Here is a 56,464-nt window from a genome sequence, read left to right as displayed (position 1 = left end):
GGTGGGTGGTGGTTCGGCGGCGGTGGTGGTCGTGGTGGTCTCGGGTGGCTGTGTGTCGTCGTGGTGCGCCAACAGGGCCAGGGCGGTGGCCAGTTGGCGTCGTGACTCCGGGTCGGTGACGATGCCCTCCGCGTCGAGGGTCTCCCTGGTCACCGGGATCCGTACGCAGGCCCGCTCCACGATGTCGGCGCCCGTGTGGCCGAGGACCGTGCGCAGGGTGGCTTCCGCGCCCCGGCCGCGGCCCGGGGCGGCCGCGTTGATCCAGGCGACCGGCTTGCCGACGATCTCCGTGCCGCCCACCGTCCAGTCCAGGAGGTTCTTGAACGAGCCCGGCAGGGTGCCCGCGTACTCGGGGGCGCAGATCAGGATCGCGTCCGCCCGCTCGATCGCCTCCCGCAGCCCGGTCACCGGCGGCGGCAGCGGGTCGGTGTCCTCGTCGGGGTTGAAGTGCGGCAGGTCCGCGAGGCCGTCGTGGCGGACGGTACGGACGCGCGCGGTCGGTGCGAGGGCCTGCGCGGTGCGCAGAACGGCCTCGTTGGTCGAGGCGGTGCGCAGGCTCCCCGAGAGCAGGAGGATCAGCGGCGGGGCGGTCATTCGCCGCAACCTACCCGAGGCCGGCCACGAAGGACGGGGAGCCCGTGACGCTGCGCACGATGTCCGCGAGGAGCGCGTCCCGGTGGTCGGTGAGGAAGAAGTGGCCCCCCTCGAAGGTCCGCAGGGCGAATCCGCCGGAGGTCGTCCCGCGCCAGGCGGCCACCTCGTCCGGCGTGACCCCGGGGTCCGTGTCGCCGACGTAGGCGGTGACGGGGGTGGCGAGGGGGGCCGTGGAGGCGGGGCGGTACGTCTCCATGAGGCGGACGTCGGCGCGCAGGGAGGGCAGGACGACCTCCAGGAGGTCGGGGTCGTCGACCAGGGACTCGTAGGCGCCGCCGTACGCGCGGACGCCGGCGAGCAGGGTGGCGTCGTCCTCCAGGTGCAGGGGCGGGGCGGTGCGTTCCTTGAAGGGGGTGGCCTGGCCCGAGACGAACAGATGGCGGGGGGCCGTTCCCCGGGCTTCGAGGCGGCGGGTCACCTCGTAGGCGACCGTGGCGCCCATGCTGTGGCCGAAGAGGGCGAAGGGGGTGTCGTCCGCGACGAGCGGGTGGAGTGCCTCGGCTATGCAGTCCGCCAGCGGGTCCATCGCCTCGATACAGCTTTCGGCCAGTCGCTCCTGGCGGCCGGGGTACTGCACCGCCGCCGGTTCCACCTCCTGGGGCAGGACGTCCGCCCAGGAGCGGAAGAAGCTGGCGGTGCCGCCGCCGTGCGGCAGACAGACCAGCCTAAGTCGCGGCGCGGGCACCGGGCGGTATCGCTTGAGCCAGCGGGCGGTCTGGGGCACTTTTCGGCCATCCTTTCCTCGGGGAGCGATCAGGGCACGGTATCCGGTGTAAGGCATTCCCGGGGCGCATTCCAGGATTTGGATTGATCTTGACGCCTTCTCGGACGTGTGTCAGGGTCCCCTCCGGAATGTGTGCCGCACCGGGGGAGCAATGCCCGATTTTGGGTCGATCGGGCAGGCGTGCCCTCATGTTCTGGAACGGGGAGCTCGCATGCAGGAACTGAAGTTCCACTGGTGTTCACCGCTGGACAGCGGGCAGCAGAAAGCGACAGAAAAATACAGATCCGGAGAGCTTGACTTCGACGGAATCGTCGACTTCGCCCAGGAGGCGGAGCAGCTCGGGGTCGACTCCCTGCTGATGGGGATCAGTTACCACATGCCCGACCCGCTGCCGATGATCGGCGCCCTGGTGCGGGAGACGGAACGGGTCAAGTTCATTCTGGCCTATCGTCCGGGCCTTTTGTCGCCGACGCTCTTCACGCAGGTCGTGAACACCATTTCGTGGATGTCGGACGGCCGTATATCCCTGAATCTGGTGGCGGGTATTTCCCCGGCCGAGCAGGCGTACTACGGCGACTTCCTCGACCATGACGAGCGCTATGCCCGCTCCAATGAGTTCCTGAGCGTGCTGCACCGTTTCTGGCAGGGCGAGAAGCCGCTTTCCCACCACGGCCGGAACTACCGTATCGAAGAGGCACAACTGGGTCTCGGATACAAGGGCGGCGGACGGCCCACGATCTATATCAGCGGCGCCTCGGCACCCGCGCAGAAGACCGCCACCGAACACGGCGACGTCTGGCTGCGCTACGGCGACACCCCGGAGGGCATCGCACGGGCCACCGCCCCGGTGCTGGCCGACGGCTGCCGGGCCGGTATCCGCATGCACGTCCTGGCCCGCCCCACCCGCGAGGAGGCGCTGACCGACCTCGCCGAGATGATGCGCGACCCGGACGAGGACCACCGCGCCTGGGTCAGCAGCTTCGTCGCCGCCTCCGACTCCGAGGCCGTGAAGAACTCCTTCCGGCTCGCGGACAAGGCGCAGGACGACTGGCTCTCGCCGTACCTCTACTCGGGCGCGGTCGCCTACCGCGGCGGGCCGGCGCTGTGTGTCGTCGGCAGCTACCAGGAGGTCGCCGACTACCTGTACGAGTACAAGGCCGCCGGAGTCAGCGAGTTCATCTTCTCCGGGTGGCCGACCCGGGACGAGATGCGGATCTTCTACACCCACGTGCTGCCCCTGATCCGGGAGCACGAGCGGCGCGAAGGGGCGGCGTGACCGCGCGTACCGAGGGGCTGCACCGCGGGCTGTTCGCCGCCGGTGTCCTGCTGGGGCTCGTCGCCGAGCAGGTGGTGCTGTTCGCGGTGCCGCTGCTCATCTACCAGGACACCGGGAACGTCTCCACGCTCGGCTTCGCCTTCGCCCTCGAATGGCTCCCCGGGCTGCTCGCCTACCCCTTCGCCGGTCTGATCGCCGACCGGGACGGCGGGGCCCGGCTGTTCTCCCGGGTGTCGGTGGCCCGCGCCGCGGTGCTCGGCCTGGTCGTCGTGACGGTCGTGGCGCAGCCCGGGTGGGCGACCGCGGCCCTGATGGCCAACGGGGCGCTGCTGTCGATGCTGGCGGCACCCGTGCGGATGTCGGTCGAGAAGATGGTCCCGCAGGTCGCCAAGGGCGAGAAGCTGGCGGCGACCCAGTCGCTGGTGCAGAACATGGAGCTGCTGGCGATGGCGCTCGGCCCCGCGCTCGCCGCGGTCGCCGTGCTCGTCCTCGGCAAGGTCTGGCTGCTCGCCCTGGCCGCGGCCGTTTTCGCGCTCGCCGCCTGCTGCTGGCTGCCGCTGCCCCGGCAGGAGTGGCGCTCCGGCAACGGCGGCGGCGCCCGGGAGATCCTCGGCGAACTCCGGCTCGGCTGGACCCTGTTGGTCGGCAACCGTCCGGTCCGGCTGCTGGCCGCGCTCAACTTCACCATCAACCTGGTCTTCGCGACCGTGCTGAGCGCCAACGCGGCCCTGGTCACCGGGGTGTTCGACGCCTCCGAGTCCTCCTTCGGCCTGCTCAACACCTTCGTCGGCGTGGTCGGCCTCGGCAACCTGCTGATCATCCCGCTGCTGCTGCGCAAGGTGAACGTGTACGTCATCGGCGTCATCGGGTTCACCACGCTGTGCGCCGCGCTGCTGGTCGCCGGCACCGCGTCCTCGTTCGCCGTCTACGGCACCGCGTTCGTGGTGGGGATGACGGGAGTGGCGTACTACAACGTCTTCAACCGCACCCAGCGGATCAAGGTCCTGCCGCAGGAGCACCTGGGCAAGGTCATGGGGCCGTTCTACCTGCTCAACCTGCTGTCCTTCCCGTTGGCCGGCCTCCTCGTCGGGGCCACCGGTGGCGTGATCGAGCCGCAGGATCTCGTCGCCGGTCTCGCGGTGCTGCTCTGCCTGGTCGGCTCCGCCCTGCTGTGGCTGACCATGCGCAGCTTCCGCCGCGTGCTCGCCGAGCGGGCGGCCGGGGACCTGGTGGCCGCTCCCGAGAAAACAGAGGTGCACTGACATGCATATCGTCCTGGTCAACCGCTGGCCCCGCTTCGATGCCGACCCCGATCGCTGGGACAACGAGCTCACCCGGTACGAGGAGTTCCTCGACCACGACAGGCACCGGATCAGCTATGTCGTCGACGCCCTCGGCGCCGAGGGCGTGCTCGTCGACCCCGGCCGTATCGCGCACTACGTGCGGGTCGAGGACGTCAACGAGTTCGACCAGCTGCGCTCGGCCGTCGAGGAGGTCGTGGAGAAGGCCGGCCCCGTCGACCGGCTGATCGCCCTGTCCGAGTTCACGCTGGAGATCGCCGCCCGGGTACGGGTCGAGCTCGGCATCCCCGGGCCGACGCCCGAGGAGGTCGCCGTCTACCGGGACAAGGTCAGGATGAAGGAGGTGCTCGCCGAGGCGGGGATCCGCGTCCCGCGCTTCGCCGGGTGCGCCGACGTGGAGCAGAGCGTCGCCTTCGCCGCGGCCACCGGCTATCCGGTGATCGTCAAGCCGGTCGACGGTGCCGCGAGCATCGGCGTGCACCGGGTGGACGACGAGGCGACGCTGCGGGAGCTGCTGCCCACGCTCGACCTGTCGCGGTACGAGATCGAGGAGTTCGTCACGGGGGTCGTGCACCACGTGGACGGCTTCGCCGACGCCCGCTGCGAGGTCCCCTTCCAGGTCGCCTCCGTCTACGTCGGCGACTGCCTCTCCTTCGGCTCCGGCTCACCGCTGGGCTCGGTGGTCCTCCAGGAGTCCGAACTGCGGGGACGCATCGAGGAGTTCTCCCGCGAGTGCATCGCGGCCCTGGGGCTGCGGGACACCCCCTTCCACCTGGAGCTGTTCGTCACCGGCTCGGGCGAGCTGGTCTTCCTGGAGGTGGGCGGCCGGGTCGGCGGCAGCGAGGTGCCGCACCTGCTGAACAAGCTCTTCGGGGTCAACCTGTACGAGGCCTGCCTCAGGACCCTGTCCGGGGAGCGCGTCGAACTGCCGCCGAAGCAGGGGGATCCCAGCGGTGGCTGGCTCGTCCTGCCCAAGCCGGACGGACTGCCGCTCCGGGTGACCCGGGCGACACCCATGAAGCCGACGGTCCCGAGCGTATGGCGGGAACTCGTCCCCCGGCCCGGCCAGATCCTCGAACCCGGGGGCAGCTACGACGCCCTGCACAGCGGCCGGTTCATCCTGCTCCACGAGGACCAGCGGCAGGTCACGCGGGACATCCACCGGATCATCGAGACCTTCGAGTTCGAGGCGGAACAGCCGTGAGCCCCGGTACGGAGAGGTGCCGGCCGCTCAGCCGACGATCATGAACGTCGCCGCGGTGACCCCGACGACGACGATGACGGCCCGCAGCGCCACCGCCGGCAGCCTGCGCCCCACCCGGGCCCCGATCAGGCCGCCGAGGGTCGAGCCCGCGGCGATCACCGCGGCCGCGGCCCAGTCGACGTCGGCCGCCGCGACGAACACCACCGCGGCGGCGCCGTTGACGATCGCGGCGAGGACGTTCTTCGCCGCGTTGAGCCGTTGCAGATCGTCCCGCAGGAAGCTGCCGAACAGCCCCATCAGGATGACGCCCTGGGCGGCGCCGAAGTAGCCGCCGTACACGCCGGTGCCCAGCACCCCGCACCACATCGGCACCCCGCCGTCCTCACCGCCGCGCCGCTCGCGCCGCTTCAGCCACGCGTTCAGACGCGGCTGGAGCAGCACGAGCACGCACGCGGCGAGGATCAGCACCGGTACGACGGTGTCGAACGCCGAGGAGTCCAGCTGGAGCAGGAGAACGGCACCGGTGAGGCCGCCGATCAGGGACGCCGCACCGAAGCGGAGCAGCCGGCGCAGCTGCCCGCGCAGCTCACGGCGGTAGCCGTAGGCGGCGCTGAGCACCCCGGGCACGAGACCGATGTTGTTGGTCACATTGGCCAGCACCGGCGGAAAACCACAGGCCACCAGGGTCGGAAAGGTGATGAGCGTGCCGGAACCCACGACGGCGTTGATGGCGCCCGCCGCCACGCTCGCGGCCGCGATGGCGGCGGCCTCCATGCCGTTCACGTGCCTGCTACCTTCCGGAGATCAGCTCGTCGACGACGGGGCCGTCGGCGGTGTGTCGGGTGGCGATGCGCAGTTTGTGCGGGTCGCCGTCGAGGATGAGATCCACGACCCCCGACTGTCCCATACCGGTGAGCGAGCGTCCCGTCCGGTTGGCCAGAACCCGCAGCTGGGCGAGGGGAAGACCGCTGAACCGCTCCACCTCGGCCACCAGGTCGGCCTGGTCGGCGGCGGGGGCGGCGTCCGAGGTGAGCAGACCGGTCAGTGCGGTCAACTCGCCGTGCAGATGCGGCTGTTCCGCCTTCACGTACGCGGGCAGACCGGCCCCGGCGTCGGTGAAGGGGGAGTGGACCATGCAGATCAACTGCTCCTCGGTGATGTCGAAGCAGTCCAGGGCGTAGGCGTCCATGGCCGCGCGCATCCGCTCGACGGCGCCCTCACCCTCGTACCGGGCACTGATCATCTCGATCAGCTGGTCCGGGAACTCCTTCTTCCGCATCAGCTGCTTGCCGAAGGCCACGTACTCGTCCAGGCCCTCCGCGTAGCTGCGGCCGAAGACGCGCTCGCACTTCAGGCCGCGGATGTGGGCCATCAGTGCGGGGTTGCCGCAGTCGGACTCGGAGAAGCTGAAGGCGAGTTCGTCGAAGCGGAAGCCGAGGAAGTCCGTCAGCAGGTCCCAGTGGTCGCCCGAGGCGTAGGCGGTGTCGTCGTAGATGGAGAAGAACCGCAGCTGGTCGGGCGTGTCGTGGTGGACCCGGCGCTCCTCGATGAGGTCCTTCTCGCCCGTGCCGTAGATGTCGCCGAAGTAGGCCCGGCCGATGTTGTCCGTGGCCTTCAGCACACCGCGGAAGCCCGCGCGGTCCTGGCCGACGGGGGCCACCCCCATGCGCTCCGCGAGGCGGTGGATCCAGACCAGGTAGGTGCGCTGCTCGTAGGGCGAGTCGCCGGTGATGATGACGTCCACGCCGCCGTCGTAGGAGGCACCGAGGCCGAAGGCGTGGGCCGCGCTCAGGTTGCAGGCGTTGCAGAAGGTCGGACGGCCGTCGCCCAGGGTGCGGTGGCCGGTGACCAGGATGTCCAGCCGGTTCCTGGCGATCACGTGGTCGCGCTGCGGGAGGTCGACGTGGAACGGCGAGATCTCGTCGCCGTCGACCAGCAGCTGCTCGCAGTCCGGGTCCTGCTCCAGCCGGAGCGCCGCGTAGGTGCGGTCGATGTTGTGCATCACCGCGACCGGCATGCCGGCGTGCCGCATGGTCACCACCCGCAGCCGGAAGGTCTCGCCCGCCTCCTCGAACATCCGCAGCTGCATGGTCCGGACGAAGGCGGTGGTGTACGCGCTGTCCTTGCCGCCGCCGTAGGCGACCATGACGACGCGCTCACGCAGCGGGCCCAGCTCCTCCAGCTGGGCGCGGAGTTTGGGAACGCAGCGCTCCACCTCGTCCAGGTGGTCGGCGGAGAGCCACTGGCGCAGCTCCGCGAGGGTGGTGCGGCGCACCTCGTCGGTGGTGTCGATGGTCTCGGCTGTCGTGCTGGTCTCGGCGGACAATCTCGTTCCCCGTCTCGTCACAAGCGGAAGGGGGAATTTTCCAATTCAGTACGCGATCCGCGCGTCCCGGTTCCCCCGACCAACCCGCCGGAGGATATCGCAGAGGTAACTCGAGATGTCCAGTGCGAGAAAAGGACCGAGACGCGGAAAAAACGGACTCGATGTGGCGTGTCTCATGATTCGAGACCATCCCTTTTCCGTTCCGTTAACCCCGTGCTACGGTCCGTGGCGTGATCGAGAGCAACCTGTCGGGTGAAGAGATCGAGCGCGAGATACGGGACATCTGGAGGGGGTTGTTCGGTGTCGATGTAGGTCCTGACGACAATTTTTTCGATCTCGGCGGTGATTCGCTGAAGGTCGTGGACGTGGTAGCCGCGGCGCGTAGGCGCGGGATCGGTTTCCGCAGTTCGGCGGTGTTCCGCAATCCCACGCCGGCCCTTCTGGCTGCTAGCCTGACCAGGAGCGATGCCGCGTGAGTGACCAGGTGGCCGAGCAGTCGACCGAGCAGTCGACCGATCTGCGGACCCTGCCCAACGGATTGTCCGTGCATGGGCTCAACCGCAGTGAGACCGAGTATCTTTACAAAGAGATATTCGAGGACCAGTCATATGTGCCGCCGGAGGGTTTTCGGTTTCCCGAGCAGCCTGTTGTCGTCGATGTGGGTGCCAACATAGGAATGTTCGCGCTGTTCATGGCGACGAACTTTCCGGATGCTCGGGTGTTCTCCTTCGAGCCCGTTCCGCGCACGTTCGACGCACTGCACAAGAACGTCGGCGGACTGGCGAACGTCTCCGTCTTCAACATGGCCCTCGGGGATGCCCCGCAAACCCGCGAGCTCACTTTTTATCCGCAGTACTCGATGATGTCCGGCTTCGACGCGGATCCCGAAGTGGATCGCGCGCTCGTCAAGTCGTACATCGGGAACATCGCGGAAACTCTCGACCAGGAGCGCCGGGAGCTGGTGCTCGAAGAGGCCGACGAACTCATCGAGGGCCGCTTCGAGGCGGTGGAGCGGGTGTCCTGCCGCATCGACCGGCTGGAGACGGTGGCGGCGGAGCTCGGCATCGACCGCATCGACTTCCTGAAGATCGACGTCGAGGGCTTCGAGGTGAAGGTCCTCAAGGGCATCGGCGACTCGCTGTGGCCCCGGATCGCCCAGGCGGCCGTCGAGGTCGAGGACGACAACGGCGAACTGGCCGAGGTCACCGAGCTGTTCGCCGCGCGCGGGATGACGACCGTGGTCGAGCAGCCGGAGGAGTACCGGGGGACCAGCGTGTACAACGTGTTCGCCTCCCGTGAGGAGGGAGTATCGCCATGAGTTCGGCCAACGGGGGAGTGGGCGCCGGAACCGCCGAGTTCGGACTGCCCACGGCCTGGCGCGCGGCGCCGGGTGAGGGTGAGGGGGCGCGGGACGCGTCTGCCGCGTACGTCGAGCGGGTCGAGTACGGGGATCTCGTCGGCGGGCTGAGCGCGCTCGCCGGTATCTGCGGCACCGAGCCGGTGATTGTGCTGCTCGCCGCCCACGTCAAGGTGCTGAGCATGCTGGGCGAGGCGGACGACCGCCACACCGAGGTGGACCTCGGCACCGGAGTCCGGCGGCTGCCTGTCCTGCGGACCGCGGCGACCTGGCAGGAGCTGGTGCTGCGGGTGGCCAAGGCGGTGCGGGGCGCGGGTGTGGATACCGGTGTGGGCGCGGGCGCGGGGGTTTCCGGGGCCGGGGTCGAAGCCGGGTCCGGGTCCGTCGAGCCCAAGCCCGGTTCCGAGTCCGAGTCCGAGTCCGGTTCCGAGTCCGAGTCCGGTTCCGAGTCCGAGTCCGGTTCTGATTCCGCCCACGAGGTCGCCTACGGCGAGCGCGTGTTGTTCGTCACCGACGCCGCCACGCGCGCCGCGGACGTCGCCTACGGTCTCGAAGTCGCCGTGGACGACACGCGGTTGACCCTGACCATGCCCGCCGCCGCCATCACCCCGCCGTATCCGGAGAGCCTCCGCGCGATGTACCGCGAGGTGCTGGAGGCGATGGCCGCCGACCCCGACGGGGACGCGCAGGCCGCCCGACTGGCCCCCGGTGACCGGGAGTCGCTGCTCGGGAAGTGGAGCGTCGGCGCGACCGCGGACCGTGGCGTGCTCACCGTCGGTGCGCTGATCGAGGCGCAGGCCGCACGGACGCCGGACGCGCCGGCCGTGCGGGTCGCCGGCACCGAGTTGTCGTACCGCGAACTGGACGCACGCGCCAACCGGATCGCCCGTCGGCTGACCGCCCTGGGCGCTCGTCCCGACACCCTGGTCGGCGTCTGCCTGCGCCGCACCCCCGACCTGCTGCCCGCCCTGCTCGGCGTGTGGAAGTCCGGCGCGGGGTATCTCCCGCTGGACCCGTCCCTGCCGGCCGACCGCCTGCGGCACATGATCACCGCGGCGGGCTGCGAGCTGGTGGTCAGCGAGACCGCCCATGTGGCGGCCCTGCGGCCGCTCACCGTCGAGGACACCGCTCCCGCTGAGGACACCGCAGCTTCCGTCGTGAGCGCCGGTGGCCGGCGCGCCGCAGAAACGGTTGTCCCGTCGGCCGGGGACGACAGCCCGCCGACCGACCTCGACCTCGCCCTCGTCCTCCTCGACCGCGACCGCGAGGTCATCGACGCGTGCTCGCCGGAGCCGCTCGGCACGCCGCCCGCGGACCCCCGGTCTCTCGCGTACGTCATCTACACCTCGGGTTCCACCGGCAACCCCAAGGGGGTGATGGTGGAGCACGCGGGGCTGGCGAACTACCTGCTGTGGACGGCGGAGGCGTACGCGGCGCGGGGTACCGGCGGGGCGCCGGTGTTCTCGTCGATCTCGTTCGACCTGGGGATGCCGAGCCTGTTCGCGCCGCTGCTGACCGGGCAGCCCGTGCACCTGCTGTCCGATCCGCTGGACACCGCCGACCTCGGGGACCAGCTCGCGGCGGGAGCGCCGTACAGCTTCATCAAGATGACGCCGGGCCATCTCGACCTGCTGAGCTACGACCTGACCCCCGAGGAGATCCACGGTCTCGCCGGGCTCGTCATCGCGGCCGGGGACGCGTTCACCAGTGAACTGGCGCGCCGCTGGATCGAGTTCGCCGGACCCGGGGGAACGGCCGTGGCCACCGAGTACGGGCCGACCGAGATCACCGTGGGCAACTCCGGCGAGACGCTCGCCGAGCCGCCCGCGACGGAGCTGATCCCGCTCGGGGCACCGATCCCGAACACCACGATGTACGTGCTGACCGACCGGCTGGAGCCCGTGCCCGTCGGCGTCCCCGGTGAGGTCTTCATCGGCGGGGCGGGCGTGGCCCGCGGCTATCTGGACCGCCCGGCGCTGACGGCGGAGCGGTTCCTGCCCGACCCGTTCGGCGCCCCCGGCGCCCGCCTGTACCGCACCGGCGACCGGGCCCGGTGGCGGGCCGACGGCTCGCTGGAGTTCCTCGGCCGCGTCGACCACCAGGTCAAGATCCGCGGCTACCGGGTCGAACTGGGCGAGATCCAGGCCCGGTTGAGGGACCACGCGAGCGTGGCCGAGGCCGTCGTCATCGCCGTGGGAACCACCCGTTCCCGCTCGCTGGCCGCCTATGTGATCCCCGCGGACGGACAGCGCGCGGAGCCCGCCGAGCTGCGGGACCACCTCGCGGCCGTCCTGCCCGGCTACATGATCCCCGCGCACTTCGTCGCCATCGACCAGGTGCCGCTGACGACCAACGGAAAGGTCGACACGCGCGCGCTGCAGAGCCTGCTCTGACCCGCACGGCCGTCCCACAGCCGGTTGCCCCGGTCGCCCCCGGTTGCTCCGGCTGTCCCGGCCGCCCCAGGTGTCTGCTTCCAGCCCGTGCCGAACACACGAGAGGCGAAAACCGTGTCCATCGCTGACATATCAGTCGATACCGCCATCCCGTTCCGTCTCGACCTCACCGTCGACGAGTGCGCCGAGGTGCGTGCCCTGGCCGAGGAACTGCGCCGGGTCGCTTCCGGCCTGGTCGACGAGGAGGCCTGGGTCGCCGAGGCGCGGCGGCTCAGCTGCCGGCTGCCCCTGCGCCTGCTCGAACGGATCCGCCAGTACCGCAGCGACGCGGGCTCCGACGGCCTGCTGTGCCTGGCGGGTCTCCCCGTCGACGGCGACCTGCTGCCGGAGACCCCGAGCGTGCCGGACTCGGTGGAGCGGGCCGCCACCGTCCCGGCCGCCGTGGCGATGCTGGTCGGGCAGCAGCTCGGCGAGGTCATCGCCTACCGGGACGAGAAGTTCGGGGCGCTCGTGCAGAACGTGGTGCCGGTCCCCTCGCTGGCCCGTTCGCAGAGCAACGGCGGTTCCGTACCGCTGGAGTTCCACATCGAGAACGCCTTCCACCCCCACCGCCCGCACTACGTCGGCCTGTTGTGCCTGCGCTCCGACCACGAGGGCACGGCCGGCACCCAGGTCTGCTCGGTCCGCCGCGTCCTCGGCCGGATCGACGAGGCGGACCGCAAGATCCTGGAAGCGCCCCGCTTCGTGACCGAGGCGCCGCCCTCCTTCCGCTCCGCCGAGCGCACCGAGCCGCACCCGGTGCTGGGCGGCAGCTCCGAGGACCCCGACCTCCGCGTCGACTTCAACGCCACCTCGGCGCTCGACGAGGAGGCCGGCCACGCCCTGACCCGGCTGCGCGACACCATGCTCGCCACCTCCGAGTCGCTGGTGCTGGCCCCCGGTGAGCTGGTCTTCCTCGACAACCGCCTGGTCGTGCACGGCCGTACCGACTTCGTCCCCCGCTACGACGGCCGGGACCGCTGGCTGCACCGCATCTTCGTCCACCTGGACAACCGCCTCAGCCGCCCCCACCGGGCGGACAACGGCCCGGTCCTGGTCTGAACACCGAGCTCTGAATGACAGGGGGAACAGCGACATGACGACAGCAGGCGCGGAAGCCGAGGATCTGGTCGAGCGTTTCGTCGTGGTCGTCAACGACGAGGGCCACCACTCCCTGTGGTGGCACGGGCGGCCGGTGCCCCCGGGCTGGCGTACCGCCTCGGAGCCCGGCACCCGCGAGGAGTGCCTCGCCCGGATCGAGCGGGACTGGACGGGCCTGCGCCCGAGGCGGCGGCTCGCGGCGGTGGAGCCTCGATGAGCGCCCGTCCGACCCTTGTCCTGGTGGACGCGCTCACGACGGGCGCGATGCTGGCCCGCATGGCCGCGGCCGACCACCGGATCGTCCACGTCCGCTCCCGCGCCGCACTGCCGGAGACCTTCGCCGCGAGCCTGCCCGCCGAGGTCTTCGCGGAGGACCTCACCTACCCCGGCCACGCCGAGGACGTCGTACGGCATCTGCGTGCCCTTCGGCCGCGGGCCGTCATCGCGGCCAGCGAGTTCGGCATCGAGGTCGCCGACGAACTCGCGAGCCGGCTCGGTCTGCGCGGCAACGACCCGGCGCTGTCGACGGCCCGACGCGACAAGTTCCGCATGATGGAGGTGCTCGCGGCGGCCGGCGTACCGACCTCGCGCCAGCAGCGCGGATCCGACCTCGCCGCACTCCTCGACTGGTGGCGGGCCTCCGGCCTGGACCGGGTGGTCGTCAAGCCGCTCGACAGCGCGGGCTCCGAGGACGTGTACACCTGCGACACCGAGGAGGAGGTCGCGGCCGCGTTCCGGGCGGGCATCGGCAAGACCAACCTGATGCTCAGCGCCAACGAGGAGGTGCTGATCCAGGAGCACCTCGCCGGGGACGAGTACGTCGTCAACAGCGTCAGCCGGGACGGCGGGCACTGGTTCACCGACGCCTGGATCAGCCGCAAGCGGGTCACCTCCGGCAAGCGGCTCGTCTACGACTACGAAGACCTGCTCGCCCCGGACGCCCCGGAGCTGGACGGCATCCTCTCCTACGTCGGTGAGGTCCTCGACGGTCTCGCGGTCACCGAGGGTCCGGCGCACACCGAGCTCATCCTCACCGCCGACGGCCCCCGCCTCCTGGAGACCGGTGCCCGGCTGTCCGGCCTCGCCAACCCGCCCGCCCTGCACCGCTGCACCGGCGCCGACCAGGTCACCCTGACCCTCGACTGCCACTCCCCGGACGCGGTACGGCTGCGCGGCCGGCCCCGGCGCTACGAGCGCCACGAGTCCGCCCGCTGCGTCAACCTCCTCGCCCACCGCGAGCTGCCGCTGCCCGCGCGCGCCCTGGAGAAGGCCCTGGAACAGCTCCCGGCGTTCCAGAGCATCCGCTTCCGCAAGCCGGAGGGGACCATGACCCGGCCGACGGTCGACCTCAACTCCTCACCGGGGGTGGTGTTCCTGGTCCACCGGGACCCGGTCGAGATCGAGAACAGCTACAAGCTGCTGCGCGAGATCGAACGGGAGCTGCTGTGACCGTGACCCCACCGCAGTTCCGCGAGCTCTTCGGCTCCTTCCCGGCACAGGTCGCGATCGTCACCGCGGCCGACGCGGACGGGCAGCCGCGCGGATTCACCTGCACCGCCACCTGCGCGGTCTCCGCCACCCCGCCGCTCCTGCTGGTCTGCGTGGACGAGACCTCCCAGACGCTGCCCGCGATCCTCTCCAGCCGCTCCTTCGTGGTGAACCTCCTCTCCGGCACCGGGGAGACGGCCTCGCGCGTCTTCGCCGGCAAGGACCCGGACAAGTTCGACCACGTGCGCTGGCGGCCGTCGGATGTCGCCGGCGGGGCGCCGATCCTCACCGACGTCGCCCTCGCCTACGCCGAGTGCCAGGTGGTCCAGGTCCAGCCCGCCGGCGACCACCGCATCGTCGTGGGCCGGATCGAGGGCAGCGCGGTCTACCCCCGCAACCCCCTCCTCTACGGCAGAGGCGACTACACCTCCCCGTCCCTGCCGACCCGCGCGCCCGTGGGCGGGGTGTGAGGGCGTCCGCTTCCTGCTGCACGAGCACCCCTACCGCAACCGCACCGTCTCCAGCAGGTCCCGGGCCATTGAGCCGGCCGGGGACGTGGTCAGTTCGGCGACGTGGTGGAAGGTTTCCTGGGCGGGACGGGCGGGCCAGGCCGGGGGGAGGTGGCGGGCGGGGAGGCGGGGGTCGGTGCGGATGGTCCAGAGCCATTCGCTGACGAGGCGGAGGCGGGTGCCGATGGGGTCGTCGGTGGGGGCGGTGCCGAGGTGGGCGGTCCAGCGTTTGTCGAAGGTGACGTAGCGGGCGGCGATGGACTCCAGGTCCCAGGTGTCGCGGATCATCTGCTCGATGTCGGTCACCTCGGCGGCGCGGGCGTGGAAGATCTTCACGTGGGCGGTGAGGCCCAGTTCCTCGACCACGGCGGAGACGTCGACGTGGCCCGGCGCGATCCACAGCCCGCTGTACAGCGCGCCGAACCCGGACCAGGTCAGGCGGGAGCGCAGGTCGTGGCGCTGGCGTTTCCAGGAGTCGGGGAGGGAGAAGCCGAGGAGGGTCCAGAAGCCGTCCCAGTCGTCGTTGACGGCACCCTGGGTCCAGATGCGGGTGCGGCCGTCCTCCAGGACCCGCACGGCCTGCGGGGTCAGGCCGAAGAACATCTTGCGGCCCTCGCGCTGCCGCCGGAGCAGCCCGCGGTTGACCATGCGGGTGAGGGTGGAGCGTACGGCCTGTTCCCCCACCCCGACCCGGCCGAGCACGTCGATGATGCTGCCCGAGTACACGCACACCTCGCCCTGGTCCAGGACGTGGTTGCCGAAGAAGGCGAGCATGAGCGACTGCGGGCGTGGCGCGGGGCCGCCGTCCGGGGCGTCACCGTCCACGGCGTCGTCGTTGTCCGAGGTGTCCAGGATGTCGTCGTCCTCCACGGGGGACAGCGTACGACCGCCCGCCCCGGGCGCGGCGGGCGGTCGTACGGGCATCACCTGCCGTCGGCGGGGTGGGCGAGGTCGTACGGGCGCGGGTACGGGGCCGGCCGGTACGACACATAACGGGTGGGGGTCGTGGGGTCGGCCGCCGTGGCCCGTGAGTTGAGGGAACCGGGGTCGGTGCCGACCCACCGGCCGGCGGTGAGCCGCTCCTCCAGCGTGTGCACGGCGGCCAGCTGCTCGGCGGGGCTGAAGGTGCAGTGGCCGGCGTTCTCGACGTACGCCTGACGCAGCAGGGAGGTCCGGCCGGCCGCCGTGACCGCCCGCTTCAGGGCGCTCTCCGTCTGGACGGGGACCAGGGCGTCGCCGGTGGTGTGGACGGAGAGCTGGGGCTTGGTCAGCCGGCCCGTGAAGGAGCTCGTGGCGCTCATCCACCGCACCGCGGACGGGTCGGCGTCGATCCGGGGCGCGCGGTTCAGGGCGGCGAGGTCGCCCTTCAGCGAGAGGCCGGCCTTCTTGTACAGCGCGGTGACCTCCTCGCGGACGGCGGACCGGCCCAGCAGCCGCGCGTGGTCGACACCCGTGTTCCAGGACATGTTGCCGCCCGCGCGGGTCTCGGCCTCCTGCCGCCAGCTGAAGGCGGGGAACTTCACCAGGCCCTTCACGGCCGTGTACTGGTTCGCCTGCTGCGCGTCCCAGTCCGTCGGGGCGGGCCGCGGCTGCGCCGGATCGTTCCAGCCCGGGATGTTGTGCAGCGCGGCGGCCAGGGCGATCCGGGCCCGTCCGGCCGGTGTCGACTGCGCCGAGTCGACCGCGGCCGTCAGGGTGTTCGCCGCGTCGGCTGCGGTCTTCTGGTCCGGGAGGTTCACCAGCGGGATGGTGGCGCCGGGCGCGAGGAGCGTCTTGAGCGCGAAGACCGGGTCGAGGGTGTTGTTCCAGTTGGCGACCCCGCCGTGGACCAGACCGCACAGGGAGATCGACCCGTCGATGCGCTCCGGGTGCCGCTCGGCGATCGCGGTCGTGACGAGTCCGCCGTACGACCGTCCCCAGGCGATGGTGCGGGAGGCCGCGCCGAAGCGGTCGGTGAAGGCGGAGAGGGTGGCGAGCTGGTCGGGGACGGCCTCCGTCACGGCCCAGCCGGTGGTGGCGTAGGAGGAACCGATGAGGGCGTAACCCTGCTTCAGGAGAAGGGACTTCGTGGCCTCGTCCGGGCCGTTCGCGGCGGGGTTGGCCGGGCCGGGGTTGTAGCCGTGGCTGAAGAGGAGCACGGTGCCGTTCCAGGACGCGGGGACGTCCATCGCGTACGTGGCACCGGAGGGGAGCCGGCCCTCGACGTGGACCGGGTCCGCCGGGGCCGCGACGGCCGAGGTGGGCACGGCGGTGAGGGCGAGCAGGAGCGCGGCGGCGCAGGCCGTACGACGTGCGGTGCGGGTTCGGGTGCCGGTCGTCATGCTGAGATCTCCTCGGTGTGGGGGGCGTTGGAGTTTCCTGCGGTGTCGGGGTCGGTGTCCGCTTCGGTGAGGGACGCCCTGCTGGTCTCGCGTACGAACAGGACGGTCAGCGCGGTGACGGCCGCGCCGCCGCACAGCAGCAGGGCCACGGGCGTACCGGTGCCGCTCCCGGCGACGAGGCTGCCGGCGATCATCGGGGAGAAGCCGGCGCCGACGAGGGTGGCGCCCTGGTAGCCGAGGGAGGCGCCGGTGTAGCGGACCTTGGTGCCGAACATCTCGCTGAGCAGGGCGCCCAGCGGGCCGTACATCGTGGACTGGGCGATGCCGTGGCCGAGGACGACGGCGACGATCAGCAGCCCCGGCGACTTCGAGTCGACCAGCGCCATCACCGGGAAGGCGAGAGCGGCCGAGGCGATCGCGCCGGCCAGGACGACCGGGCGGCGGCCGATCCGGTCGGAGAGCGCGGAGGCGCAGGGCAGGACGACGAGGGCGACGGCGGCGGAGACCGTGAGCGCGGTCAGCACCTGGGGGCGGGCGTAGCCGATGCCGGTGGCGTACGAGATCAGGTAACTCGTCAGCAGCGACTGCGCGGTGAAGGCGCCGATGCCGACGCAGCAGGCCAGCACCAGCGGGCGCGGGCGGCGTAGTACGTCGAGGATCGGCAGCCGGGACTCGGCGCGGTCCTGCTTGACCTCGGCGAAGAGCGGGCTCTCCACCACCTTGAGGCGGACGAACAGGCCGACGCCGAGCAGCACCACGCTCAGCAGGAACGGCACCCGCCAGCCCCAGGCCGCGAACTCGTCCTCGGGGAGCGTGACGACGAGCGCGACGACGGCCGTGGAGAGCAGGGAGCCGAGCGGGGCCCCCATCTGCGTGAAGCTGGACCACAGGCCGCGGCGCCGCTCTCCGGCGTGTTCGACGACCATCAGTGTGGCGCCGCCCCACTCCCCGCCGATGGCGAGGCCCTGCACGACCCGCAGGGTGATCAGCAGGACCGGCGCCCACACGCCGATCGCGTCGTACGTGGGCAGCAGCCCGACGAGGAAGCTCGCCGCGCCCATCAGGCCCATGGTGAGCAGCAGCATCGACTTGCGGCCGAGCCGGTCGCCGAAGTGCCCGAACAGGATCCCGCCGAGCGGACGGGCCACATACCCGGCGGCGAAGGTGCCGAACGCGGCGATCGTGCCCACGGCGGGATCGGCGCCCGGGAAGAACAGCTCGCCGAAGACGAGCGCGGCGACCGTGCCGTAGACGAGGAAGTCGTAGAACTCGACGGCGGTGCCGAGCAGACCGGAGAGGGCGACTCGGCGGAGTTGGCGGTTCTGTTCCGAGCGGGTGCGTTCTGATGCGACGGGGGACGGGGGCATCGCGGTCTCCCTTGACCGGGGGAAGGACACCGCGAAGTTAGGCGCTACGCGCACTGTCGTCAAGAAAGTGCACAACATTGAAGCTGTCGATCCCGACAGGGAGCGTCCGCACGGGTGTGAGGGGGCAGGTTCTTTCCCAGGCAGAAACCTGGCTCTCCCGCTCGTGCGCGGACGGGCGGAACTGGGGGTGTGCCCGGCAGCAGGCTGCGGGCCCAGGCGCGGGGAGGCCCCCCGCCACCGTGCGCGGCCCGACATCGGTCTCACCGGAGGTCCGCGCCCGGGTCGAGAAGGCCGCTCGCGAGCTGAACTTCGCGGTCTCACGGCAGGCGTCGAGCCTGGTCACCGGCCGGACCGGCGTCATGGCTGTGCTCATGCCCACGCTCGACTCGTGGTTCATGGGATCGGCACTGTCCAGCCTGGGCCCGCTGCTGCGCGGCGCCGGCATGGAACTCACCGTGTATGTGGTCCCTCATCTGGCCGAGCGGGCCGCGTTCTTCGAGCGCCTGCCGGCCCGGCGCAACGCCGACGCGCTGCTGGTCTTCTGCTTCGACCTCACCGAGGAGGAGACCGCGCGGCTCGACGACCTCGCCATGCCGGTCGTCTACATCAGCCAGCACGTCGAGGGCCGTCCCAGCGTCTACGTCGACGACGTGGCCGGCGCCTGCGGGGCCACCCGTCATCCGATCAACCTCGGCCACCGCCGGATCGCCTTCGCGCACACCACCAACGCCCGCGGCTTCAGCTTCAGCTCACGCGAGCGCCTCCTCGGCTACCGGCAGGCACTCGCCGAGGCGGGCATCCCGCTGGACGACGACCTGGTCGTCACCACCCCGCCCCGCGACAAGCGCGGCACCACGCAGGCGATCGGCCGCCTGCTGAGCCTGCGCGAACCGCCCACGGCGGTCTTCGCGGAGCAGGACGAACTGGCCGCCTCCGTCATCTCGACCCTGCGCGCGGTGCAGGTCGAGGTACCCGAACGGATCTCCGTCCTCGGCTTCGACGACCAGCTGATGGCCGAATGGCTCGACCTGTCCACCGTGGCCCAGTCCCCCTCGGACATGGGCCGCGCCGCGGCCGAACTCGCCCTGGAACTCCTCAACGACCCCGAGGCGGACCGCGGCCGGCACATCGTCCTGCCCACACACCTGATCCCACGGGGGACGACCGCCCCGCCGCCGGCGCCTCAGGGCGGGCGTGGCGGCGGACGCGAGGGCGGATCCGAAGACCGGCGGGGCTGAGAGCCGGTCGCAGGGCGCCCGTCCCGGCCGGGTCTCAGCGGATGTGTTTCACCGGCTTGGTGGCCAGGTTGAGCAGGTACTCCAGGGGGCCTCGCCGGAAGAAACGGGACCAGATGGTGGCGAACAGGATCGCCCCGAGGACGTACATGATCAGCGGGGTCCAGGACTGCTGGGTGCCGGTCCCGGCAGGCGTGGAGAACACGGACTGTGCGACGAAGTGGCCGACGTAGGCGGTCAAGGACATGGTGCCCACAGCGATGACCGGTTTCGCCAGGCGGCGCAGTCGGGGCAGACGGTCCATCAGCACGGTCGCGCCCACGATCACGAGGATCGCGACTCCAAGGCTGCCGATGATGTCGAACGTGGTGCCGCTGTGCGGCCCGGCCGCCAGGAGCGACGACGCCGGCATATCGGGGAACGACCCGCCGTCGAGCGGCATCGACCCGGAGCCGCCGGACGACGGCATGCTGCCGAAGGACGCCGACCCGGAGCCGCCGGACGACGACCCGCCTTCGGCGGTGCTCCGCAACGCGCCGGGGCCGGCCAGCAGCAGGGACATGCCGTACGCGGCCGCCGTGAGGGCGGCACCGAAGGCGGTCAGGCGCTTCTGGACAGTGCCGCAGGACAGGTCGAGGCGGCCCAGCGCCATGCCCGCGATCACGAACGACATCCAGGTGAGCGCCGGGTAGAAGCCGGTGAGCAGCAGATCGAGCACGCCTACCTCGCTGAGGTGGCGGAGCGGGTCGTAGGCGTTGATGCTCTGCTGGACCGACGGGGTCAGCAGCGAGGTCAGGGCGAACGCCAGCTGAGGTGTGACCAGGGCGAACGCGGCCGCGATGATCGCGATGGTCTTGGCCCGCAGGCGGACCAGGGGCAGGGCGAGCAGGAAGTAGACACCGTAGAAGCCGAGGATGATCACTCCCCCGTACTCCACCGCCATCACGGTGCCCAGCGCCAGCAGGACCACGGCGCGGATCGCGATGCGGGCCTTCGCCTGCCGGCCGGCCAGGCCGGTCCTGGGCTCGCGGCGGCCGGCGAGCAGCATCAGGGAGAACCCGGCGAGGGTGGCGAACAGGACCGACGAGTGACCGTCCGACATGTACCGGATCCAGCTGGCGACGCCGCTCGTGGCCGACAGCGGGGGGCCGATGTGCACGACGTACATGCCGAACACCGCCAGCGCGCGGGCCAGGTCCACCCCGACGAGGCGTCCCATCAAGGGGCCGGGTGAGGCCGGCGCGGCGGACTCGGGGGAGGTGCGGGGCGGTGGAGGCGAGTTCTCCTGCGGAGCTGGCGTCTCCCGCAGCGGCTGCGACTTTGTCATACGAAGAACCTCGCGTGGATGCCAGGGGCGGACCATCCGGCAGACTTCGGTGGCACCCCCGCCGACCGGCGGGTACCGCCCTGCCGACCGGCGGGCACGGCCCCGACCGGCGCGTCCAGCCCTTCCCTCGCCGACCGCGGACCACGAGCGGGCCTCGCGAGCCGAGGCAAACCGATGCGGACCGACGCAAGCCGATGCGGACCGAAGCAAGCCGATGCGGACCGAAGCAGACCAATGCAGACCGAACGCAGACCGAACGCAGGCCGGCGGAACAGCATGCAGGGTCGGTCAGTCCGCGCCGAGGGGAATCCGCAGCCGTACCCGGTAGCCGCCCTCCGTGGTCGGGCCCGCGTCCAGGGTGCCGTGCAGGAGCTCGGCTCGTTCGCGCAGACCGACCAGGCCCTGCTGCGAACCGGGGAGGGGGAGCGAGGGGCGGGTGGGAGGGGTGTTGGTGACGGTCACTCCGATGCCGTCGCCGTCCTGCCACAGCTCGACGCGAGCGGTGGCGCCGGGGGCGTGCTTGCGGACGTTGGTCAACGCCTCCTGGACCGTACGGTAGAGGGCCCGTTGGGCCGGTGTGCCCACGGCGGGCGGCAGCTCACCCGACAACTCCACGTGAGTGCCGCTTGATTCCACCAGTTTGCGCAGGTCGGCCAGGGTGGGCTGAGGCGTCAGCTCGGTGGCACGGCCGCCGGAGGCACGCAGCAGCGTGACCATGGTGCGCAGTTCGTCGAGCGTGGTCACGCTCAGCGAACGGATCGTGCGGGCAGCCTCCTTGGCGTCCGCGTCCTTGGCGGCGACTTGCAGGGCCCCGGCCCGTACGGCGATCAGACTGACCTGGTGGGAGACCACGTCGTGCATCTCGCGGGCCAGTTGGGCGCGTTCGCGGGCGAGCACGGCCTGGGCGTGCAGCGCCCGCTCGTGTTCCCTGGCCTCCTCGATCTCGACGAGCCGCCGAGCCAAGTCCCGATGCGCCTGGAGGAGTTGTGCGATGAGGACCGGTGCGGCGGCGGTCGCCAGGCTGTACACGAAGGTGACCAGCGTCATGGTCCGGCCGACCTCGGTGAGGCCGGCCAGGGGCCACGGAGTGCTGTTCGCGACGGCGATCAGGGCGACACACACCGCGAGGAGCCGGCGATTGCGGGAACGCCCGGCCAGCGTGAACAGCGCCGCGAGCGGAGCGACGGCGACGGGCTGCGTCAGCGCGACGGGCAGGGTGAGCAGGAACACGCCGAGCGGAAATCGGCGCCGGAAGGCCAGCGCGACGCAGCCGAGCGTGGCCAGCGCGACACCGACGCGCGTGTCGTCCCACAGGTTCAGCCACACGTCCACGGCCGCTGCCACCACCAGGACGAGGTCGACGACCGGCGCGGGCACCCGCTCCCACAGCGCGCGGGCGCGATTCATCGCGCGGTCTTCGACCGCGGGTGCTCGTCGAGCAGTCCGGCCCGCTGCGCCAGCAGCGCGGCCTGCACCCGGCTCGTCACCCGAAGTTTCGTGAGGATCGCGCTGACGTGATCCTTGACCGTGCCGGCACCCAGGTGGATGCGCGCCCCGATGTCGGCGTTCGACAGGCCCTCTGCCACCAGAACGAGCACGTCACGCTCACGTGCGGTGAGCAGGCGGATCCGGGCGGCCTCCTCGTCGACCGCCTTCTCGGTGCCGGGGTGACTGTGCAGCAGGGTCCGCGAGGCCTTGGGGGAGAGCACCACGCCGCCCGCGGCCAGGGTGCGCACCAGGTGGGCGAGCTGGTCCGGTTCGGTGTCCTTGAGCAGGAATCCGGCCGCACCGCAGTGCAGCGCGGTCAGGATGTACTCGTCGGCGTCGAACGTCGTCAGCATCGCCACCACCGGAGCGTCCGGCATCGTCCGCAGCTCGCGCAGGACGGTGAGCCCGTCGACGTCCGGCATCCGGATGTCCAGCAGCACCACGTCGGGCTGCTCCCGGCGGACGGTCTCGACGGCCTCGCCGCCGCTCGCGGTCGCGACGACCTCGATGTCCCCCGAGGCGCCCAGAATGAGTTCGAAGCCCGAGCGGACCAGTGCCTCGTCGTCCACCACCACTACCCGGATCACGCGCTCCGCCTCACCTTCGTCCATGCCGTCCGGCCCATGCCGCCTCGACCCTAAAGCCCATGCAGAGCCCCCGCGGCCCGACGAGCGGCAGCTCCAGCCACACGGCGGGGTAGCACCCACCAGTCGGCAGGCACATCACAGCCGCCCGCCGGACAGTCCATGATCGGCTCGGTCTCCGGCCCGAGGGACACGACACCTCACGCGGACTCCCCGCGGCTCCCGGGCGAAGACCCCAGGCGCAGTAGCCCAGGGCGGCAAGCCGAGCTTCTTGGTCAGGAGCGGACCGGCCGAGGACGCGGACCGGAGGTGGCGTTGTTCCCCACCCCGGCCGACGGACGGCACCTCCCGGCACATGACAAAGGCGGGACCCGAAAGCCCCGCCCGCACCCAACGAAACCTCAGGTCACGGCCAGACCAGACAGTACGGCTGATGCCCCGCCTCGTGCAGGCGGTGGCTGAAGTCCTGCCACTCGTGCAGCAGTTGGTACACGTTGAACGCGTCTCGCGGGCCGCCCCGGTCCGGGACAGTCGACCAGATGAAGGCCGCCGCGCCGACCGCTTCCTCGCCTATCCCGCGCAGGGGGTCGACGACGGTCATGGGGAGTTTGACGACGGCGTAGTCGGGGTGGAGGACGACGAGTTCGAGGGGCGGGACCTTGTGGAGGGGGACGCCTTCTATGCCGGTGAGGACCATGGCGGCCATGGTCTCCGGCTTGATCTTGGTGAACATGCCGTTCATGCCGAGCTCGTCGCCGCCGAGTTCCTCGGGGCGCATCGAGATCGGGACGCGGGCCGCGGTCGCGCCGTCCGGCGCGCCGAAGTACTTGTACGTCACCCCCACCCGACCACCATTCCTGCTCCCCGCCCGGAGCTGCTCGACCCGTCGGTCGACCCGCTCGGACTCCTCACCCGGCACACCCGGCCCACCCGGTACTACGTGTCCCTGACGTGCTTCGTTCGATTCCTCCGCGTCGCGTCGGTGCCTTCCCCGCCGGGCACGTCGAGGACCCAGGTCGTCAGTCCCCTCGCCCAGTCCGCCACCGCGATGCATATCTCCACCCGACTGCTTTTCTAGGACGCGCGGCCCCCGCCGCGCAACCCGATCATCGTGTCAGTGACCTCCCCCACGGCCGCCCGCCGAAACGTGCGTTGAAACACCTGTCCGCAGGATCTTCGCAGCCTCTGAACAGGCCGCTCCCGACCATCCTGCCCGTGAGCTGTGTGAATCGGCCCCCAGTTTCGCAGATCGCGAAGGGACGCAGGCCGCACGTGACGGTTCGCACTGTCCGTTCGGTCAGCAGCGGGCCGATTTCCGGTCAGCGGTGAGTGTGTGTTTCGGCCACCCGCCCGGCCCCTCGCGTGACCTCGCCCAGCCCTCGCGTGACCCCGCCCGGTCACCACCTGACCGCCGCCCCGACCGCCACTGCCCCGCTGCCACGGACGCCCCCTGTCCTACCCTGAGGTAGTCACCGGCAATCAAGTCCGGGAAGACCGAGAAGACGCCAGAAGCCGGAGAAGGTCGGAGAAGTCGCAGGACATGAGCGAACTGCCCTATTCATACGATGCGCCTGTCTCGCAGGCCCTGTTCGACCGAGCGTCCGTCGTCACGCCCGGCGGTGTGAACTCCCCGGTCCGCGCCTTCCGCGCCGTGGGCGGGACGCCCCGGTTCATGGTGTCGGGCCGCGGCCCGTATCTCACGGACGCCGACGGGCGCGAGTACGTCGACCTGGTCTGCTCCTGGGGCCCCATGATCCTCGGGCACTCGCACCCGGACGTGATCGCCGCCGTCCAGGACGCCGTCTCCCGCGGCACCTCCTTCGGTACGCCCGGTGAGGGCGAGGTCGCGCTCGCCGAGGAGATGGTGAGCCGGATCGGGCCGCTGGACCAGGTGCGACTGGTCTCCAGCGGCACCGAGGCGACGATGTCCGCCATCCGGCTGGCCCGCGGCTTCACCCGGCGCACCAAGGTGGTCAAGTTCGCCGGCTGCTACCACGGCCACGTGGACTCGCTGCTCGCCGCCGCGGGCAGTGGAGTGGCCACCTTCGCGCTGCCCGACACCCCCGGCGTCACCGGTGCCCAGGCCGGCGACACCATCGTGCTGCCGTACAACGACCTCGACGCCGTGCGCGCCGCCTTCCAGGCGCATCCCGACGAGATCGCCTGCGTGATCACCGAGGCCTCCCCCGGAAACATGGGCGTCGTGCCGCCGCTGCCCGGCTTCAACCAGGGATTGAAGGACGCCTGCGCGCAGAACGGCGCCCTCTACATCTCCGACGAGGTCATGACCGGCTTCCGCACCAGCCGCGCCGGGTGGTACGGCATCGACGGGGTCGAGCCCGACCTGATGACCTTCGGCAAGGTGATGGGCGGCGGCTTCCCCGCCGCGGCCTTCGGAGGCAGGGCGGACGTCATGGCGCACCTCGCGCCCGCCGGGCCCGTCTACCAGGCCGGCACCCTCTCCGGGAACCCGGTCGCCACCGCCGCCGGCCTCGCCCAGCTGCGGCTGCTCGACGAAGCGGCGTACGCCAAGGTCAACGCCGTCTCCACGCGGCTCCAGGCACTGGTCTCGGAGGCGCTGACGAAGGAGGGCGTGGCGCACACCGTGCAGAACGCCTCCAACATGTTCTCCGTCTTCTTCACGGACCGGCCCGTGCGGAACTACGAGGACGCCAAGGCGCAGGAGTCCTTCCGCTTCACCGCCTTCTTCCACTCCCTGCTGGCGAACGGTGTCTACCTGCCGCCGTCGTCCTTCGAGTCGTGGTTCGTGTCCACGGCCCACGACGAGCAGGCGGTTCAGCGGATCGCCGACGCCCTTCCGGCGGCGGCCCGAGCGGCTGCGGAGGCCACGGCGGCATGAGCGACATCACCGACAAGAACACCGACAAGAACACCGACAAGAACAGCGGCAAGAAAGGCGCCAAGAAAGACGCCAAGAAGAGCGACAAGAGCGGCGGCAAGAAGGACATCACCGTCGTCCACGTCATGCGGCACGGCGAGGTCGCCAACCCCTACGGCATCCTCTACGGCCGTCTCGGCGGCTACCACCTGTCCGAGCTGGGCCGGCAGATGGCCGACCGGGTCGCCGAGCACCTGGCCTCCCGCGACGTCACGTATGTCGTCGCCTCTCCGCTGGAGCGGGCGCAGGAGACGGCCACCCCGATCGCCAAGGCGCACGGCCTGGACCTCGCCACCGACGAGCGGCTCATCGAGGCCGACAACGTCTTCCAGGGCAAGACCTTCGGCGTCGGCGACGGGGCGCTGCGCCGGCCGGAGAACTGGAAGCACCTGGTCAACCCGTTCAAGCCGTCGTGGGGTGAGCCGTACCTCGACCAGGTCGTCCGCATGATGGGCGCGCTGGACGCGGCGAAGGAGCGGGCGCGCGGGCACGAGGCCGTGCTCGTCAGCCACCAGCTGCCGATCTGGATCGTCCGGAGTTACGTCGAGAAGCGGCGGCTGTGGCACGACCCGCGCAAGCGGCAGTGCACGCTCGCCTCCCTGACGACCTTCACCTACCAGGGCGACAAGATCGTCTCCGTCGGCTACACCGAGCCGGCCCGCGACCTCGTCCCCGCCCACCTCCTCGCCGGCGCCAAGCCGGTCAAGGGCAAGGGCAAGGCCTTCGGGGCGTAAGCCCCCTGTGTCGGCTTCTGTTACGGAATCCGGAAGTATGAGCGGAACCTCCCTGTTCGTCACGTCCTCTGACTGGGTGACCACCACAGAACGTGACGAACGGGGATGCCATGCGCACTCTCTCCCGCAGGGGAATGCTCGGACTCGGCGCGGGCGCCGCGGCCGCCGTAGGGCTGGCGGGGTGCGCCGGTTCCACCCCTTCAGAGGGGTCGAGCCATGCCGGGGGTTCCGGGAACAAGGGAAAGAGCAGCCCGAAGCCGACCGCGCGCCCCATCGGTGACGGCTCCACCGCCTTCACCGGCAGGCAGCCCCACCAGCCCGCCAAGCCCGAGCCGCTGGAGCCCGGCCAGGAGCCGCCGCAGTTCGTGATCTTCTCCTGGGACGGTGCCGGCGAGGTCGGCAACGGACTCTTCCCGCGCTTCCTGGACCTCGCCAAGGAGCACGGCGCGAGCATGACCTTCTTCCTCTCCGGGCTGTATCTGCTGCCCGAGTCGAAGAAGCGCCTCTACAACCCGCCGAACAACCCCGTCGGCGCCTCCGACATCGGCTACCTCACCGACGAGCACGTCAGGGCCACGCTCACCAACGTCCGCCGCGCCTGGCTCGAAGGGCACGAGATAGGCACCCACTTCAACGGCCACTTCTGCTCCGGCAACGGCACCGTCGGCAACTGGACGCCCGCGCAGTGGCGCAGCGAGATCGACCAGGCCAAGTCCTTCGTCAAGGAGTGGCGCACCAACACCGGCTGGAGCGACCTGCCCGCGCTGCCCTTCGACTACGACAAGGAGCTGATCGGCGGCCGTACTCCCTGTCTGCTCGGCCAGGACAACCTGCTGCCCACCGCCAAGCAGCTCGGCTGGCGCTACGACGCCTCCTCGCCCGGCGGCCGTCAGGTGTGGCCGGTCAAGCGGCAGGGGATCTGGGACCTGCCGTTGCAGCAGATACCTTTCCCCGGCCGCGGCTTCGAGGTCCTCTCGATGGACTACAACATGCTCGCCAACCAGTCGATCAACTCGACCAACGCGCCCGCCCACAACTACCCGGCCTGGCGCGAGCAGTCCGCCGGAGCCTACATACAGGGATTCAAGCGGGCGTACGAGACAAACCGCGCCCCCTTCTTCGTCGGCAACCACTTCGAGCGCTGGAACGGCGGCATCTACATGGACGCCGTCGAGCGGGCGTTCAAGTACATCGCGCGGGAGAAGGACAAGGGCGCGGACGTCCGCCTGGTCTCCTTCCGGCAGTTCGTCGACTGGATGGACGTACAGAAGCCGGAGGTGCTCGCCGAGCTGCGGACACTCGATGTCGGGCAGGCGCCGGTCGGGGGCTGGAAGGAGCTCCTGAAGGAGGCCGCTCCCACCCCCTCGGAGACCCCCTCGAACGCCGCCTGAAATGCGGGTTTCCACCCACAAGGGGGGTGCGCAAGATCCTCAGAACGGGCATGCGAAACTTTTCACATGAGTGCCGCCAGCCGTAGTCGCACCAGCACCAGAACCCGCAGCCGTGCCGTCCTTCTCACCGCCACGGCCGCGGCCGCCGCGCTGACTCTGTCCGCCTGCAGTTCCGGCGGCACGTCGGGCGGAGGTGGCGACACCAACTTCGTGACCGGCAACAACGGCATCGACACCGTCCCCGCCGGCAAGCGCACCGCCGCCCCCGACCTCTCCGGCAAGACCATCGACGGCAAGCAGCTCAACGTCGCCGACTACAAGGGTCAGGTCGTCGTCGTCAACGTCTGGGGCTCCTGGTGCAGCCCGTGCCGCGCCGAGGCCAAGTACTTCGCCAAGGTCTCCAAGGAGTACGACGGCAAGGGCGTCCAGTTCGTCGGCATCAACACCCGGGACACCTCCACCGGCGTCGCGATCGCCTTCGAGAAGGACTACGGCATCACCTACCCGAGCCTGTACGACCCCACGGGCAAGCTGATGCTCCGCTTCAAGAAGGGCACGCTCAACCCGCAGCTGATCCCCTCCACCCTGGTCTTCGACCGGGACGGGAAGATCGCGGCACGGGCGCTCCAGCCCCTCGCCGAGGAGGACCTCCTCGGCATGCTCAAGCCCGTCCTCGCGGAGAAGTGACGTGAGCGCGCTCCTGACGCTCGCCGCGGAGACCGGCACCAACACGACGGTCCTCAACGGCGCTCTGATACTGGCCCTTCCCATCGCCATGCTCGGCGGACTCGTCTCCTTCTTCTCGCCCTGCGTCCTGCCGCTTGTCCCCGGCTATCTCTCCTACGTCACCGGCGTCACCGGCACCGACCTCGCCGACGCCCGCCGCGGGCGGATGGTCGCCGGGGCCTCGCTGTTCGTGCTCGGCTTCACCGTCGTGTTCGTCTCCGGCGGTGCCCTGTTCGGCTACTTCGGCCAGACGCTCCAGGAGGAGAAGAGCGTCCTGACCAAGGTGCTCGGCGGGCTCATGATCCTCATGGGCGTCTTCTTCATGGGCTTGATGCCCTGGCTCACCCAGAGGGAGTTCCGCTTCCACAAGAAGCCCGCCACCGGCCTGGTCGGCGCCCCCGTCCTCGGTGCCCTCTTCGGCATCGGCTGGGTGCCCTGCATCGGCCCCACCCTCGCCTCCGTGCAGGCGCTGTCCTTCAACGAGGCGAGCGCCGGACGCGGGGCCGTACTGACGGTCGCGTACTGCCTGGGACTCGGCGTACCGTTCGTGCTCGCCGCCGTGGCCTTCCGCAAGGCGCTCGGCGCCTTCGGCTGGGTCAAGCGGCACTACGTCTGGGTGATGCGCCTGGGCGGCACCATGATGATCGTGACCGGTGTGCTGCTGCTCACCGGCGCGTGGGACAGCATCGTCTCCGAGATGCAGGGCTGGTCCGCCGGCTTCACCGTGGGGATCTGATCGATGAGCAAGACGACGACCGACGCGACGCCGAACGCCGCGGACGACCAGGACCTCGGCGCCGCCGGATCCCAGCTGTCCACCGCGCCCAAGGAGGACGCGCCCAACCTGCCCGCCCTGGGCGTGATCGGCTGGGCCCGCTGGTTCTGGCGGCAGCTCACCTCCATGCGGGTCGCCCTGCTGCTCCTGCTGCTGCTGGCGCTCGGCGCGATTCCCGGCTCGCTGATCCCGCAGACCGGCACCGACGAGACGAAGGTCGCCGACTTCCGTACGGCTCACCCCACCCTCGGGGACGTCTACGACAAGCTCGGCCTCTTCCACGTCTACAGCTCGGTGTGGTTCTCCGCGGTCTACATCCTGCTGTTCGTCTCCCTCATCGGCTGCATCGTGCCCCGCACCTGGCAGTTCGTCGGCCAGCTGCGCAGCCGCCCGCCGGGCGCGCCCAAGCGGCTGACCCGGCTGCCCGCCTACACGACCTGGCGGACCGAGGCCGAGCCCGAGGACGTACGCGAGGCCGCGCTCACCCTCCTGAAGAAGCGCCGGTTCCGCGCCCACGTCGCGGGTGACGCGATCGCCGCCGAGAAGGGCTATCTGCGCGAGGTCGGCAACCTCGCCTTCCACATCGCGCTGATCGTGATGCTCATCGCCTTCGCCTGGGGCCAGCTGTTCAAGTCCGAGGGCAACAAGCTGATCCTGGAGGGCGACGGCTTCTCCAACACCCTCACCCAGTACGACGACTTCAAGTCCGGCAACCTCTTCAGCAACGACGACCTGGTGCCGTTCAGCTTCACCCTGGACGACTTCTACGGCACCTATGAGACCAGCGGCCCCAACAAGGGCACCCCGCGCGTCTACCAGGCCACGGTGGACTACAGCGTCGGCGCCTACGGCAAGGACAAGAAGTCGGTCATCAAGGTCAACGAGCCGCTGGAGATCGGCGACTCGAAGGTCTACCTCACCGCCCACGGCTACGCCCCCGTCATCAAGATCCGCGACGGCAAGGGCAAGGTCGTCTACGACGACGCCGTGCCCATGCTGCCGCTCGACTCCAACGTCACCTCCACCGGCGTCGTCAAGGTCCTCGACGGCTACAAGAACGCCCAGGGCGTCCGCGAGCAGCTCGGTGTCTCCGCCTTCTTCCTGCCCACCTACACCAAGGGCAGCGAGACCGCCTCGACCTTCCCGGCCCTGCTGAACCCGGTGCTCAACCTGACGCCGTACTACGGCGATCTCGGCGTCGACTCGGGCATCCCGCAGAGCGTCTACCAGCTGAACAAGACGCACATGAAGCAGTTCAAGGACGCCCAGGGCAAGGACGTGCGGGAGAACCTGAGGCCCGGCGAGTCCATGAAGCTCCCGAACGGCGCCGGCACGATCAGCTACGAGGGCACCAAGGAGTGGGCGAACTTCCAGGTCACCCAGCAGCCCGGCAGCACCTGGGCCCTCGCCGGCGCCCTCGCCGCGATCTTCGGCCTCGCCGCCTCCCTGTTCATCCAGCGCCGCCGCGTGTGGGTGCGCGCGGTGAAGGGCGCCGACGGTGTCACGGTCGTGGAGATGGCCGGCCTCGGCCGCAGCGAGTCCGCGAAGGTGCCCGAGGAGCTCGGTGATCTCGCGGGGATCCTGTACGACCTGGCGCCCGGAGCGCCCGAAGCGCCCGACGCCGAGGAACCCGGTACCGAGAAGCTCGGCCCTGAGCACACCGACCCCCATACCCACCCCCACCCCCCAGTCGTACCTGCCGAAAGGCCAGAGAAGTGACTCTCGCCGCCGTAACCGATCTCGCCGGCGCGACGAATCTCGCCGCAGCCACCAACGAAAGCCTCGCCAACCTCAGCAACACGCTGATCTACTCCGCGATGGCCGTCTACACCCTGGCCTTCTTCGCGTACATCGCCGAATGGCTCTTCGGCAGCCGCAGCAAGGTCGGCCGCACGGCCGCCGCGCTCACCGCCGAGGCGAAGGCCAAGGCGAAGGCGCCCGCCGTGACCGTGACGAAGGGCGGCAGCACGGCCGTACTGGAGCGGCCGCAGGTCGTGGTGCGGTCCGCGGCCGGGTCGCGGGACGTGCCCGACGGACCGGGGGCGCACGGCGGGGACGAGCAGGGCGACCTCTACGGGCGTATCGCCATCTCGCTCACCGTGCTCGCCTTCCTGGTCGAGCTGGCGGGCGTGATCGCCCGCGCGGCCTCGGTGGAGCGGGCGCCATGGGGCAACATGTACGAGTTCAACATCACCTTCTCCACGGTGGCCGTCGGCGTGTACCTCTCGCTGCTCGCCCTGAAGAAGAACGTGCGCTGGCTCGGGCTGTTCCTGATCACCACGGTCCTCCTCGATCTCGGTCTCGCCGTCACTGTCTTGTACACCGCCAGCGACCAGTTGGTTCCCGCCCTTCACTCGTACTGGCTGTACATCCACGTCTCCACCGCGATCTTCTGCGGCGCGGTGTTCTACGTCGGCGCGGTCGCCACGATCCTGTACCTCTTCAAGGACAGCTACGAGAACAAGCTCGCGACCGGCGGCACCCCCGGCCGCTTCGCGAACTCGGTCCTGGACCGCCTGCCCGCGTCGGCCTCCCTCGACAAGTTCGCCTACCGCGTCAACGCGGCCGTCTTCCCGCTGTGGACGTTCACGATCATCGCGGGCGCGATCTGGGCGGGCGACGCCTGGGGCCGCTACTGGGGCTGGGACCCCAAGGAGACCTGGTCCTTCATCACCTGGGTCGCCTACGCCGGCTACCTCCACGCCCGAGCCACCGCCGGCTGGAAGGGCCGCAAGGCCGCCTACCTCGCCCTGATCGCCTTCGGCTGCTGGCTGTTCAACTACTACGGCGTCAACATCTTCGTCTCCGGCAAGCACTCGTACGCCGGCGTCTGACCACCACGCACCGACCGCCGTACGGTAAAGGCCGGTTCCCCTGACCCACGTCACGGGAACCGGCCTTTGTCACCCTTCGGACCACGTGCGCGAGACCCGGTCACGGGTCACGCTGGTGTCATGAGCGGTTCCGTCGAACAGGGCGCCAGTGAGACGCATGGGACCATGCGCGTCCTGCACTTCCTGGTGCGCCTCCCGACCTCCATGGAGGCGGCCTGGCCCGCGCTGGCCACGGCGCAGGGCCTGGCCGCCTGGTTCACCCCGGCCGGCACCCTCGAACCCCGCCTCGGCGGCACGATCACCCTCGACGGCCTGGGTACGGGCCGCGTCACCGCCTGGGACGTCGAGCGGATCGCCGAGTACACGCTGGAGCGGGCCGGCCGCCTCCGCTTCCACCTCGAACGCGACGGTGACGAGGCGTCCATCCTCCGCTTCACCCATGAGTCCCGGGGCGAGGAGGAGAGCGAACGACGGTGGCGGGAGCGTTTCGAGCGGCTGATCGAGGTGCTGCTCAGCCGACCGTGATCGAGTCCAGCTTCGCTCGGAGGTACGCGTGGGAGTCCACCGGCTCGTACGCCACGCGGCCGACCGGGGCCGGTACCGACTCGACGATCGTGCCCGGGGTGCATTCGCCGAAGTAGACGAGGGACATGAGTTCCTCGGCGGGGGTGTCGGCGGGCGGGGGCAGGACGCGGTGGCGGCCGGAGCGCCAGCGGTCGCCGGTCCAGCGGGCCATGAGGTCGCCGATGTTGATGGTGAAGGCGTCGGGGTCGTAGGGGGCGTCCTCCCAGCCGCCGGCGTCGGTGTAGACCTGGAGTCCGCCCTTGCCGGCCTGGCGGTCGAGGATCGTGACCGTGCCGAAGTCGGTGTGCGGGCCGATGCGGAACTGGCCGGGCCGGGGCTCGCCGACGATCTCCGTGCCCGGGTACCAGTTGATGTTGAAGCCGTACGTCGGATGGTCCATGTGCCGTGAGAAGAAGTCGGGTTCGAGGCCGAGTGCCTCGCCGAGCAGGGAGAGCAGCTGCTTCTCCAGCTCGGCCATCCGGTCCAGGTACTCCTCGCAGAGCGCCCGCAGCTCGGGGACCTCGGCAGGCCAGACGTTGGGCGCGTACCACTCGGCGTCGACGACCGGGTCGTCGAAGGGGTCGTGGGTCGCGAAGGTCAGGGACTCCTTGAGGTCCGGCGGGGTCTCGGTGCCTTCCGAATAGCCGTTCGCCTCGGCGCCCGGACCGAGCCAGCCGCGACCGCCGACCTTCGCGGTGTACGGCTGCTTGACCTCGACGGGCATCCGGAAGAAGGTCCGGGCCGCCTCCCGGATGGCCGCGCGCAGCGCGGGGTCCACGCCGTGCCCGGTGACCAGCAGGAATCCGGCGGTCTGCAGGGCCCCGTCGACGGTACGGGCGATGGCGGCACGCGCCTCGGGACCGCCCTCCGTCCAGGGGCGCAGGTCGATCGTGGGGATGCGGGGCTCACTCACCGATGTCCTCGTTCCACAGAGTCGGATGGTTCTTGATGAAGTCGCGCATCAGCGCGACGCACTCCGGGTCGTCCAGGACCACGATCTCCACGCCGTGTTCCGCCAGCCAGTCGTGGCCGCCGTGGAAGGTGGCCGCCTCGCCGATCACCACCCGGGAGATGCCGAACTGGCGGACCAGACCGGAGCAGTACCAGCACGGGGAGAGCGTGGTCACCATCGTCGTACCGCGATACGACCGCTGCCGTCCCGCCGCGCGGAACGCGGCCGTCTCCGCGTGCGTCGAGGGGTCGCCGTCCTGGACGCGGCGGTTGTGGCCGCGGCCCAGGAGCGTGCCGTCGGCTCCGTACAGCGCGGCGCCGATGGGGATGCCGCCCTCGGCGAGCCCGGCGCGGGCCTCGGCGACGGCGGTGGCGAGCCATGTACGGGCCGTCGCGTGATCCAGCGGCTCCGGACGGTTCAGCGGCTCAGGAGAGTCCAGCGGTTCCGGGCGGTCCAGTGGATTCGGACGGTCCAGCGGGTCCTGTCGGTCCATGTCCTCACTCTCCTGTGGGCGAAACACGAGGGCAACGTGCGGAAAGTACTCTCCCGGCCATCCGCACCCGGACGAAGTGTCAGCGCCCTGGGAGGTCCTCGTGCCCGCACTCACCCTCCGCGAAGTCCTCGCCCTCGATCCCGTGCGCGCCGCCGAGCCCGAACTGCTGGCCGGGGAGGGGGCCCTGGACCGCCCGGTGCGCTGGGTCCACTCCAGTGAGGTGTACGAGGGCGCCAACTTCCTGGACGGCGGGGAACTGCTGCTCACCAACGGGTTCGGGCTGACCGACGCCGACGAGCAGGTCCGCCGCCGGTATGTGCGCGAGCTGGCCGCCCGGGGCGCCGCAGGGCTGGCCGTGGAGGTCGGGCGTTCCCTGCCGAGCATGCCCGCCGAGGTGACCGACGAGGCGCGGCGGCTGAACCTGCCGCTGCTGTCGCTGCACCGGGTCGTGCCCTTCGTACGGATCACGGAGGCGGCGAACCGGGCGATCGTGGCCCGGGGGCTGGCGGGACTGGCGGGACTGACAGGGCGGTCGGGTCCGTCAGGTCCGTCGGGCATACGGCCATGGGGTTCCCGCGACGAGCACGCGGCCGCGCTCCTGGCCGACCTCGCCGACCGCGCCGCCCTGAACCAGCCCGAGGTGGAGGCCCGCGCCGCCCTCGCCGGCTTCCACCCCGGCCCGGACGCCCGCCTCATCGCCGTCTCCCTCCACGGCACACCCGATCCCGGCACACGGGACCCCGGCACGATCGACCGCGCGGCCCGCCTGCTCGGCGGAGCGGGGGTGCTGCGCGCCGCGTTCCCGGGGGACGTCCTGGGGCTGCTGTCGCTGCCGGGGAGGGGGAGTGGTGTGCGTGAGAGAGCGGGCGGGCTCACCAAGGCCGGGACCGGGACCGGGGCCCGGGGGGACGGGACCGATGCCCGTCCCGGCGCCGACCACCACCGCCCCGGCGACCCCGTCCGCGCCGTCCAGGAGGTCTTCCGGGACATCGCCGCGCCCGGCGTCACCGTCGCCGTGGGGCATGCCGTGGCCGCCGGGTCCGGCTGGCTGCGGTGGAGTGACACCCTGCGGGCGGCGCGGGCGACCCTGGAGCTGGCGTTGACCGTGCCGGCGGCCGAACCGGCCGTAGCGGGAGGGCCGTTGGTGACGTCGTCGCGGGCGCTCGCGCTGGAGCGGGAGTTGACGCGGGGCGGGGTCGACGCGAACCGGGAGCGGTTGGCCGGGCTGGTCCAGCACGCGTTGGGGCCGTTGCTGGCCTGGGAGGCGGCGCACCCGAGCGATCTCGTCCGCACCCTGGAGGTGCACCTGCGCAACGGCTGCTCCCCGACCCGCACGGCCGCGCTCCTGCACATCGGTCGGCAGTCCCTCTACCAGCGCCTGGAACGCATCGAGTCCCTGCTCGGCCTGGAGATCGACGACCCGGACCTGCTGGGCGAACTGCTGGCGGCGGCCTGCGCGCACCGGGTGGTGCGGGGGACGGGCCCGGCCGTCGCGGGCGGTCTGCGGCCGGTGGCCTGAGCGCGTCGGACGACCGGTCGCAGACCGCTCGGGGCCCCTCGCGCACGTACGGTCACACCCTCCCGGGGGAGTTTTCCACAGGCCCGCGTACCGGGGTCGGGCGATCGCGTACCGTGAAGGCGCGGGTGCGGTGCGGAGTCGCACGTCGGGCGTCCCGTAACTCGTGGACGCCGCGCGTCGGGGCGTCCCGCGCTCGTGGACGGCCCTGTCCGGGGGAGGGGGAGGCGGTCATGGGGGACACCGTCCGAGGGGAGCCGGTCAGTGCGGGCCGGGTCGCCGTGCCGTCCGCCTCTGCTGTCCGGTTACCGGTCGCCGACCCGGGCCGACGCAGTCGAGCAGGCAGCCCGTCCCCGCGTCGTACCGCCGTCGTCCTGGCCGTGGCCGGTGGGGCGTTCGGCGCCCTCGTGCTGGTCGTCACCGCGCCCGACCGGCATCCCGACTCGACCTCGACGCTCTTCTCCGGAGCGGTCGGCGGGCTGTACCTCGGCGCCGGGCTGCTGGCACGGCTGCGTCGGCCAGGCAACGTGGTCGGGCTGCTGATGCTGCTGGTGGGCATCGGCTGGTTCGCGGAGGACCTCCAGATCTCCACCGACCCCTTGGTGCACACGATCGGCCTGTTCCTGCGCTCGGCGTCCACCGGCTTCCTGATCCCACTGCTCCTGGTCTTCCCCTACGGCCGACCGCGCGCCCGCGAGGACGACGGCGCGGTGGCCGCCGTCGCCGACCGGGTGCTGGCGGCCGTCGGCTGCACGGTGGCCTTCGTCCTCCAGCCCGTCGGCGTGTTCTTCCACGCCTCGGTGACGGAGAACCTGCTGCTCGTGCACCCCGTGCCGGGGCTGCGGCGGCTGACCGACGCGGTGCAGCTCGTGGTCAGCGTGGCCGTGGTCGCCGTACTGCTGTGGCGCTGGGCGCAGGCCTCCCGGCCCTACCGCAGGGAACTCTCCCCGCTGCTCGCCGTCGGTCTCGTGGGCGGCCTCGCCTCCGGGCTCGACGCGGCGCTCGGCGCCGGCCGGGAGTGGTCGCACGCCCCGCTGCTCACCGTCACGCACCTGTCGGTGCTGTGCCTGCCGCTCGCCTTCCTCGCCGGGGTGTGGCGGATCCGCCTGGGCCGGACCGCCGTGGCCGAACTGCTGCGCAGGCTGCCGCTCGACTCCCGCCGGGAACTGCGCGACGAACTCGCCAGGACCCTCGACGACGACTCGCTCCAACTGGGCTTCCCCGACACGGCCGATGACGGGCAAAAAGAAGGGGATGGAGACGGAGGCGGGTACGTCGACATCGACGGCCGCCCCCTGACCGCCCGGCCCGGACAGTGGACGAGCGTCCTGGAGCGTGACGGCCGCCGGGTCGGGATCCTCGTCCACGATCCGGCGCTCAGGGAGGACCGGTACGTGCTTCAGGCGGTCGTCTCCGCCGCCGCGCTGGAACTCGACAACCAGGCCCTGGTCGCCGAACTGCGCGCCTCCCGCCGCCGCGTCATCGAGGCCGGCGACGAGCAGCGGCGCGAGGTGGAGCGCGCCCTGCACGACGGCGCCCAGCAGCGGTTCATCAACCTGGGGCTCCAACTGCGCGTCGCCCGCCGCAGGTTGGACCGCGCGGCGAGCGGCCCCGACCTGGCCGGGATGCTGGACGAGGCGCTCGCCACCCTGGAGCAGGGCCATGCCGAACTGCGGGTGGCGGCCCGCGGAATCCACCCGGTGGTGCTGAGCGAGGCCGGGCTGGTACCGGCGCTGCGCTCGCTCACCGCCGATCTGCCGCTCCCCGTGGATCTGCGCGCCGAGGGCCTGCCCCCGCTGCCCGAGCCGGTCGAACTCACCGCGTACTACGTCGTGAAGGAGGCCATCAGCAACGTGCTCAAGCACGCCGAGGCCCGCACCGTCCGCGTCGGCCTCCACCACTCCGGCGACCTGCTGCACCTGAGCGTCACCGACGACGGCGTCGGCGGCGCGGACCCGGCCGAGGGCGGCACCGGACTGCTGGGACTGCGCCACCGGGTCTCGGCGTACGACGGCACCCTGACCGTCCGCAGCCGCCCCGGCGAGGGCACGGTCGTCGCCGTGACGCTGCCCGCGAAAGGGGGGCCGGTATGACGGATCCCGGGCGCCGGGTCCTGCGTATCGTGCTGGCCGACGACGACCCGGTCTACCTGCGCGGACTCGCGGCCATCCTGGAGGACGAGGGTCACGAGATCACCGCGCGGGCGGGGGACGCGCGCGAGCTGCGGGACGCCGTCGCCGCCACCCTGCCCGACCTCGCCGTCGTGGACATCAGGATGCCGCCCACCCACACCGTGGAAGGTCTCCGGGCCGCGGTGGAGATCCGCGCGGCCCAGCCCGCCGTAGGCATTCTGCTGCTGTCCAAGGACATGGAGCTGACCCATCTGCGCCGGCTGCTGGAGGCCGGGCCCCCGGCCGCCGCCGGAGGGATCGGCTACCAGCTCAAGTCCCGGGTCAGCGGGGCGGACTTCGTCACCGAGGTGGTGGACGAGGTCGGGGCCGGCCGGTACGCCATCGACGGCGAGATCCAGCGCGCCCTCTACCGCACCCCGCGCCGCCGCGACCGGCTGGCCGCCCTCACCGGGCAGCAGCTGAAGGTGCTCGAACTCATGGCCCGCGGGCTGTCCAACTCGGCCCTCGCGGCACGCCTGTCGATCAGCAAAAGGACGGTGGAGGACCACGTCAACACCGTCTTCGACAAGCTCGGCCTGCGGCCCGAGGCCAAGGAGGCGTACGACCGCCGGGTGCGGGCGGTGCTGATGTATCTCGCTGACGACGATTAGAACTCCCGGTCAGGGAGCGAGCAGCCGCGTCAGCTCCGCCGCCGACAACCGCTCCTTCGCGAGGAACCCCACCGCCGGCGAACGGCTGATCCGCTCCCCGTACAGCTCGGCCTCCCGCGCCGAGCAGAGGACCACCACCGTCGCCGGGGCCACGCCGTGCAGCGCCCGGCAGACGGCGAAGCCGTCCTCGAACCCGTCCCCGTCCGGCAGCCCGATGTCCAGCAGTACGGCATCGGGCCGCGACCGCACCACCGCGGCGACGGCCTCGGCCCCCGAACCCGCCTCCGTCGCCGCGAAGTCCCCGTCCGCCTCCAGCAACGCCCGTGCCGCGGCCCGGAATCCGGGGTCGTCGTCGACGATCAGCACGGTGTGGGGCATGGGCCCATGGTCACCGCGGGCGAGGGGCTCCGTCATCCGTGCCCGTACGGATATAGGGGCCCCGCGATCCCGTGTCGGCCACGATGTGCCCGCCCCCGCCCGGCGCCCACACTGGCCGGACCGTTCGCCGACCGGTGACGGGGGAGGAGTCAGAAGGAAGATCATGAAACGGATACGGGGGAGAGGGCGCACCGCGGTCGTGCTCACGGTCGTCCTGGCCGTCGTCGCCCTGCTGGCGGCGAAGTGCCCCGCCGACAAGGCCGCCCAGAAAGTCGCCGTACGGGCCGTGGCGCGTGGCGTGATGAGTGCCGCGCCCTTCTTCGTGCGGCTCGGCACCGACATCGTGCTCGGGGCGGCGATGGACTACGTCGCGGGGGAGATCGGTGGCGGCGACCCGGGCCTGTACGGGGGGACCCGGGACGCCGGCCACTGCGACAAGGACCGGCTGGTCGACTTTCTCGAGAAGCCGGGGAACCGGGACAAGGCCAAGGCGTGGGCCGATGCCCAGGGGCTCGACGGCGTCGGCGAGATCGAGGGCTTCGTGAAGAAGCTGACGCCCGTCCTGCTGCGCACCGACACGCTGGTCAAGAACCACGACTTCAAGAAGGGGAAGGCGGACGCGTTCGACGCGCTGCTCGAAGCGGGGATCGCCATCCTGGTCGACCAGTTCGGCAAGCCGGCGGTGCAGTGCAGCTGCGGCAACCCGCTGGCCTCGTTCGAGCACGACACCGACAAGGCGGACGTGGAGTTCGACGGCCGCAACAAGAAGTGGCCCTCGTACGACGCGGACAAGCTGACCAAGGTCAAGCCCAAGGACGAGCCCGTCAAGGTCTACCAGCTTGTCGACGTCGAGGACCCGGACAGCGGACTGGCCCGCGAGGCGGGCTCCGACGGCACGGACGACGAGGTGCTGCCAGAGGTGCCGGAACTGGGCGGGGAGTCCGTCTCGCCCTCCGACTCCCCGGCGGAGGGGACCACGACGGTCCCGGACGTACGAGGTCAGCCCCTCACCGACGCGCGGGCGGTTCTGGAGGGCCAGGGGTTCCAGGTCGCCACGGCCGAGGAGATCACCGATACGGCCCTTCCCGGCACGGTCATCGACCAGGGCCCGGAGCCGGGGAACGAGGCGCCGGCCGGCTCCGAGGTGACGCTGACCGTGGCGAGCGGCGGCATCGGCACCGACCCGCCGCCCACCGATGTGCCGACCGACGTGCCCACGCCGGACATCGTGGACGAAGACAACGGCGAGACCGGCGGGCTCGGCGAGACCACCGACAGCGGCTCCGGCGGCTGACGGTCCGCGGTGGGGCGCCGGTGCCGAGGGGGAGGCACCGGCGCCCCACCCATGCCTGGGGCCTGGGCCGACGTCGTCACCCCATGTCGGTCGCGTCGAGGTACCCGTACAGCGCCCCCGCCCCTTCGAGCATCGCCCGCGTCCGGGCGGCGAGGGCGTCCGCGCGGGCCGCGATCGCCGTGCCCAGGGCCTCGCTGCCGCCCTCCCTGCGCAGCTCTTCCAGGACCGGGCGGATCTGGGCGAGGAGGTAGTGGCTGCGGCGCAGGGTGAGGATGATGCGGGCGTCGCGGACGTCCGCGGGCCCGTATGTCCGGTACGACGTCCCGCGCTCCCGGGGAGGCGTCAGCAGCCCCGCCGCCTCCCACACGCGCAGGGCCGACGGCCGTACGCCGAGCAGCGCGGCCACCTCGCCGATGCGCAGGCCGGAGCGGGGCACTTCGGGCGGGGCGGCACCGGCGAGTGCCTGGACGGCCTCGCTAGTGGCGCGCAGGGCGTTGCGCTCGGAGTTGAGGGTTGCGTGGGCGGCGTCGACGAGGGCGAGGGCGGCCGGGACGTCACCGGAGTGCAGGGTCCGCATGATCCGGTTCGCCGTCGGGTGGCCGTAGCCCTTGAGGAGGGTCCGGTAGGTCAGCAGTGCCTGTCGGTGCAGGTAGCGGAAGGTGCGGTAGCCGGATGCGGTGCGTTCGGCCGGGGGCAGGACGCCCGCTTCCTCGTAGTTGCGGATCTGCTGGGTGGAGACCCCGGCCAGGCGGGCCAGGTCGACGGGGCGGAGACGGTCGTCGGCAGCCATGATCGCCCCAGGGTAGCGAAAAGTCTCCACTCGCAACTTCAATGAAAAACTTGAAGGCATGGACGACTGCATCCGAGTCAACGGCGCCCGTCTGCACAATCTCCGGAACGTCTCCCTCTCGATACCCAGGAACAAGCTGGTGGTCCTGACCGGTCTCTCCGGCTCCGGCAAGTCCACCCTCGCCCTCGACACCCTTCACCAGGAGGGCCAACGGCAGTACATGGAGTCGCTGGGCATGGTCACGCCCTTCGTCAGCCGGCCCTCGGTGGACTCGATCACCGGCCTCTCCCCGTCGATCAGCGTCGACCAGCACCACACCAACCGCAGCCCGCGCTCCACGGTCGGCACGGTCACCGAGGTGTTCACCTATCTGCGGCTGCTGTGGTCGCGGATCGGCGTGCGGGTGTGCCAGGGGTGCGGGGGGAGCGTCCCGCCGTCCCACACCTACGCGTACGACGACGAGGAGGCGGACGCGGACGTGGACGCCGCCCCGGACGGCGAGAGCACTCCCTGCCCGCACTGCGCGACCCCGCTGCCCGCGCTCGCGATGGGCTCCTTCTCCTTCAACAAGCCCGCCGGGGCGTGCCCCGACTGCACCGGCCTCGGCGAGGTGTTCCGGGCGGACGTGGGACGCCTGGTCGACGGCAGCCGCCCGGTCTCCGGGGGCGCGATCCTCGGCCTGCACCCGAGGGCCGCCGAACGCACCGTCGAACTCCTGCGGGCCGCCGCCGCCCACTACGGCCTCGCCCTCGACCCCGACACACCCTTCGAGGAACTGGGCGACGCACAGCGGGACTTGGTCCTCTACGGCGTCGAAAGCCCCGAGTTCCGGCGGTGGTTCCCCTCGGTGGAGCCGCCCGCGACCGTGGCCGCCGGCCGTTTCGAGGGCGTCGTGACGGCCCTGATGCGGCGGTACGCCGAGCGGATCGAGGACGCCGAGTACCGGGAACGGACCGAGAAGCAGGCACTGGTGAAGGAGGCGTGCCGGGCCTGCGAGGGCACCCGGCTGCGGCCGGAGAGCCGGGCGGTCACCGTGCACGGCCTGACGATCGACCGGGCGGCCCGGCTCCCGCTGGACGAACTCGCCGCCTGGGTCGGCGGGTTGGAGCGGCGCGTCGGCGCCGAGGAGTGGCCGCTCGTCGAACCGGTCGTCGCCGACCTGGAGGAGCGGGTGCGACGCCTGGTCGACGTCGGTGTCGGCTACCTGACCCTGGACCAGTCCACGCCCAGCCTGTCGGCGGGCGAGACCCAGCGCCTGCGCCTGGCCGCCCTCCTGGGCTCGGGCCTCACCGGTGTCCTCTACGTCCTGGACGAACCGACCATCGGCCTGCACCCGGCGGACACCGGCCGCCTGGTCCACGTGCTGCGGCGGCTGCGCGACCTGGGCAACACGGTGCTCGTCATCGAACACGACCTGGACGTGCTGCGCACCGCGGACCACGTCGTGGACGTCGGTCCGGGCGCGGGCCGGGACGGCGGTCTGATCGTCGCCCAGGGCACCCCGGAAGAGGTGGCCGCGACCGAGGGGTCGGTGACGGGCGCGTATCTGTCGGGGCGGCTCCCGGCACCGCGGTCGAGGGCGCGCGGGGCCGGCGACCGGGCCCTGGTGATCCGGGGCGCCCGGGCCCACAACCTCCGGGACGTCACCGTACGGATCCCGCTCGGGCGGCTGGTCTCGGTGACCGGCCCCTCCGGGTCGGGCAAGTCGACGCTGCTGTTGGACGTCCTGGACCGGGCAGCGCGCAGGCGCTTCCACGGGGCCGGGGACTCGCCGGGCGAGCACGACGGGATCGACGGCTGGGAGCACGTCGGCAAGGTCGTCACGATCGACCAGGAACCGATCAGCAGGCTGCCCCGCTCGAACGCGGCGACCTACGCGGACGTCTTCACCCCGATCCGGGAGGTCTTCGCGGCACGCTCGGGCGGGCGGCTGACGCCCGGTGCCTTCTCCTTCAACGTCGCCGGTGGCGGGCGGTGCGAACGCTGCGAGGGCGCCGGGGTGCTGAGCGTCCACATGCACTTCCTGCCGGCCGTGGAGGTGCGCTGCCCGGCCTGCCGGGGCCGCCGCTTCCGCGACGAGATCCTGGCGGTGCGCCATGACGGCCACGACATCAGCGAGGTGCTCCGGGCGACGGTCGACGAGGCCCTGACGGTGTTCAAGGACGTCCCCGCGGTCGCCTCCCGGCTGCGGCGCCTGGCCGATGTCGGCCTGGGCTACCTCCCGCTCGGCCAGCCGGCCACCACCCTGTCCGGCGGCGAGGCCCAACGCCTGAAGCTGGCCAAGGAGTTGGGCCGCCGTGCCGCTGGCGGCACCCTCTACCTCCTCGACGAGCCGACCACCGGCCTGCACGCCGCCGACACCGCCCGCCTCCTCGCCGTACTCCAACGCCTGGTCGACACGGGCCACTCCGTGGTGACCATCGAGCACAACCTCGACGTCATCCGCGCCTCGGACTGGCTGATCGACCTCGGACCCACCGGCGGCGCGGGCGGCGGCGCGGTCGTCGCCGAGGGGACGCCGGAGGACGTGGCCGCGGCGGAGGCGTCCGGGACGGGGAGGTTCCTGGAGGTGGGGGTGCCGGTGTGACACTCCAGGGTGCGCCAGGGGCCGTGCCGGGCGGTGGCGCACCCTGAGAGCGCCGCGTCAGGCCCGTGACCCGAGCCGCCCCCGCAGCGCCGCGTACAGCCCAGCGCTCACCGCGAAGCCGACCAGGCAGGTGATGTCACCGAAGGACGGCCAGCGGTCCGGGACCCAGCCGACGTATTTCTCCTGGTTGGAGAAGAGCGGGACGGACACCACGATGCCCGCCAACAGGGCGGTGATACCCGGCAGGTTGGAGAAGGAGTGGTCGCTCAGCCGTCCCGACAGGTCCGTGTCGGGCGTGCGCGCCTGGAGCCACCGTTCCACCAGGACGACCCCCAGCCAGGGCCCCACCCAGTAGGCGATCACCAGCAGGAACGCCTCGTAGGCGTGCCCCGCGTCCGCGAGCGAGGCCCACGCCGCCGCCGTACCGGCGAGTCCGCACAGGACGACGATCGCGCCGCGCCCGAGCCACGGCGGGAGCTTCAGGCCCAGCGAGGTGATGGACATGGCCGAGGAGTAGACGTTGAGGGCGTTCGCGGAGACCGCGCCCAGGATGATCGCCAGCAGGACCAGATCGCTCAGCCAGCCGGGGAGGTGGCCGGTGAAGGCCGCGGTGGGGGTGGCGTCCTGCGGTGCGACGATCGTCGCCGACGCCGCGCCGATCACCGAGACGACCGCGATCGAGACGAACAGACCGACGGCCGGGTACACGGCCGTCCTGAGGCGGCTCGCCGTACGCGGGAGATAGCGGGAGTAGTCCGAGGCGCCCGGGTTCCAGCCGGCCGCGTAGCCCCAGGCCGCGCTGAAGGCCAGGAGGAAGCCGCCGATGCCGCCGCCCGCGCCCGACCCGCCGAGGTCGGCCTCCTTGAAGGTCCACACCCCGGCGAGCAGGAAGATCACCGCCAGCGCCGGGAAGGCGTACTTCTCGAAGGCGTGGACGAAGTTGTGGCCGATGAAGCCGATCACGATCTCCGCCGCGACCACCAGCAGCAGCGAGGGCAGCGGACGCAGGCCCGTCAGCGTGTTCAGCGCGAAGGCCGCGCTCACACTGTTCACCGCGAACCAGCCGACACCGGCGACCAGCGCGTTCACACCCGCGGGCAGCACATTGCCCCGGTACCCGAAGGAGAAGCGGCCGATCGCCATCTGCGGGACACCGAACCGCGGCCCGTCCAGGGACAGGATCCCGTGGGTGAGCGCCCCCAGCCCGGTGCCCAGCAGCAGCGCCGCCGTCGCCTGCCAGAAGCTCAGGCCGAAGAAGAGGACCGAGATCACGCCGATGTAGACCGTCGCGAACTCGATGTTCGGGGACGCCCAGGTCCACAGCAACTGCCGTGGACTGCCGTGCCGTTCGGCGTCGGGGATGGGTTCCGAGCCCGCCGTCTCCACGGCGATGACCTTGTCGCCGTACTCGGGGGCGATCGTGCCGGCGGAGTCGGCGGGAGCAGTCGTCATGCGAGCCAAGTGTCCGGCCCGCACCCGCCCGCGCCCAGGGGCGCACTGTCCGCTTCGGGTGGCTCGACGGCGTACAACCTGCACGCATCTGCGTACGACCTGGGGTCATCGGCGTGCTCGATGGGCCCATCGGCGGGACGCCCCACTGGCGCGTGGACCAGGCACTTCGCCCGCTCCTACCTTCGGGGCATGACCTCAGAGAACAAGGGCACGGCCCAGCTGACGACCGCGATGGTGCTCTCCGGCACCCTCGGCGTCTTCGTCGTCGAGTCGGGCGCCTCGCCCTTCAACGTCGTCTTCTTCCGTGTCCTGTTCGGCGCCCTGGCGCTGGGGGCCTACGTGCTGGCCCGCGGCTGGCTCCGCGACCACGGGTTCACGCCCCGCACCCTCGGACTCGCCGTCCTCGGCGGCGTGTTCATCGTCTTCAACTGGGTGTTCCTCTTCCAGTCGTACGAGAACACGTCGATCTCCGTGGCCACGGTGGTCTACCACACGCAGCCCTTCTACGTGGTCCTGCTCGGGGCACTGCTGTTCCGCGAGCGGATCACCGCGGCCAAGGCCGGCTGGATCGGCGTCGCCTTCGCCGGGCTGGTGCTCGTCTCGGGGGTCACGCCCGGCGACTTCGCGAGCGGAGGGACGTATGTCCTCGGCCTCGGGCAGGCGCTCCTCGCCGCGCTGCTCTACGGCCTGTCCACCGTGGTCACCAAGAGGATCAGCGGGGTACGGCCGCACCTGATCGCCCTGGTCCAGGTCCTCGTCGGCATCCCGCTCCTGCTGCCCTTCGCCGACTTCGGCGCGATGCGCGGCACCGGCGCGGACTGGGGGTGGCTGGTGGGCCTGGGGATCATCCACACCGGACTGATGTACGTCCTGATGTACGCCGCCTACGCCCAGCTGCCCACCGCGAAGATCGCCGTCCTCGCCTTCACCTACCCGGCCGTCGCGATGGTCATGGACTGGCTGGTCTACGGCCACCACATCGGGCTCGTGCAGGCGCTGGGCGTCCCGCTGATCGTGACGGCGAGCCTGAAGGTGACGCTGGCGAAGGCGCCCCGGGTGGTCAGGACGGGGGCACAGCCTGCCCCGTCTGCTCCCGCACCAGCCGGACCGACGCGTCGATGAAGAGCCGCAGATGGAGAGGCAGGCGCTTCCCCGTCCGCCACGCCACCTGCGTGTACAGCTGGAACGGCGGCTGCCAGGGCAGCTCGGTCAGCGCGCCGGACGCGAGTTCCGCGCCGACCGCCATCCGGGGCAGCAGCGCGACACCGAGGCCACCGGCGACACCCCGCTTGGTGGCCTCGATCGTGCCGAACTCCATGAAGGGCGGCGGCGCCCCGGTGCGCTCGGCGAGCTCGGACTCGAAGAGATCGCGGTACGGGCAGCCCGGCTCGGTGCCGACGAGCTGGACCTCGGCGAGGTCCTCGGTCTTGAGTCCACCGAGGTGTTGGGCGAGCGCATGGCGGGGCGAGGCCACCAGTACCAGCGGCTCAGGCGCGAGCACCCGGCTCTCCAGACCCGCGTGCGCGGTCTCCGGCTCCATCAGGAAGCCCACGTCGTACGTCCCCTGCCGCAGCGCCTGCCGGGTCTCGTCGCCGAGCGTGGTGCGCAGGGAGAGGCGGACCTTCGGGTAGCGGTGGTGGAAGAGTTCGAGGAGCGGCGGCAGCCGGTAGGAGGTCAGCGACTCCATGGTGCCGACGGTGAGCGAACCGGCGGGCTCCTCGGCGTCGACGACCGCCGCCCGCGCCTCCTCGGTCAGCTCGATGATCTGCCGGGCGTAGGGCAGCAGCCGTTCGCCCGCCTCCGTCAGCCGGATGCGGCTGCCGAGCCGGTCGAAGAGCTCGGTGCCGAGCGAGGACTCCAGGGCGCGTATCTGGCTGGTCACGCTGGACTGCGCGTACGCCAGCTCGGCCGCGGCCCGGGTGAAGCTCAGGACGGTGGCGACCTTCTCGAAGGTGACGAGGAGGCGGAACTCCACGTCAGGGCTCGTCCCGCTTCGGTTCGTCGTCCTTCGTACTGTCCTTCGTGCCGTCCTTGGTGCCGTCCTTCTTCGGGCCCTTGTCGTCGTCGCCCAGGGACTTCAGGAAGTCGGGGTTGTCGTCGGGCGCGACCCACTGCCGGGACGAGCCACGGCCGGTCCGGCCCGCGCCGCCGGTGCCGCCCGAGGCCCGGACGCCGCCCCAGCCGTCCGCGGCCGGGCTGCGCTTCTTGCCGGCGATCAGCCAGGAGATCGAGCCGACGAGCGGGAACAGCAGCACGAGGATCGCCCACAGCGGCTTGGGCATGTGGCGGATGTCGTCGTCCTTGGTGCTGATGCAGTCGATGAACGCGTACACGCTCAGCGCCAGCGGCACGAGGAACATCAGTACCCGGAGCATGAGCGGCCTCTCAGCGAAAGCGGTGGGCGGTTCAGGGCCAGGGTAGCCGCTCGGGGATACTTGACCCCATGGCTTACGACGATCTTCGTTCCCTGCTCAGGGCGCTGGAACGCGAGGGCGACCTCAAGCGCATCAAGGCCGAGGTGGATCCGTACCTGGAGGTGGGGGAGATCGTCGACCGGGTGCAGAAGTCCGGCGGCCCGGCGCTGCTCTTCGAGAACGTGAAGGGCTCGGCGATGCCCCTCGCGATGAACGTCTTCGGGACCGACCGCCGGCTGCTGAAGGCGCTGGGCCTGAAGTCGTACGGCGAGATCAGCGAGAAGATCGGCGGGCTGCTGCGGCCCGAGCTGCCGCAGGGCTTCGTGGGCGTGCGGGAGGCCTTCGGCAAGCTCGGGGCGATGACGCACGTACCGCCGAAGAAGGTGAAGTCCGGGGACGCGCCGGTGCAGGAGGTCGTCCTCACCGGTGACGACGTCGACCTCGACCGGCTGCCCGCGCTGTTCACCTGGCCGCAGGACGGCGGGTCCTTCTTCAACCTGGGCCTGACCCACACCAAGGACCCCGAGAGCGGCATCCGCAACCTCGGCCTCTACCGCCTCCAGCGCCACGACAAGCGCACCATCGGCATGCACTGGCAGATCCACAAGGACAGCCGCAACCACTACCAGGTGGCGGCCCGCCGGGGCGAGAAGCTCCCGGTCGCGATCGCCTTCGGCTGCCCGCCGGCCGTGTCGTACGCCTCCACCGCGCCGCTCCCCGGCGACATCGACGAGTACCTGTTCGCCGGGTTCATCGCGGGCAAGCGGATCGAGATGGTCGACTGCAAGACGGTCCCGCTCCAGGTCCCGGCGCAGGCGGAGGTCGTCATCGAGGGCTGGCTGGAGCCGGGCGAGATGCTGCCCGAGGGGCCCTTCGGCGACCACACCGGCTTCTACACCCCGCAGGAGCCCTTCCCCGCCCTGAAGATCGACTGCGTGACGATGCGCAAGCGGCCGCTGCTTCAGTCGATCGTCGTAGGCCGGCCCCCGACGGAGGACGGACCGCTGGGCCGTGCGACGGAGCGGTTCTTCCTCCCGCTCCTCAAGATCATCATCCCGGACATCGTGGACTACCACCTGCCCGAGGCGGGCGGCTTCCACAACTGCGCGATCCTCTCGATCGACAAGAAGTACCCCAAGCACGCGCAGAAGGTGATGCACGCGGTGTGGGGGGCGCACATGATGTCCCTGACCAAGCTGATCGTGGTCGTCGACGCCGACTGTGACGTCCACGATCTGCACGAGGTCGCGTGGCGGGCCCTCGGCAACACCGACTACGCCCGTGACCTCTCGGTCGTCGAAGGCCCCGTCGATCACCTCGACCACGCGTCCTACCAGCAGTTCTGGGGTGGCAAGGCGGGCATCGACGCCACGAAGAAGTGGCCCGAGGAGGGCTACACGCGTGACGGCGGCTGGCCCGACATGGTGCTGTCCGACCCGGATACGGCGGCGAAGGTCGACCGCCGCTGGAAGGAGTACGGCCTGTGAGTTCAGCTTCCGCCGCGATCCCGCAGCCGGGGCGCACCAAGGCCTTTCTCCGCCTGGTGATGATCGAGCACTCGGTGTTCGCGCTGCCCTTCGCCTACATCGCCGCCCTCACCGCGATGTTCCAGTGGGACCGGAACATCCACTGGGGCCGGCTGCTGCTGGTGACGATCTGCATGGTCGGCCTGCGCACCTTCGCGATGGCCGTGAACCGGATCATCGACCGGGAGATCGACGCGCGGAACCCCCGGACGGCCCAGCGTGAGCTGGTGACCGGGGCGATGTCGGTGAAGCACGCCTGGACGGGCGCGCTGATCGCCCTGGTGATCTTCCTCGGCTCGGCGGCCCTGCTGAACCCCCTGTGCCTGGCCCTCGCCCCCATCGCGGTCATCCCGATGGTGGTCTATCCCTACGGCAAGCGGTTCACGAACTTCCCCCAGGCCATCCTGGGCCTCGCCCAGGCGATGGGTCCGGTAGGCGGCTGGCTGGCGATCACCGGTTCCTGGTCCTGGGACGCCGTGATCCTCGGTCTCGCCGTCGGCATCTGGATCGGCGGCTTCGACCTCATCTACGCCTGCCAGGACGTCGACACCGACCGCGAGATCGGCGTCATGTCGGTCCCGGCCCGCTTCGGCATCCCCGCCGCGATCTGGGGCGCGCGCGTCTGCCACGCCCTGACCACGGCCCTCCTCGTCTGGTACGCGGTGGCGACCGACGCGGGCACCTTCTTCTGGTTCGGCCTCCTCGTCGTCGCCGGCGCCTTCCTCTACGAACACTCCATCGTCCGCCCCCACGACCTCACCCGCCTGAACCGGGCGTTCTTCAGCGTGAACGGCTTCATCGGCATCGCGCTGTTCGTGTGCGCGCTGCTGGATCTGCTGGTGCGGGGGTTGACGGTCTGACGGGGGCCGCGCCCCCCGGCTCGGGCGCGGGGCTGTATCCGGATGCGGTTCCGCCGCGCGATCCATGCGGGGTTCTGCCCGGTGGGCGCGATCGGCGATGACGGTTCGGCGGGCGACGGGGGTGTGTCCGTCGGGTTGTCTGGGCGGCTCGGTCGGCGGGGTGGGTGTCCTGCCGGGCTGTTGGGGCCCGCTAGGTCGACGGGGTGTGGCTGCCGGGCTGTCGGGCCGCTCGGTCGGCGGGGCACGGCTGCCCGAGTCGTTGGGACCCCTCAGTCGACGAGAGGGCCCGCCGGGTCGTCGGGGCCGCTCGGCCGGCGGAGAGTGTCCTGCCGGGTCGTTGGGGCCGTTCGGTTGACGGGGGTGTGCCCGCTGGGTCGTCGGGCCGTTCGGTCGGCGGGGGTGTGGCTGCCTGGGCCGTCGGGGCCCGTTCGGTCAACGGGGGCGTGCCTGCCGGGCCGTCGGGCCGCTCGGTCGACGGGGCGTGTGCCCGCCGGGTCGTCGGGGCCGTTCGGTCGGTGGAGAGTGTCCTGCCGGGGCGTTGGTGCCGTTCGGTTGATGGGGGTGTGCCCGCTGGGTCGTCGGGGCCGTTCGGTCGGCGGGGGTGTGGCTGCCTGAGCCGTCGGGGCCCGTTCGGTCGGTGGAGAGTGTCCTGCCGGGTCGTCGGGGCCGTTCGGTTGATGGGGGTGTGCCCGCTGGGTCGTCGGGGCCGTTCGGTCGGCGGGGGTGTGGCTGCCTAAGCCGTCGGGGCCCGTTCGGTCAACGGGGGCGTGCCTGCCGGGCCGTCGGGCCGTTCGGTTGACGGGGGTGTGCCCGCTGGGTCGTCGGGGCCGTTCGGTCGGTGGAGGTGTGCCTGCCGGGGCGTTGGTGCCGTTCGGTTGATGGGGGTGTGCCCGCTGGGTCGTCGGGGCCGTTCGGTCGGCGGGGGTGTGGCTGCCTGAGCCGTCGGGGCCCGTTCGGTCAACGGGGGCGTGCCTGCCGGGCCGTCGGGCCGTTCGGTTGACGGGGGTGTGCCCGCTGGGTCGTCGGGGCCGTTCGGTCGGTGGAGGTGTGCCTGCCGGGGCGTTGGTGCCGTTCGGTTGATGGGGGTGTGCCCGCTGGGTCGTCGGGGCCGTTCGGTCGGCGGGGGTGTGGTTGCCTGAGCCGTCGGGGCCCGTTCGGTCAACGGGGGCGTGCCTGCCGGGTCGTCGGGGCCGCTCGGTCGACGGGGCGTGTGCCCGCTGGGTCGTCGGGGCCGTTCGGTCGGTGGAGAGTGTCCTGCCGGGTCGTTGGGGCCGTTCGGTTGACGGGGGTGTGCCCGTCGGGTCGTCGGGGCCGTTCGGTTGACGGGGGTGTGCCCGTCGGGTCGTCGGGGCCGTTCGGTCGATGGGGGCGTGCCCGCCCGGGCTGTCGGGCCGTTCGGTCGGTGGAGGGTGTCCTGCGGGGTCGTCGGGGCCGCTAGGTCGACGGGGTGTGGTTGCCCGGGGCGTCGGGGGCGCTCCGTCGGCGGGGGCGTGCCTGACGGGCGTACAGGCTCGGCCGATAGGGTCGATTCCGTTCGTCGATGTGTCGTCAGAGGTCGTGAGGGGTTCCGATGTCGCCCGAGTCCACCCCGCCGCCGGATGCGTCGGTGCAGCACTTCGGTCCGGAGGGAATGCGCCGGATAGATGTCCCGGCCGCGTACGCCGAGGGGATTCCGGAGGCGGCGCGGGATCGTCTCGCCGGCACGGGGGTGCCCCTGCAGGTGGGCGCGTACTTCACGGCCGCCCGTGAGAGTGACGCGCCCACGCTCGGGCTGTTCGCCGGGGAGCACGGGGTGACCGTGCCGGAGGAGATCGCCGGGCGGGTGCGGCTGGGCACGGACCGGCTCGGGCAGGTGTGCGTGCGGGCGGACGGGGCGGTGCAGGCGCTGTTTCTCGGGCAGTTCGGCATGGACGACCTGTTCGTCAGCTCGGACGTGGCCGCTTTCGTGACCTCCCTGACCGCGCTCGCCCGCCGGATGCCGGTCATCGCCGCCGCCGACACCCTGCAGGTCGCCGCGGCCGCCTTCCGCGAGCTCAACGCCGAGCTGCGCGCGATCGACCCGGCCGCCTTCGAGGAACGCGAGAGCTGGTGGCCGCGCGTCCTGGACGATGTGCGGCACACCCTGAACTTCCCGTTCTCCGCCGCCTTCGAGTACGTCGACGACGACGGCCGGAAGCAGATCGTCACCGACGCCACGGGCCCCGGCCGCCCGCACCCGGAGGAACTCGTCTGGGACGCCCTCGCGGCACGGGACGTCGAGCCCGAGCAGGTGCGGCGCGTCTACACCGAGCTGGAGGCCTGCATGATGCCCGGCCACTACTGCGCGGTCTGGCTCCAACGCCTCTTCCCGCACGCCGAGTTCACCCACAGCTTCGACTACGGCGAGACCGCCGACTCCCGCGAGGAGGGCCTGAAGGAGCTGATCCTCCACGCCGCCGAGCAGGGCCCGCGGTGACCGCGCCGACGGTGACATCCGGCGCGGGGCCGTGATCGGCGCCGCGGGGAGCCCACCCGCCCTGAACATCGCGTCGCCCGCCGGTAGGCTCGGGGTGTGAACGCAGGAGAAACGCAGCGCGTGCCTTGGATCGTGGGGGTGTCGGGAGCGTCCGGTACGCCGTACGCGGCGTCCGTGTTGCGTGCGCTCCTGGAGGCGGGGGAGAGCGTCGACCTCGTCGTCAGCCGGGCCTCGCGGCTCACCCTGCGCGACGAGACCGGCATCTCCTTCCGGGACGCGCACTGGCAGGACGACCTGCGGGAATGGCTGGGCCGGGGGGCCGACGGCAAGCCGGTCGCCTTCGAGGCGGACATCGACCGGGTACGGCACTGGAGCGCCGGGGACCTGGCGGCGGGCCCGTCCTCGGGCTCGTACCCCGTCAAGGGGATGCTCATCGTCCCGGCCTCCACCGCCTGTGTCGCCGGAGTCGCCCTCGGCCTCTCCAAGGACCTGCTGCAACGGGCCGCGAGCGTCACCCTCAAGGAGCGCCGGCGACTGGTCGTGGCCGTGCGGGAGACCCCGTTGAACGGCCAGACGCTGCGGCACCTGGTCGCCCTGGACGACGCCGGCGCGACCGTCGTACCGGCCTCGCCCGCCTTCTACGCGGGAGCCACCCACATCCAGGACCTGGTGGACTTCGTGGCCGGCCGGGTGCTCGACGCGGCGGGCGTCGAGCACGGCCTGTACCGGCGCTGGAAGGGCGAGCTGGGCGGCGGCAGGCCGGACCTGTAGGGCACGTGGCGGTACTTCTCAGCACTACCTCTCAGCACTACCTCTCTTCACTTCGGGATCTCTTCATCGGAAGGCTTCGATCGCATGGACGCGGTGGACAGGCAGCTCATCCAGGCCCTGAGGGAGAACGGCCGGGCCTCGTACGCGGAGCTGGGGCGCCTCGTCGGACTGTCGGGACCCAGCGTCACCGACCGCATCAACCGGCTGGAGGCGGCCGGTGTCATCACCGGTTACCGCGCCACCGTCGACGCGGCCTCGCTCGGCCTGGGCGTCACCGCGCTGATCGGCATCTCCCTCTCCGACGCCGCCGACCACGAGGACGTGGCGGCCCGGATGAAGGACCTCGGCGAGATCGAGGACTGCTGGTTCATCGCGGGCGACGACTCCTTCATGCTCAAGGTGCGCGCGAGCGACGTCGACGGCCTGGAGCGGATCATCCGACGGCTCAGCGGCACCAAGGGCGTCTCCCGCACCCGTACCACGATCGTGCTCTCCACGAAGTGGGAGAACCGGGTCGGGGAGCTGCCCGAGGAGGCGTAGACGTACGGTTGTCGGTGTCGTCGGAGAAAGGTGTGGGCATGGATCTCGGGCTCAAGCGCGAGCTGGAGGAGAAGGTGCGGGAGGGCGTACGCCTGACCCGTGAGGACGGCATCGCGCTGTACGAGTCGGACGACCTGGCCTGGCTGGGCGGGCTCGCCCACGAGGTGCGGACGCGGAAGAACGGCGACGTCGTCCACTTCAACGTCAACCGCCACCTCAACATGACGAACGTCTGCACGGCCTCCTGCGCCTACTGCTCCTTCCAGCGCAAGCCGGGCGAGAAGGACGCGTACACGATGCGCATCGAGGAGGCGGTCAGGCTCGCCAAGGCGATGGAGGGCGAGAACCTCACCGAGCTGCACATCGTCAACGGCCTGCACCCCAACCTGCCGTGGCGCTACTACCCGCGCTCGCTGAAGGAACTGAAGGCGGCCCTGCCGAACGTGTCGCTGAAGGCGTTCACGGCCACGGAGATCCACCACTTCGAGACGATCAGCGGTCTGTCGGCGTCCGAGATCCTGGACGAGCTGATCGACGCGGGTCTGGAGTCCCTCACCGGCGGTGGCGCGGAGATCTTCGACTGGGAGGTCCGGCAGCACATCGTGGACCACCGCACCCACTGGGAGGACTGGTCCCGGATCCACCGCCTCGCGCACGAGAAGGGTCTGAAGACCCCGTGCACCATGCTCTACGGCCACATCGAGGAGCCCCGGCACCGCGTGGACCACGTCCTGCGGCTGCGTGAGCTCCAGGACGAGACCGGCGGCTTCCAGGTCTTCATCCCGCTGCGCTACCAGCACGACTTCGTGGACCTGAAGGACGGCAAGGTCAGGAACCGCCTCCAGGCCCGGACCCAGATGGCGACCGGCGCGGAGGCCCTGAAGACCTTCGCGGTGTCCCGGCTGCTCTTCGACAACGTCCCGCACGTCAAGGTCTTCTGGGTCATGCACGGAGTACAGACGGCCCAGCTCGCGCTTCAGCACGGGGCCGACGACATGGACGGCTCGGTCGTGGAGTACAAGATCACCCACGACGCGGACAACTACGGGACGCCGAACAAGCTGACCCGTGAGGACCTGCTCGACCTGATCCGGGACGCCGGCTTCCGGCCGGTGGAGCGGAACACGCGGTACGAGATCATCCGGGAGTACGACGGTCCCGACCCGGCGCGTCGGGAGTCGCCGCAGCCGATGCGGGTCTGAGCTTCCCCTGCCGCCCGGGTGGGTACTCGGGCCGGCATGGTGAAGACCAAGGCGCCAGAGGACGCCTATACCGCTGAACCCTTCCTTCCCGAGCGGGGCGGTCTTCCCGCCCTGCGCCGGGCCGCCGCCGAGTGCCGGGGCTGCCCCCCTGCACCGGGACGCCACACAGACCGTCTTCGGCGCCGGGGCCGCCGACGCCCGCGTCATGCTCGTGGGGGAGCAGCCCGGCGACCAGGAGGACCGGCAGGGCAAGCCCTTCGTCGGGCCGGCCGGGAAGCTGCTGGACCGGGCGCTCGCCGAGGCGGGGATCGACCCCGGCGAGGCCTACGTCACGAACGCCGTCAAGCACTTCAAGTTCACCCGGGCCGAGCCCCGCAAGCGCCGTATCCACAAGGCGCCCACGCTCCGCGAGATGACGGCGTGCGGGCCCTGGCTGGCCGCGGAGCTCGCCGTCGTCGAACCGGAACTGATCGTCGTGCTCGGCGCCACCGCCGGCAAGGCGCTGCTCGGGTCGTCGTTCCGGGTGACACAGGTGCGCGGGACGGTGCTGGAGGAGGAGATCCACGGGCGGGCCGAGCGGCTGGTGCCGACCGTGCATCCCTCGTCGGTGCTGCGGTCGGACGACCGGGAGGCGGCGTACCGGGGCCTGGTCGGCGACCTGGAGGTGGCGGCGCGGGCACTGGGCTGACCAGGATCACGAGGGCCACGAGGATCCACGTGACACACGTGACGCGGCAAGTCACTTGAGCTCCCTTAATGGTAATGGCTACCCTTGATTCATGCCCCTTACCTTCACCCTCGATCCCGCTGTGACGCCCGAACTGCGGGACGGCCTGCTCGATCTGTGGACGGACGCGTCGAACGCGGGCGGCGCCGTCGGCTTCGTCCCGCCGGTGGACCGGGAGACGATCCGGCCGGAGCTGGTCAAGCACCTCGCCGCGATGGCCGAGGGCCGCACCCGGCTGGTCGTGGGGCACGACGAGGACGGCGCGGTCGCCGCGACCGCCTTCCTGGTCCTCAACACGCACCGGCTGATGATCCACTGGGTCTGGGCGTACACGGTGATGGTCCACCCCCGGCACCAGGGCAAGGGCTACGGCCGTGAGCTGCTCGCCGCCGCCGCGGACGCGGCCCGCACCCTCGACGGCGTCGAGGCGATCCGCCTCACCTGCCGCGGCGGCCTCGGCCTGGAGCGGTTCTACGGCTCCTGCGGCTACAAGGAGGTCGGCCGGATCCCCGGCGCCATCCGCGTCGCACCGGGCGACGACCGCGACGACGTCATCATGCTGCTGCCGCTGCACTGACCGCACCGACCCGGTGGCCTGGCGCACCCCCCTCCAGGACCGGAACTCCGCCGTGCTTCACTGGACAGTGCCCCTTTTTGGATTCGGAAGAGTGGATTGAGATGCTCCGCTACACACTGATGCGCCTCGGGATCTTCGTGGGCTGCCTCGTGGTCGTCTGGGGTCTCGTCTACACCGGAGTCGTCCCGCGCGGCCTCGGCTCCTCCAACGGCATGTGGGTCATCCTGCTCTCCCTGGTGATCTCGGCCCCGATCAGCTTCGTCGCCCTGCGCAAGGAGCGCGACCGCGCCTCGATCCAGGTCGTCCAGAAGGTGGACCGCGTCAAGGCCAACCTGGAGGCGAACCGCACCCAGGAGGACGGCGCGGACGACGCGGCCCGGGTCCAGGGCCAGACCTCCTAGCGGTCGCCCCCGGGCTTCCTGGCACCTGCGGCGGCCGGGCCCCAATTACCCTTGCCCCATGGGTGCCGTGAAGAGCAAGCGCATGCCGCGTGCGGTCCGGGAGCAGCAGATGCTGGACGCCGCGGTACGG

The 56,464-nt window shown here is 71.2% G+C and carries 52 protein-coding genes and 2 pseudogenes (2 of these 54 running past the window's edge); 36 read left to right on the top strand and 18 right to left on the bottom strand.

Annotation, left to right across the window (positions count from 1 at the left end):
* Together K4B79_RS48430 and K4B79_RS40750 are read right to left on the bottom strand one after the other, a co-directional pair.
* Positions 1–594, bottom strand: partial view of a leucine-rich repeat domain-containing protein gene (locus tag K4B79_RS48430; protein ID WP_308280604.1) — the 5' portion only. The gene continues 708 nt to the left of window position 1, outside the view; 594 of the gene's 1,302 nt are visible here — the first part of the coding sequence; its start codon is at positions 592–594; its stop codon lies beyond the left edge, outside the window.
* A 10-nt stretch (positions 595–604) separates the two neighbouring features.
* Entirely contained in the window at positions 605–1,378 is a 774-nt protein-coding gene (locus K4B79_RS40750; protein ID WP_232032477.1) for a thioesterase II family protein, read from the bottom strand.
* Between the two features lie 211 nt (positions 1,379–1,589).
* On the opposite strand from K4B79_RS40750, the gene K4B79_RS40745 reads away from it, so the two are divergent.
* Genes K4B79_RS40745 through K4B79_RS40735 form a run of 3 tightly spaced genes read left to right on the top strand, consistent with a single transcriptional unit; the run spans position 1,590 to position 5,159 of the window.
* Positions 1,590–2,654, top strand: a complete 1,065-nt coding sequence (locus K4B79_RS40745; protein WP_232032476.1) for an LLM class flavin-dependent oxidoreductase — start codon at positions 1,590–1,592, stop codon at positions 2,652–2,654.
* On the top strand, positions 2,651–3,916 hold the full coding sequence (locus K4B79_RS40740) for an MFS transporter (protein WP_232032475.1): 1,266 nt from the start codon (positions 2,651–2,653) through the stop codon (positions 3,914–3,916). The genes K4B79_RS40745 and K4B79_RS40740 overlap by 4 nt, the downstream gene beginning before the upstream one ends.
* 1 nt (position 3,917) lies before the next feature.
* Positions 3,918–5,159 (top strand): ATP-grasp domain-containing protein, encoded by a 1,242-nt coding sequence (locus K4B79_RS40735; RefSeq protein ID WP_232032474.1) that lies wholly within the window; start codon positions 3,918–3,920, stop codon positions 5,157–5,159.
* Between the two features lie 27 nt (positions 5,160–5,186).
* On the opposite strand, the gene K4B79_RS40730 is transcribed toward K4B79_RS40735, so the two are convergent.
* Both K4B79_RS40730 and K4B79_RS40725 read right to left on the bottom strand, forming a co-directional pair.
* Positions 5,187–5,933, bottom strand: a complete 747-nt coding sequence (locus K4B79_RS40730; RefSeq protein ID WP_269464561.1) for a sulfite exporter TauE/SafE family protein — start codon at positions 5,931–5,933, stop codon at positions 5,187–5,189.
* Between the two features lie 16 nt (positions 5,934–5,949).
* Entirely contained in the window at positions 5,950–7,485 is a 1,536-nt protein-coding gene (locus K4B79_RS40725) for a PqqD family protein (protein WP_232032472.1), read from the bottom strand.
* A 230-nt stretch (positions 7,486–7,715) separates the two neighbouring features.
* On the opposite strand from K4B79_RS40725, the gene K4B79_RS40720 reads away from it, so the two are divergent.
* From K4B79_RS40720 to K4B79_RS40690, 8 genes and pseudogenes are all read left to right on the top strand, one after another.
* On the top strand, positions 7,716–7,961 hold the full coding sequence (locus K4B79_RS40720) for a phosphopantetheine-binding protein (RefSeq protein WP_232032471.1): 246 nt from the start codon (positions 7,716–7,718) through the stop codon (positions 7,959–7,961).
* Positions 7,958–8,803, top strand: a complete 846-nt coding sequence (locus tag K4B79_RS40715) for an FkbM family methyltransferase (protein ID WP_232032470.1) — start codon at positions 7,958–7,960, stop codon at positions 8,801–8,803. Before K4B79_RS40720 ends, K4B79_RS40715 begins: the two co-directional genes overlap by 4 nt.
* Positions 8,800–10,968, top strand: a pseudogene (locus K4B79_RS40710) (amino acid adenylation domain-containing protein); the annotation flags it as partial. The gene K4B79_RS40715 and the pseudogene K4B79_RS40710, both read left to right, overlap by 4 nt.
* Positions 10,951–11,235, top strand: coding sequence for an AMP-binding enzyme (locus tag K4B79_RS48870; protein WP_445276266.1), 285 nt, complete (start codon positions 10,951–10,953; stop codon positions 11,233–11,235). The pseudogene K4B79_RS40710 and the gene K4B79_RS48870, both read left to right, overlap by 18 nt.
* Before the next feature lie 114 nt (positions 11,236–11,349).
* A complete protein-coding gene (locus K4B79_RS48075) occupies positions 11,350–12,336 on the top strand; it encodes a TauD/TfdA family dioxygenase (RefSeq protein ID WP_308280602.1) in 987 nt (328 codons plus the stop codon).
* Positions 12,337–12,370: 34 nt separating this feature from the next.
* Positions 12,371–12,592, top strand: coding sequence for an MbtH family protein (locus K4B79_RS40700; protein ID WP_232032468.1), 222 nt, complete (start codon positions 12,371–12,373; stop codon positions 12,590–12,592).
* Entirely contained in the window at positions 12,589–13,824 is a 1,236-nt protein-coding gene (locus K4B79_RS40695; protein WP_232032467.1) for an ATP-grasp domain-containing protein, read from the top strand. The genes K4B79_RS40700 and K4B79_RS40695 overlap by 4 nt, the downstream gene beginning before the upstream one ends.
* Positions 13,821–14,333: a flavin reductase family protein gene (locus K4B79_RS40690; protein ID WP_232032466.1), complete on the top strand. Its 513-nt coding sequence runs from the start codon at positions 13,821–13,823 to the stop codon at positions 14,331–14,333. Before K4B79_RS40695 ends, K4B79_RS40690 begins: the two co-directional genes overlap by 4 nt.
* 30 nt (positions 14,334–14,363) lie before the next feature.
* On the opposite strand, the gene K4B79_RS40685 is transcribed toward K4B79_RS40690, so the two are convergent.
* The 3 genes from K4B79_RS40685 to K4B79_RS40675 are packed head-to-tail and all read right to left on the bottom strand — an operon-like array spanning position 14,364 to position 18,060.
* A complete protein-coding gene (locus K4B79_RS40685; RefSeq protein WP_374208578.1) occupies positions 14,364–15,242 on the bottom strand; it encodes a PaaX family transcriptional regulator in 879 nt (292 codons plus the stop codon).
* Between the two features lie 53 nt (positions 15,243–15,295).
* Positions 15,296–16,693, bottom strand: a complete 1,398-nt coding sequence (locus tag K4B79_RS40680; protein WP_232032465.1) for an alpha/beta hydrolase family protein — start codon at positions 16,691–16,693, stop codon at positions 15,296–15,298.
* On the bottom strand, positions 16,690–18,060 hold the full coding sequence (locus tag K4B79_RS40675) for an MFS transporter (protein WP_232032464.1): 1,371 nt from the start codon (positions 18,058–18,060) through the stop codon (positions 16,690–16,692). The genes K4B79_RS40680 and K4B79_RS40675 overlap by 4 nt, the downstream gene beginning before the upstream one ends.
* Before the next feature lie 239 nt (positions 18,061–18,299).
* On the opposite strand from K4B79_RS40675, the gene K4B79_RS40670 reads away from it, so the two are divergent.
* Positions 18,300–19,298 (top strand): LacI family DNA-binding transcriptional regulator, encoded by a 999-nt coding sequence (locus K4B79_RS40670; RefSeq protein WP_232032463.1) that lies wholly within the window; start codon positions 18,300–18,302, stop codon positions 19,296–19,298.
* Between the two features lie 34 nt (positions 19,299–19,332).
* On the opposite strand, the gene K4B79_RS40665 is transcribed toward K4B79_RS40670, so the two are convergent.
* The 4 genes from K4B79_RS40665 to K4B79_RS40650 all read right to left on the bottom strand — a co-directional run bounded on the left by K4B79_RS40665 (position 19,333) and on the right by K4B79_RS40650 (position 23,748).
* Entirely contained in the window at positions 19,333–20,622 is a 1,290-nt protein-coding gene (locus tag K4B79_RS40665; RefSeq protein WP_232032462.1) for a DUF418 domain-containing protein, read from the bottom strand.
* A gap of 288 nt (positions 20,623–20,910) precedes the next feature.
* Entirely contained in the window at positions 20,911–22,029 is a 1,119-nt protein-coding gene (locus K4B79_RS40660; protein WP_232032461.1) for a sensor histidine kinase, read from the bottom strand.
* Positions 22,026–22,721 carry a response regulator gene (locus tag K4B79_RS40655; RefSeq protein WP_269464537.1) on the bottom strand — a complete coding sequence of 232 codons (696 nt, stop codon included), beginning with the start codon at positions 22,719–22,721 and terminating at the stop codon, positions 22,026–22,028. The genes K4B79_RS40660 and K4B79_RS40655 overlap by 4 nt, the downstream gene beginning before the upstream one ends.
* 379 nt (positions 22,722–23,100) lie before the next feature.
* Positions 23,101–23,748, bottom strand: coding sequence for a hypothetical protein (locus K4B79_RS40650; protein ID WP_232032459.1), 648 nt, complete (start codon positions 23,746–23,748; stop codon positions 23,101–23,103).
* 486 nt (positions 23,749–24,234) lie between these two features.
* Between K4B79_RS40650 and hemL the strand changes: the two genes are divergently transcribed.
* From hemL to K4B79_RS40610, 8 genes are all read left to right on the top strand, one after another.
* Complete coding sequence (hemL, locus tag K4B79_RS40645) at positions 24,235–25,554, top strand: glutamate-1-semialdehyde 2,1-aminomutase (protein ID WP_232032458.1); 1,320 nt, start codon at positions 24,235–24,237, stop codon at positions 25,552–25,554.
* A 125-nt stretch (positions 25,555–25,679) separates the two neighbouring features.
* Positions 25,680–26,327: a histidine phosphatase family protein gene (locus K4B79_RS40640; protein ID WP_232032522.1), complete on the top strand. Its 648-nt coding sequence runs from the start codon at positions 25,680–25,682 to the stop codon at positions 26,325–26,327.
* Positions 26,328–26,437: 110 nt separating this feature from the next.
* Positions 26,438–27,718: a hypothetical protein gene (locus tag K4B79_RS40635; protein WP_232032457.1), complete on the top strand. Its 1,281-nt coding sequence runs from the start codon at positions 26,438–26,440 to the stop codon at positions 27,716–27,718.
* 66 nt (positions 27,719–27,784) lie between these two features.
* The gene (locus K4B79_RS40630; protein WP_232032456.1) at positions 27,785–28,405 is read left to right on the top strand and encodes a TlpA family protein disulfide reductase; all 621 of its coding nucleotides are present in this window, start codon (positions 27,785–27,787) and stop codon (positions 28,403–28,405) included.
* Position 28,406: 1 nt separating this feature from the next.
* Complete coding sequence (locus K4B79_RS40625) at positions 28,407–29,180, top strand: cytochrome c biogenesis CcdA family protein (protein WP_232032455.1); 774 nt, start codon at positions 28,407–28,409, stop codon at positions 29,178–29,180.
* Between the two features lie 3 nt (positions 29,181–29,183).
* Positions 29,184–30,938 carry a cytochrome c biogenesis protein ResB gene (gene resB, locus K4B79_RS40620; RefSeq protein ID WP_232032454.1) on the top strand — a complete coding sequence of 585 codons (1,755 nt, stop codon included), beginning with the start codon at positions 29,184–29,186 and terminating at the stop codon, positions 30,936–30,938.
* A complete protein-coding gene (ccsB, locus tag K4B79_RS40615; RefSeq protein ID WP_232032453.1) occupies positions 30,935–32,053 on the top strand; it encodes a c-type cytochrome biogenesis protein CcsB in 1,119 nt (372 codons plus the stop codon). Before resB ends, ccsB begins: the two co-directional genes overlap by 4 nt.
* Positions 32,054–32,173: 120 nt before the next feature.
* Positions 32,174–32,578 carry a hypothetical protein gene (locus K4B79_RS40610; RefSeq protein WP_232032452.1) on the top strand — a complete coding sequence of 135 codons (405 nt, stop codon included), beginning with the start codon at positions 32,174–32,176 and terminating at the stop codon, positions 32,576–32,578.
* Here the strand turns inward: K4B79_RS40610 and K4B79_RS40605 are convergent.
* Positions 32,565–33,530 (bottom strand): isopenicillin N synthase family dioxygenase, encoded by a 966-nt coding sequence (locus K4B79_RS40605; protein ID WP_232032451.1) that lies wholly within the window; start codon positions 33,528–33,530, stop codon positions 32,565–32,567. The two genes, K4B79_RS40610 and K4B79_RS40605, sit on opposite strands and share 14 nt — an antisense overlap.
* Positions 33,523–34,062 carry a nucleoside deaminase gene (locus K4B79_RS40600; protein ID WP_374208577.1) on the bottom strand — a complete coding sequence of 180 codons (540 nt, stop codon included), beginning with the start codon at positions 34,060–34,062 and terminating at the stop codon, positions 33,523–33,525. Before K4B79_RS40600 ends, K4B79_RS40605 begins: the two co-directional genes overlap by 8 nt.
* Before the next feature lie 100 nt (positions 34,063–34,162).
* On the opposite strand from K4B79_RS40600, the gene K4B79_RS40595 reads away from it, so the two are divergent.
* From K4B79_RS40595 to K4B79_RS40585, 3 genes are all read left to right on the top strand, one after another.
* Positions 34,163–35,581, top strand: a complete 1,419-nt coding sequence (locus K4B79_RS40595; RefSeq protein WP_232032450.1) for a PucR family transcriptional regulator ligand-binding domain-containing protein — start codon at positions 34,163–34,165, stop codon at positions 35,579–35,581.
* A 230-nt stretch (positions 35,582–35,811) separates the two neighbouring features.
* Positions 35,812–37,671, top strand: a complete 1,860-nt coding sequence (locus K4B79_RS40590) for a sensor histidine kinase (protein ID WP_232032449.1) — start codon at positions 35,812–35,814, stop codon at positions 37,669–37,671.
* Entirely contained in the window at positions 37,668–38,360 is a 693-nt protein-coding gene (locus tag K4B79_RS40585; RefSeq protein WP_232032448.1) for a response regulator transcription factor, read from the top strand. Before K4B79_RS40590 ends, K4B79_RS40585 begins: the two co-directional genes overlap by 4 nt.
* Before the next feature lie 9 nt (positions 38,361–38,369).
* Here the strand turns inward: K4B79_RS40585 and K4B79_RS40580 are convergent, their stop codons facing one another.
* On the bottom strand, positions 38,370–38,738 hold the full coding sequence (locus K4B79_RS40580; protein WP_232032447.1) for a response regulator transcription factor: 369 nt from the start codon (positions 38,736–38,738) through the stop codon (positions 38,370–38,372).
* A 163-nt stretch (positions 38,739–38,901) separates the two neighbouring features.
* On the opposite strand from K4B79_RS40580, the gene K4B79_RS40575 reads away from it, so the two are divergent.
* Positions 38,902–40,032 carry a PASTA domain-containing protein gene (locus K4B79_RS40575; RefSeq protein WP_232032446.1) on the top strand — a complete coding sequence of 377 codons (1,131 nt, stop codon included), beginning with the start codon at positions 38,902–38,904 and terminating at the stop codon, positions 40,030–40,032.
* Between the two features lie 76 nt (positions 40,033–40,108).
* On the opposite strand, the gene K4B79_RS40570 is transcribed toward K4B79_RS40575, so the two are convergent.
* Positions 40,109–40,822, bottom strand: coding sequence for a MerR family transcriptional regulator (locus tag K4B79_RS40570; protein WP_232032445.1), 714 nt, complete (start codon positions 40,820–40,822; stop codon positions 40,109–40,111).
* A gap of 58 nt (positions 40,823–40,880) precedes the next feature.
* On the opposite strand from K4B79_RS40570, the gene uvrA reads away from it, so the two are divergent.
* The gene (gene uvrA, locus K4B79_RS40565) at positions 40,881–43,409 is read left to right on the top strand and encodes an excinuclease ABC subunit UvrA (protein ID WP_232032444.1); all 2,529 of its coding nucleotides are present in this window, start codon (positions 40,881–40,883) and stop codon (positions 43,407–43,409) included.
* A 57-nt stretch (positions 43,410–43,466) separates the two neighbouring features.
* Here uvrA and K4B79_RS40560 read toward each other — a convergent pair whose 3' ends face one another.
* Positions 43,467–44,861 (bottom strand): purine-cytosine permease family protein, encoded by a 1,395-nt coding sequence (locus K4B79_RS40560; protein ID WP_232032443.1) that lies wholly within the window; start codon positions 44,859–44,861, stop codon positions 43,467–43,469.
* A 189-nt stretch (positions 44,862–45,050) separates the two neighbouring features.
* Between K4B79_RS40560 and K4B79_RS40555 the strand changes: the two genes are divergently transcribed.
* Positions 45,051–45,983 (top strand): DMT family transporter, encoded by a 933-nt coding sequence (locus K4B79_RS40555; RefSeq protein ID WP_232032442.1) that lies wholly within the window; start codon positions 45,051–45,053, stop codon positions 45,981–45,983.
* Here the strand turns inward: K4B79_RS40555 and K4B79_RS40550 are convergent.
* Both K4B79_RS40550 and K4B79_RS40545 read right to left on the bottom strand, forming a co-directional pair.
* On the bottom strand, positions 45,922–46,836 hold the full coding sequence (locus K4B79_RS40550; protein ID WP_232032441.1) for a LysR family transcriptional regulator: 915 nt from the start codon (positions 46,834–46,836) through the stop codon (positions 45,922–45,924). The genes K4B79_RS40555 and K4B79_RS40550 overlap by 62 nt on opposite strands.
* 1 nt (position 46,837) lies before the next feature.
* Positions 46,838–47,236: a PLD nuclease N-terminal domain-containing protein gene (locus tag K4B79_RS40545; RefSeq protein ID WP_232032440.1), complete on the bottom strand. Its 399-nt coding sequence runs from the start codon at positions 47,234–47,236 to the stop codon at positions 46,838–46,840.
* A gap of 68 nt (positions 47,237–47,304) precedes the next feature.
* Between K4B79_RS40545 and K4B79_RS40540 the strand changes: the two genes are divergently transcribed.
* From K4B79_RS40540 to K4B79_RS40495, 10 genes and pseudogenes are all read left to right on the top strand, one after another.
* A complete protein-coding gene (locus K4B79_RS40540) occupies positions 47,305–48,762 on the top strand; it encodes a menaquinone biosynthesis decarboxylase (RefSeq protein WP_232032439.1) in 1,458 nt (485 codons plus the stop codon).
* On the top strand, positions 48,759–49,661 hold the full coding sequence (gene mqnP / locus K4B79_RS40535) for a menaquinone biosynthesis prenyltransferase MqnP (RefSeq protein ID WP_232032438.1): 903 nt from the start codon (positions 48,759–48,761) through the stop codon (positions 49,659–49,661). The genes K4B79_RS40540 and mqnP overlap by 4 nt, the downstream gene beginning before the upstream one ends.
* A 1,570-nt stretch (positions 49,662–51,231) precedes the next feature.
* Positions 51,232–52,116: a nucleic acid/nucleotide deaminase domain-containing protein gene (locus K4B79_RS40530; RefSeq protein ID WP_232032437.1), complete on the top strand. Its 885-nt coding sequence runs from the start codon at positions 51,232–51,234 to the stop codon at positions 52,114–52,116.
* 120 nt (positions 52,117–52,236) lie between these two features.
* Positions 52,237–52,887, top strand: a complete 651-nt coding sequence (locus K4B79_RS40525; RefSeq protein WP_232032436.1) for a UbiX family flavin prenyltransferase — start codon at positions 52,237–52,239, stop codon at positions 52,885–52,887.
* 84 nt (positions 52,888–52,971) lie between these two features.
* Positions 52,972–53,427, top strand: a complete 456-nt coding sequence (locus K4B79_RS40520) for an Lrp/AsnC family transcriptional regulator (protein WP_232032435.1) — start codon at positions 52,972–52,974, stop codon at positions 53,425–53,427.
* Between the two features lie 38 nt (positions 53,428–53,465).
* Positions 53,466–54,629 (top strand): aminofutalosine synthase MqnE, encoded by a 1,164-nt coding sequence (gene mqnE, locus K4B79_RS40515; RefSeq protein WP_232032434.1) that lies wholly within the window; start codon positions 53,466–53,468, stop codon positions 54,627–54,629.
* Between the two features lie 36 nt (positions 54,630–54,665).
* A pseudogene (locus K4B79_RS40510) lies at positions 54,666–55,317 on the top strand (UdgX family uracil-DNA binding protein).
* A 91-nt stretch (positions 55,318–55,408) separates the two neighbouring features.
* Positions 55,409–55,933 carry a GNAT family N-acetyltransferase gene (locus K4B79_RS40505; RefSeq protein ID WP_232032433.1) on the top strand — a complete coding sequence of 175 codons (525 nt, stop codon included), beginning with the start codon at positions 55,409–55,411 and terminating at the stop codon, positions 55,931–55,933.
* Between the two features lie 101 nt (positions 55,934–56,034).
* Positions 56,035–56,334, top strand: coding sequence for a DUF4229 domain-containing protein (locus K4B79_RS40500; RefSeq protein WP_232032432.1), 300 nt, complete (start codon positions 56,035–56,037; stop codon positions 56,332–56,334).
* Positions 56,335–56,392: 58 nt separating this feature from the next.
* Positions 56,393–56,464, top strand: partial view of a TetR/AcrR family transcriptional regulator gene (locus K4B79_RS40495; RefSeq protein WP_232032431.1) — the 5' portion only. Its footprint extends 603 nt past the window's final position; only the first 72 of its 675 coding nucleotides appear in the window; it begins with the start codon at positions 56,393–56,395; its stop codon lies off the right edge, out of view.

It is taken from the genome of Streptomyces lincolnensis (assembly GCF_021173675.1).
Lineage (GTDB): Bacteria > Actinomycetota > Actinomycetes > Streptomycetales > Streptomycetaceae > Streptomyces > Streptomyces lincolnensis_B.
The sequence above is the reverse complement of the archived record's forward strand: the minus strand, read 5'-3'. Positions and strand labels throughout refer to the sequence as shown.

What these genes read in the sequence shown, in the direction of transcription:
- K4B79_RS40730 (WP_269464561.1), bottom strand. Translation starts at nt 5,933, where the DNA reads ATGGAGGCCGCCGCCATCGCGGCCGCGAGCGTGGCGGCGGGCGCCATC.
- K4B79_RS40520 (WP_232032435.1), top strand. Translation starts at nt 52,972, where the DNA reads ATGGACGCGGTGGACAGGCAGCTCATCCAGGCCCTGAGGGAGAACGGC.
- K4B79_RS40695 (WP_232032467.1), top strand. Translation starts at nt 12,589, where the DNA reads ATGAGCGCCCGTCCGACCCTTGTCCTGGTGGACGCGCTCACGACGGGC.
- K4B79_RS40540 (WP_232032439.1), top strand. Translation starts at nt 47,305, where the DNA reads ATGGCTTACGACGATCTTCGTTCCCTGCTCAGGGCGCTGGAACGCGAG.
- K4B79_RS40570 (WP_232032445.1), bottom strand. Translation starts at nt 40,822, where the DNA reads ATGGCTGCCGACGACCGTCTCCGCCCCGTCGACCTGGCCCGCCTGGCC.
- K4B79_RS40590 (WP_232032449.1), top strand. Translation starts at nt 35,812, where the DNA reads ATGGGGGACACCGTCCGAGGGGAGCCGGTCAGTGCGGGCCGGGTCGCC.
- K4B79_RS40560 (WP_232032443.1), bottom strand. Translation starts at nt 44,861, where the DNA reads ATGACGACTGCTCCCGCCGACTCCGCCGGCACGATCGCCCCCGAGTAC.
- K4B79_RS40500 (WP_232032432.1), top strand. Translation starts at nt 56,035, where the DNA reads ATGCTCCGCTACACACTGATGCGCCTCGGGATCTTCGTGGGCTGCCTC.
- K4B79_RS40600 (WP_374208577.1), bottom strand. Translation starts at nt 34,062, where the DNA reads ATGGACCGACAGGACCCGCTGGACCGTCCGAATCCACTGGACCGCCCG.
- K4B79_RS40585 (WP_232032448.1), top strand. Translation starts at nt 37,668, where the DNA reads ATGACGGATCCCGGGCGCCGGGTCCTGCGTATCGTGCTGGCCGACGAC.
- uvrA (WP_232032444.1), top strand. Translation starts at nt 40,881, where the DNA reads ATGGACGACTGCATCCGAGTCAACGGCGCCCGTCTGCACAATCTCCGG.
- K4B79_RS40640 (WP_232032522.1), top strand. Translation starts at nt 25,680, where the DNA reads ATGCGGCACGGCGAGGTCGCCAACCCCTACGGCATCCTCTACGGCCGT.
- K4B79_RS40650 (WP_232032459.1), bottom strand. Translation starts at nt 23,748, where the DNA reads ATGCATCGCGGTGGCGGACTGGGCGAGGGGACTGACGACCTGGGTCCT.
- K4B79_RS40680 (WP_232032465.1), bottom strand. Translation starts at nt 16,693, where the DNA reads ATGACGACCGGCACCCGAACCCGCACCGCACGTCGTACGGCCTGCGCC.
- K4B79_RS40610 (WP_232032452.1), top strand. Translation starts at nt 32,174, where the DNA reads ATGAGCGGTTCCGTCGAACAGGGCGCCAGTGAGACGCATGGGACCATG.
- K4B79_RS40655 (WP_269464537.1), bottom strand. Translation starts at nt 22,721, where the DNA reads ATGGACGAAGGTGAGGCGGAGCGCGTGATCCGGGTAGTGGTGGTGGAC.
- resB (WP_232032454.1), top strand. Translation starts at nt 29,184, where the DNA reads ATGAGCAAGACGACGACCGACGCGACGCCGAACGCCGCGGACGACCAG.
- K4B79_RS40635 (WP_232032457.1), top strand. Translation starts at nt 26,438, where the DNA reads ATGCGCACTCTCTCCCGCAGGGGAATGCTCGGACTCGGCGCGGGCGCC.
- K4B79_RS40545 (WP_232032440.1), bottom strand. Translation starts at nt 47,236, where the DNA reads ATGCTCCGGGTACTGATGTTCCTCGTGCCGCTGGCGCTGAGCGTGTAC.
- K4B79_RS40675 (WP_232032464.1), bottom strand. Translation starts at nt 18,060, where the DNA reads ATGCCCCCGTCCCCCGTCGCATCAGAACGCACCCGCTCGGAACAGAAC.
- K4B79_RS40555 (WP_232032442.1), top strand. Translation starts at nt 45,051, where the DNA reads ATGACCTCAGAGAACAAGGGCACGGCCCAGCTGACGACCGCGATGGTG.
- hemL (WP_232032458.1), top strand. Translation starts at nt 24,235, where the DNA reads ATGAGCGAACTGCCCTATTCATACGATGCGCCTGTCTCGCAGGCCCTG.
- K4B79_RS40630 (WP_232032456.1), top strand. Translation starts at nt 27,785, where the DNA reads ATGAGTGCCGCCAGCCGTAGTCGCACCAGCACCAGAACCCGCAGCCGT.
- K4B79_RS40505 (WP_232032433.1), top strand. Translation starts at nt 55,409, where the DNA reads ATGCCCCTTACCTTCACCCTCGATCCCGCTGTGACGCCCGAACTGCGG.
- K4B79_RS40580 (WP_232032447.1), bottom strand. Translation starts at nt 38,738, where the DNA reads ATGCCCCACACCGTGCTGATCGTCGACGACGACCCCGGATTCCGGGCC.
- K4B79_RS40660 (WP_232032461.1), bottom strand. Translation starts at nt 22,029, where the DNA reads ATGAATCGCGCCCGCGCGCTGTGGGAGCGGGTGCCCGCGCCGGTCGTC.
- K4B79_RS40665 (WP_232032462.1), bottom strand. Translation starts at nt 20,622, where the DNA reads ATGACAAAGTCGCAGCCGCTGCGGGAGACGCCAGCTCCGCAGGAGAAC.
- K4B79_RS40700 (WP_232032468.1), top strand. Translation starts at nt 12,371, where the DNA reads ATGACGACAGCAGGCGCGGAAGCCGAGGATCTGGTCGAGCGTTTCGTC.
- K4B79_RS40745 (WP_232032476.1), top strand. Translation starts at nt 1,590, where the DNA reads ATGCAGGAACTGAAGTTCCACTGGTGTTCACCGCTGGACAGCGGGCAG.
- K4B79_RS40530 (WP_232032437.1), top strand. Translation starts at nt 51,232, where the DNA reads ATGTCGCCCGAGTCCACCCCGCCGCCGGATGCGTCGGTGCAGCACTTC.
- K4B79_RS40575 (WP_232032446.1), top strand. Translation starts at nt 38,902, where the DNA reads ATGAAACGGATACGGGGGAGAGGGCGCACCGCGGTCGTGCTCACGGTC.
- K4B79_RS40735 (WP_232032474.1), top strand. Translation starts at nt 3,918, where the DNA reads ATGCATATCGTCCTGGTCAACCGCTGGCCCCGCTTCGATGCCGACCCC.
- mqnE (WP_232032434.1), top strand. Translation starts at nt 53,466, where the DNA reads ATGGATCTCGGGCTCAAGCGCGAGCTGGAGGAGAAGGTGCGGGAGGGC.